This window comes from Aeromonas bestiarum (assembly GCF_028751155.1).
Classification (GTDB): Bacteria; Pseudomonadota; Gammaproteobacteria; order Enterobacterales; family Aeromonadaceae; genus Aeromonas; species Aeromonas bestiarum.
This window is the reverse complement of record NZ_CP064746.1, coordinates 729302-784994: the sequence shown is the minus strand read 5'-3', so window position 1 is coordinate 784994 and position 55693 is coordinate 729302. Positions and strand designations below refer to the sequence as shown.

Annotated in this window: 58 protein-coding genes and 1 pseudogene (2 of these 59 cut by a window edge); 37 read left to right on the top strand and 22 right to left on the bottom strand. The window is 59.9% G+C overall.

Translation table 11 applies throughout. The features are described from left to right. Positions 1–56: the 3' portion of a hypothetical protein gene (locus IU367_RS03865; RefSeq protein ID WP_274453494.1), read on the top strand. Its footprint begins 760 nt before the window's first position; 56 of the gene's 816 nt are visible here — the last part of the coding sequence; its start codon lies beyond the left edge, outside the window; its stop codon occupies positions 54–56. An 88-nt stretch (positions 57–144) separates the two neighbouring features. On the opposite strand, the gene IU367_RS03860 is transcribed toward IU367_RS03865, so the two are convergent. Then, the gene (locus IU367_RS03860; RefSeq protein ID WP_043141717.1) at positions 145–1047 is read right to left on the bottom strand and encodes a sulfite exporter TauE/SafE family protein; all 903 of its coding nucleotides are present in this window, start codon (positions 1045–1047) and stop codon (positions 145–147) included. Between the two features lie 257 nt (positions 1048–1304). Then, on the bottom strand, positions 1305–2018 hold the full coding sequence (locus tag IU367_RS03855; RefSeq protein WP_274453492.1) for a phosphatase PAP2 family protein: 714 nt from the start codon (positions 2016–2018) through the stop codon (positions 1305–1307). Positions 2019–2223: 205 nt separating this feature from the next. Here IU367_RS03855 and IU367_RS03850 point away from each other — a divergent pair, with 205 nt between their 5' ends. Then, positions 2224–2751 (top strand): DUF2937 family protein, encoded by a 528-nt coding sequence (locus IU367_RS03850; protein ID WP_274453491.1) that lies wholly within the window; start codon positions 2224–2226, stop codon positions 2749–2751. Positions 2752–2830: 79 nt separating this feature from the next. Here IU367_RS03850 and IU367_RS03845 read toward each other — a convergent pair whose 3' ends face one another. Further along, positions 2831–4411 (bottom strand): DUF3369 domain-containing protein, encoded by a 1581-nt coding sequence (locus IU367_RS03845; protein ID WP_241280821.1) that lies wholly within the window; start codon positions 4409–4411, stop codon positions 2831–2833. A 125-nt stretch (positions 4412–4536) separates the two neighbouring features. Further along, positions 4537–5418, bottom strand: a complete 882-nt coding sequence (locus IU367_RS03840; protein WP_043141706.1) for a LysR family transcriptional regulator — start codon at positions 5416–5418, stop codon at positions 4537–4539. 157 nt (positions 5419–5575) lie between these two features. Between IU367_RS03840 and IU367_RS03835 the strand changes: the two genes are divergently transcribed. Together IU367_RS03835 and IU367_RS03830 are read left to right on the top strand one after the other, a co-directional pair. After that, complete coding sequence (locus tag IU367_RS03835) at positions 5576–5989, top strand: SMR family transporter (protein WP_080741178.1); 414 nt, start codon at positions 5576–5578, stop codon at positions 5987–5989. Beyond that, a complete protein-coding gene (locus tag IU367_RS03830; RefSeq protein WP_042869414.1) occupies positions 5977–6297 on the top strand; it encodes an SMR family transporter in 321 nt (106 codons plus the stop codon). Before IU367_RS03835 ends, IU367_RS03830 begins: the two co-directional genes overlap by 13 nt. A gap of 82 nt (positions 6298–6379) precedes the next feature. Here the strand turns inward: IU367_RS03830 and gloA2 are convergent, their stop codons facing one another. The 3 genes from gloA2 to hrpB form a co-directional block, all read right to left on the bottom strand. Continuing rightward, positions 6380–6781, bottom strand: coding sequence for an SMU1112c/YaeR family gloxylase I-like metalloprotein (gloA2, locus tag IU367_RS03825; protein ID WP_274453488.1), 402 nt, complete (start codon positions 6779–6781; stop codon positions 6380–6382). Between the two features lie 45 nt (positions 6782–6826). Further along, positions 6827–9142, bottom strand: a complete 2316-nt coding sequence (gene mrcB, locus IU367_RS03820) for a penicillin-binding protein 1B (protein WP_274453487.1) — start codon at positions 9140–9142, stop codon at positions 6827–6829. 147 nt (positions 9143–9289) lie between these two features. Beyond that, positions 9290–11749, bottom strand: a complete 2460-nt coding sequence (gene hrpB / locus IU367_RS03815; RefSeq protein ID WP_274453486.1) for an ATP-dependent helicase HrpB — start codon at positions 11747–11749, stop codon at positions 9290–9292. A 279-nt stretch (positions 11750–12028) separates the two neighbouring features. Here hrpB and thpR point away from each other — a divergent pair, with 279 nt between their 5' ends. The 10 genes from thpR to IU367_RS03765 all read left to right on the top strand — a co-directional run bounded on the left by thpR (position 12029) and on the right by IU367_RS03765 (position 20777). Next, positions 12029–12556, top strand: coding sequence for an RNA 2',3'-cyclic phosphodiesterase (gene thpR, locus IU367_RS03810; protein ID WP_043557693.1), 528 nt, complete (start codon positions 12029–12031; stop codon positions 12554–12556). A 46-nt stretch (positions 12557–12602) separates the two neighbouring features. Next, entirely contained in the window at positions 12603–13346 is a 744-nt protein-coding gene (sfsA, locus tag IU367_RS03805) for a DNA/RNA nuclease SfsA (RefSeq protein ID WP_043141694.1), read from the top strand. Positions 13347–13465: 119 nt separating this feature from the next. Then, positions 13466–13915, top strand: coding sequence for an RNA polymerase-binding protein DksA (dksA, locus tag IU367_RS03800; RefSeq protein ID WP_033137830.1), 450 nt, complete (start codon positions 13466–13468; stop codon positions 13913–13915). Positions 13916–14028: 113 nt separating this feature from the next. Next, positions 14029–14964, top strand: coding sequence for a tRNA glutamyl-Q(34) synthetase GluQRS (gene gluQRS, locus IU367_RS03795; RefSeq protein ID WP_274453485.1), 936 nt, complete (start codon positions 14029–14031; stop codon positions 14962–14964). Between the two features lie 134 nt (positions 14965–15098). Beyond that, complete coding sequence (pcnB, locus tag IU367_RS03790; protein ID WP_052159080.1) at positions 15099–16553, top strand: polynucleotide adenylyltransferase PcnB; 1455 nt, start codon at positions 15099–15101, stop codon at positions 16551–16553. After that, complete coding sequence (gene folK / locus IU367_RS03785; protein WP_274453484.1) at positions 16553–17059, top strand: 2-amino-4-hydroxy-6-hydroxymethyldihydropteridine diphosphokinase; 507 nt, start codon at positions 16553–16555, stop codon at positions 17057–17059. The genes pcnB and folK overlap by 1 nt, the downstream gene beginning before the upstream one ends. A gap of 63 nt (positions 17060–17122) precedes the next feature. Continuing rightward, a complete protein-coding gene (panB, locus tag IU367_RS03780) occupies positions 17123–17917 on the top strand; it encodes a 3-methyl-2-oxobutanoate hydroxymethyltransferase (RefSeq protein WP_043138776.1) in 795 nt (264 codons plus the stop codon). A 106-nt stretch (positions 17918–18023) separates the two neighbouring features. Next, a complete protein-coding gene (gene panC / locus IU367_RS03775; RefSeq protein ID WP_241280812.1) occupies positions 18024–18881 on the top strand; it encodes a pantoate--beta-alanine ligase in 858 nt (285 codons plus the stop codon). A 24-nt stretch (positions 18882–18905) separates the two neighbouring features. Continuing rightward, positions 18906–19256 (top strand): putative quinol monooxygenase, encoded by a 351-nt coding sequence (locus tag IU367_RS03770; protein WP_098982468.1) that lies wholly within the window; start codon positions 18906–18908, stop codon positions 19254–19256. 144 nt (positions 19257–19400) lie between these two features. Continuing rightward, positions 19401–20777, top strand: coding sequence for a cation:dicarboxylate symporter family transporter (locus IU367_RS03765; protein WP_274453482.1), 1377 nt, complete (start codon positions 19401–19403; stop codon positions 20775–20777). Positions 20778–20861: 84 nt separating this feature from the next. On the opposite strand, the gene IU367_RS03760 is transcribed toward IU367_RS03765, so the two are convergent. From IU367_RS03760 to hpt, 5 genes are all read right to left on the bottom strand, one after another. Continuing rightward, the gene (locus IU367_RS03760) at positions 20862–21389 is read right to left on the bottom strand and encodes a rhodanese-like domain-containing protein (protein WP_103472479.1); all 528 of its coding nucleotides are present in this window, start codon (positions 21387–21389) and stop codon (positions 20862–20864) included. 4 nt (positions 21390–21393) lie between these two features. Next, positions 21394–21813, bottom strand: coding sequence for a MauE/DoxX family redox-associated membrane protein (locus tag IU367_RS03755; protein ID WP_274453481.1), 420 nt, complete (start codon positions 21811–21813; stop codon positions 21394–21396). Between the two features lie 152 nt (positions 21814–21965). Next, on the bottom strand, positions 21966–22739 hold the full coding sequence (locus tag IU367_RS03750) for an ABC transporter permease (RefSeq protein WP_042869444.1): 774 nt from the start codon (positions 22737–22739) through the stop codon (positions 21966–21968). Then, the gene (locus IU367_RS03745; protein WP_103472483.1) at positions 22736–23653 is read right to left on the bottom strand and encodes an ABC transporter ATP-binding protein; all 918 of its coding nucleotides are present in this window, start codon (positions 23651–23653) and stop codon (positions 22736–22738) included. The genes IU367_RS03750 and IU367_RS03745 overlap by 4 nt, the downstream gene beginning before the upstream one ends. A 112-nt stretch (positions 23654–23765) precedes the next feature. Continuing rightward, positions 23766–24296 (bottom strand): hypoxanthine phosphoribosyltransferase, encoded by a 531-nt coding sequence (gene hpt / locus IU367_RS03740; protein ID WP_043138763.1) that lies wholly within the window; start codon positions 24294–24296, stop codon positions 23766–23768. A 200-nt stretch (positions 24297–24496) separates the two neighbouring features. On the opposite strand from hpt, the gene IU367_RS03735 reads away from it, so the two are divergent. Further along, a complete protein-coding gene (locus IU367_RS03735) occupies positions 24497–25111 on the top strand; it encodes a TetR/AcrR family transcriptional regulator (protein WP_043138760.1) in 615 nt (204 codons plus the stop codon). A gap of 120 nt (positions 25112–25231) precedes the next feature. On the opposite strand, the gene IU367_RS03730 is transcribed toward IU367_RS03735, so the two are convergent. Further along, a complete protein-coding gene (locus IU367_RS03730) occupies positions 25232–25843 on the bottom strand; it encodes a flavin prenyltransferase UbiX (protein WP_098982458.1) in 612 nt (203 codons plus the stop codon). Between the two features lie 46 nt (positions 25844–25889). Continuing rightward, positions 25890–27260, bottom strand: coding sequence for a UDP-N-acetylmuramate:L-alanyl-gamma-D-glutamyl-meso-diaminopimelate ligase (gene mpl, locus IU367_RS03725; protein WP_274453478.1), 1371 nt, complete (start codon positions 27258–27260; stop codon positions 25890–25892). Between the two features lie 234 nt (positions 27261–27494). Here mpl and ppa point away from each other — a divergent pair, with 234 nt between their 5' ends. After that, positions 27495–28025, top strand: a complete 531-nt coding sequence (gene ppa / locus IU367_RS03720; protein WP_042869457.1) for an inorganic diphosphatase — start codon at positions 27495–27497, stop codon at positions 28023–28025. A 24-nt stretch (positions 28026–28049) separates the two neighbouring features. Here ppa and IU367_RS03715 read toward each other — a convergent pair whose 3' ends face one another. Next, complete coding sequence (locus IU367_RS03715) at positions 28050–28412, bottom strand: hypothetical protein (RefSeq protein WP_370464966.1); 363 nt, start codon at positions 28410–28412, stop codon at positions 28050–28052. Between the two features lie 124 nt (positions 28413–28536). Between IU367_RS03715 and IU367_RS03710 the strand changes: the two genes are divergently transcribed. The 11 genes from IU367_RS03710 to IU367_RS03660 all read left to right on the top strand — a co-directional run bounded on the left by IU367_RS03710 (position 28537) and on the right by IU367_RS03660 (position 39416). Then, positions 28537–29415 carry a hypothetical protein gene (locus tag IU367_RS03710; RefSeq protein WP_043138746.1) on the top strand — a complete coding sequence of 293 codons (879 nt, stop codon included), beginning with the start codon at positions 28537–28539 and terminating at the stop codon, positions 29413–29415. 264 nt (positions 29416–29679) lie between these two features. Next, a complete protein-coding gene (locus IU367_RS03705; RefSeq protein WP_043138743.1) occupies positions 29680–30222 on the top strand; it encodes a YtfJ family protein in 543 nt (180 codons plus the stop codon). Positions 30223–30266: 44 nt separating this feature from the next. Beyond that, positions 30267–30557, top strand: coding sequence for a hypothetical protein (locus IU367_RS03700; protein WP_274453476.1), 291 nt, complete (start codon positions 30267–30269; stop codon positions 30555–30557). A gap of 36 nt (positions 30558–30593) precedes the next feature. After that, entirely contained in the window at positions 30594–31172 is a 579-nt protein-coding gene (locus IU367_RS03695) for a DUF2796 domain-containing protein (protein WP_274453475.1), read from the top strand. Between the two features lie 4 nt (positions 31173–31176). Then, positions 31177–31866, top strand: coding sequence for an ABC transporter ATP-binding protein (locus IU367_RS03690; protein ID WP_241280790.1), 690 nt, complete (start codon positions 31177–31179; stop codon positions 31864–31866). A gap of 76 nt (positions 31867–31942) precedes the next feature. Continuing rightward, positions 31943–33190 carry an ABC transporter permease gene (locus IU367_RS03685; protein WP_274453474.1) on the top strand — a complete coding sequence of 416 codons (1248 nt, stop codon included), beginning with the start codon at positions 31943–31945 and terminating at the stop codon, positions 33188–33190. A 25-nt stretch (positions 33191–33215) separates the two neighbouring features. Further along, on the top strand, positions 33216–33695 hold the full coding sequence (locus IU367_RS03680) for a DUF3299 domain-containing protein (RefSeq protein ID WP_274453473.1): 480 nt from the start codon (positions 33216–33218) through the stop codon (positions 33693–33695). Between the two features lie 244 nt (positions 33696–33939). Next, positions 33940–34806, top strand: a complete 867-nt coding sequence (locus tag IU367_RS03675; protein ID WP_274453472.1) for a TIGR03899 family protein — start codon at positions 33940–33942, stop codon at positions 34804–34806. Between the two features lie 273 nt (positions 34807–35079). Next, complete coding sequence (locus tag IU367_RS03670) at positions 35080–36708, top strand: methyl-accepting chemotaxis protein (RefSeq protein WP_274453471.1); 1629 nt, start codon at positions 35080–35082, stop codon at positions 36706–36708. 727 nt (positions 36709–37435) lie between these two features. Further along, positions 37436–38833, top strand: coding sequence for a KAP family P-loop NTPase fold protein (locus IU367_RS03665; protein WP_274453470.1), 1398 nt, complete (start codon positions 37436–37438; stop codon positions 38831–38833). 151 nt (positions 38834–38984) lie between these two features. Beyond that, positions 38985–39416 carry a hypothetical protein gene (locus IU367_RS03660; RefSeq protein ID WP_274453469.1) on the top strand — a complete coding sequence of 144 codons (432 nt, stop codon included), beginning with the start codon at positions 38985–38987 and terminating at the stop codon, positions 39414–39416. Between the two features lie 156 nt (positions 39417–39572). Here IU367_RS03660 and cysC read toward each other — a convergent pair whose 3' ends face one another. The 4 genes from cysC to cysG all read right to left on the bottom strand — a co-directional run bounded on the left by cysC (position 39573) and on the right by cysG (position 44237). Beyond that, positions 39573–40166, bottom strand: a complete 594-nt coding sequence (cysC, locus tag IU367_RS03655) for an adenylyl-sulfate kinase (RefSeq protein WP_274453468.1) — start codon at positions 40164–40166, stop codon at positions 39573–39575. 182 nt (positions 40167–40348) lie between these two features. Beyond that, positions 40349–41776 carry a sulfate adenylyltransferase subunit CysN gene (gene cysN, locus IU367_RS03650; RefSeq protein WP_274453467.1) on the bottom strand — a complete coding sequence of 476 codons (1428 nt, stop codon included), beginning with the start codon at positions 41774–41776 and terminating at the stop codon, positions 40349–40351. An 11-nt stretch (positions 41777–41787) separates the two neighbouring features. Beyond that, complete coding sequence (gene cysD, locus IU367_RS03645; protein ID WP_274454341.1) at positions 41788–42732, bottom strand: sulfate adenylyltransferase subunit CysD; 945 nt, start codon at positions 42730–42732, stop codon at positions 41788–41790. 68 nt (positions 42733–42800) lie between these two features. Further along, entirely contained in the window at positions 42801–44237 is a 1437-nt protein-coding gene (cysG, locus tag IU367_RS03640) for a siroheme synthase CysG (protein WP_274453466.1), read from the bottom strand. Between the two features lie 197 nt (positions 44238–44434). On the opposite strand from cysG, the gene IU367_RS03635 reads away from it, so the two are divergent. Beyond that, positions 44435–45358 (top strand): SPFH domain-containing protein, encoded by a 924-nt coding sequence (locus tag IU367_RS03635; protein WP_043138703.1) that lies wholly within the window; start codon positions 44435–44437, stop codon positions 45356–45358. Then, positions 45355–45810, top strand: a complete 456-nt coding sequence (locus IU367_RS03630) for an NfeD family protein (protein WP_042869488.1) — start codon at positions 45355–45357, stop codon at positions 45808–45810. Before IU367_RS03635 ends, IU367_RS03630 begins: the two co-directional genes overlap by 4 nt. 85 nt (positions 45811–45895) lie before the next feature. Here the strand turns inward: IU367_RS03630 and IU367_RS03625 are convergent, their stop codons facing one another. Further along, positions 45896–46306 carry a CBS domain-containing protein gene (locus tag IU367_RS03625; RefSeq protein WP_043138697.1) on the bottom strand — a complete coding sequence of 137 codons (411 nt, stop codon included), beginning with the start codon at positions 46304–46306 and terminating at the stop codon, positions 45896–45898. A 153-nt stretch (positions 46307–46459) separates the two neighbouring features. Between IU367_RS03625 and IU367_RS03620 the strand changes: the two genes are divergently transcribed. The 3 genes from IU367_RS03620 to IU367_RS03610 are packed head-to-tail and all read left to right on the top strand — an operon-like array spanning position 46460 to position 49687. After that, the gene (locus IU367_RS03620; RefSeq protein ID WP_274453465.1) at positions 46460–48370 is read left to right on the top strand and encodes an ABC transporter ATP-binding protein; all 1911 of its coding nucleotides are present in this window, start codon (positions 46460–46462) and stop codon (positions 48368–48370) included. Beyond that, positions 48363–48824, top strand: a complete 462-nt coding sequence (locus IU367_RS03615; protein ID WP_172955280.1) for a DUF2390 domain-containing protein — start codon at positions 48363–48365, stop codon at positions 48822–48824. The genes IU367_RS03620 and IU367_RS03615 overlap by 8 nt, the downstream gene beginning before the upstream one ends. Next, positions 48818–49687, top strand: a complete 870-nt coding sequence (locus IU367_RS03610) for a 23S rRNA (adenine(2030)-N(6))-methyltransferase RlmJ (protein WP_274453464.1) — start codon at positions 48818–48820, stop codon at positions 49685–49687. Before IU367_RS03615 ends, IU367_RS03610 begins: the two co-directional genes overlap by 7 nt. A gap of 104 nt (positions 49688–49791) precedes the next feature. Here IU367_RS03610 and IU367_RS03605 read toward each other — a convergent pair whose 3' ends face one another. Then, a complete protein-coding gene (locus IU367_RS03605) occupies positions 49792–49998 on the bottom strand; it encodes a hypothetical protein (RefSeq protein ID WP_241280767.1) in 207 nt (68 codons plus the stop codon). A 183-nt stretch (positions 49999–50181) separates the two neighbouring features. On the opposite strand from IU367_RS03605, the gene IU367_RS03600 reads away from it, so the two are divergent. From IU367_RS03600 to IU367_RS03580, 5 genes and pseudogenes are all read left to right on the top strand, one after another. Then, a complete protein-coding gene (locus IU367_RS03600; RefSeq protein ID WP_274453463.1) occupies positions 50182–50544 on the top strand; it encodes a DUF2061 domain-containing protein in 363 nt (120 codons plus the stop codon). Between the two features lie 124 nt (positions 50545–50668). Beyond that, positions 50669–51268: an MliC family protein gene (locus IU367_RS03595; RefSeq protein ID WP_274453462.1), complete on the top strand. Its 600-nt coding sequence runs from the start codon at positions 50669–50671 to the stop codon at positions 51266–51268. A gap of 427 nt (positions 51269–51695) precedes the next feature. Next, positions 51696–52124 carry a VOC family protein gene (locus IU367_RS03590; protein ID WP_274453461.1) on the top strand — a complete coding sequence of 143 codons (429 nt, stop codon included), beginning with the start codon at positions 51696–51698 and terminating at the stop codon, positions 52122–52124. A gap of 307 nt (positions 52125–52431) precedes the next feature. Continuing rightward, positions 52432–54708: a KAP family P-loop NTPase fold protein gene (locus IU367_RS03585; RefSeq protein WP_274453460.1), complete on the top strand. Its 2277-nt coding sequence runs from the start codon at positions 52432–52434 to the stop codon at positions 54706–54708. Between the two features lie 24 nt (positions 54709–54732). Continuing rightward, a pseudogene (locus tag IU367_RS03580) lies at positions 54733–55230 on the top strand (NAD(P)H-dependent oxidoreductase); the annotation flags it as partial. Positions 55231–55275: 45 nt separating this feature from the next. Here IU367_RS03580 and putP read toward each other — a convergent pair. After that, a protein-coding gene (gene putP / locus IU367_RS03575) for a sodium/proline symporter PutP (protein ID WP_274453459.1) crosses the window boundary here: on the bottom strand, positions 55276–55693 show its 3' portion. The gene runs 1100 nt beyond the window's last position; only the last 418 of its 1518 coding nucleotides appear in the window; the start codon falls outside the window, past its right edge; the stop codon is at positions 55276–55278.

The window sequence follows — 55693 nt, the reverse complement described above, 5'->3', positions numbered from 1 at the left end:
AGGCTGACGCCGCAACGCCCGCCAGGAGACGCATCTGGTCCAGGCGGTATAGATGACGATGAAGGCCAGCGGCCACGTCAGCATCACCACCGCCTGAACCAGCAAGGTGCGGCAAGCACAGCGCCGAAAACGGCGCCGTGCAGGCTAGCCAGCGACGCCCGCCAGCCGGGGTTGGGACTGGCGCCGCGCAGCCCGCCAGGAGGCGTACATGGTCCAGGAGGTATAGATGACGATGAAGGCCACCAGCCACTTCAGCATCTCCATGTCCATGGATTTGACCAGCATGGCGGCCAGCACCACGCCAATGGGACCGAAGATGGCCACCGCCAGCACCGCCTTGGCATCGAAGGCTCCCTTGCGGATGAAGGTGCCCGCCGAGAAGACGCTGAGCACGGCGGTGGAGCCCATCATGATGGGGAAGGCCGCCAGCGGATTCATGCCGAGCAGATAGACCAGCGTCATGCAGGGGGCAAACAGGCCTATGCCGACGTTCATCAAGACCCCGAAGATGAAGTTGCCGAGCAGGGCAATGCCCAGCTTGTAGCCGGTCAGCCCCATGGCATCGCCACCGAGGGGGAACAGCCCCAGCAGACCCGCGAAGATGAGCCCGGCCACCACCAACAGGGAGACAGCCATCACCAGCCGTATGGTCTGTCGATCAAACGACGCCACATGGCGTGCCCCCCAGGCCGCCCCCACAGCCGCCGCCACCATCATGCTGATGAGGGTGAGCGGATCCACCTTGACCACACCGATGAAGATGAGGGACTGGGTCACGGTCGGCAACACGCACTGACCGTTGAGGGTGCCGGGCAACAGGCGATCATCGATCAGCTTGAACTGCTTGTAACAGGCCGTCTTCACCGCGAAGCTGCCGACGCCCAGGGTATCGAGAAAATTGGCAACAAACCCGATGGCAGCCACGGGCCAGAACGGGGTGGGTTCCAGCGATCCCTGTCGCCGTTTTTGCCACCAGGCCTGAACCAGCATGAAGATGAAAGCCAGGGCACAGATGATGAATATCAGGCGCAAAAGATTAATTAACATACAGAGTTCTCCAGCAACGGGCGGCGATTCTAAGGCAGTCAAAATAAAAAATCTTGGTCGGGATCAACCATTCACCCCATGCAAACGATTATCTGGAGAAAGTCCTGGCAGGCGCGCTCGAACGGCTCTGCTAATACTTGTCTATGAGGGCCAGCAGGCCTGGGGCCATCGGTGGTAGTCATGGTCATTTCGCGACGACCACAGTCACCGATGGGAAGTAGCCAAAAAGAAGGCCGGCATGCACCGACCTTCTTTTTTTATTGCTGACCGGCCCGTTGTCCGCAATCCGTCTCGTGCAGCCAAGGCAAACGGGGCGCGAGCCAGCGGATCAGCGCATCCGACAATCCCGTCAGCAGCAAGAGTGGCAGGCAGAGCAGGGTCAGTGACAAGGCCCCCACATAGACGTCCGTCAGCCAGTGGGCGCCAGAGAGAATGCGGGGCGCCGAAAACAGCGGCACCATCAAGAGGGCCGTCACTTTGGCCCGGCGCGGCAGATAACGCAGGGTGAAGCCGGCGAAGATCATCAGGAACAGGGCGTGGTCGCCGGGAAAGCTGTCGCTGGAGGAGTCCTTGGTCGGGATCGCGCTGAGCTGGGTGACACGCAGCGCATCTGGCACCGTCAGAGTCGGGCTGGGCCGGCTGACCGGCAGCAGATGGCCGAACTGGTTGATAGCCAAGGCTCCCAGCAACATGACGATCCCCATGGCCACCAGGCGGCGGCGACCGAACTCACGGGAGCGGAAGAAGCCAGTCGCGAGGATCAGCCCCATACAGGCCAGCACCGCCAGATCGAACAGGCGATTGTTGGTCACGGCCACCGCATCGGCCCACAGCCGAGACTGGCCCAGCCAGCCGTTGACCAGATGGAAGACGGCGAGATCCCACTGATCCCAGGGACCATGGGCAGGCAGGACACTCCAGCTGACGGCGATCAGGCCCCCCACCAGATAACACGGCACAAACTTGTTCATGCAGACGCTCCTCTCCCCAAAAAAGCGCAATATTTTAGAACATAAAAATCGTGACGTGAATCACATAAATGTAAGCAGGGGTAAACAAGACAAGCCGCCGGGATGACCTCAGCTCGGTCCTGTCACGACCAGCCAGAGGGGGGGTGGTGTGCCATCTTGGCCTGAACCCGGCTTGCGGCTAGTATGAGGGCTCTTATTTAGCGAGATGATGAGGAATATGCGCAGCTACCTTCGCATTATGCTGTTTGCCCTGGGTTTACTGGCGGGCGTTCAGATACCGGGTCTTATCGACCTCTACTACCAGCGGCTGGATGCGCGTCTGCAACAGGCCAACCTCAGCCTGGTGCCGTTTCAGGGCACGGCGGATCAACACTTCAACGGCGATCTGACCGCGCTGGTCAACCACTATCGCACCAATCCCGACCCCGTGTTTGCACAGGATGCCACCAGCCTGCAGCATCTGGTGAGCCAGCAGCAGACGCTGTTGCAGGAGAGTGCCTTCAAGGATCGCCCTTGGTATCAGCAGCTGACGCACCTGCTGCTGCGCGCCGATGCCCAGCTCTGGCAAGACACACTGCAAAACTACAGCTACCTGGTGCCGCTCAAGCAATCGGCCATCATCTGTGGCATGTCGATAGGCTTCATCGCCGCCTTGCTGGGGGATCTGCTGCTGAGCCTGCTTCTGCTGCCATTTCGAAAGCGACAACCGAGAACACGCCATGCCCTGCGCTAGCTGTAACGCATAAACATCGCGACAGAGACAAAAGTAAAAGGGGCCTGATGGCCCCTTCTTTACGCTCAGACTGACGCGTTCATACCTCATAAGGCAGCCGTGACTGTGCCACCAGCCGATCGAGCGCCTGTACCACCTGGGGATCGAACTGGCTGCCCGAGCGGGACTGTATGTATTCCATGGTCTGCGCCAGCGACCAGGGCTCCTTGTAGGGACGCCTGCTGAGCAGGGCATCGAACACATCGACCACAGCCACTATGCGGGCCGACAGCGGGATCGCCTCCCCCGCCAGCTGCTCCGGGTAGCCCTTGCCATCGAAATGCTCGTGATGCCCACGGGCGATCTCGGCCCCCAGCGACAGATAGCTGGTGCCTTCGACCATCTCGCCCGCCTTGTAGAGGATGTTGGCGCCTATGCCCGCATGCTGCTCCATGATGAGCCTCTCATCTGGCTCGAACCGCCCCGGCTTGTGCAGTATGTGGTCAGGGGTACCGACCTTGCCGACGTCGTGCAGTATGCTGGCCATGCCGATCATGTCGACAAAACCGGGGGTCAACTCATCCGGGTAGGCCCCCGCCTGCTGCATCTCGGCCACTATGGCATCGGACAGCTTTTGCACCCGCAGCACGTGCTCGCCGGTATCCGAGTCGCGAAACTCCGCCAGTGCGGCCAACGCCACCACGGTCGCCTCCTGGGCGCGCAACAGCTGGTTGTAGAGATAAAGGTTGTCGTATGCAGCCGAAATCCGCTGACAGAACACATCCAGCAGATCGCATTCGAGGGGATCGAGCGGCTGGGTCGGCGTAAAATTAAGCACAAATTCACGGCCGTTCTGGGCGGCGATATAGAGCGCATCCTGTGGGTGTTCGAAGCGGTTGCGGCGGTTGGCGAGCGCACTCATCACAGAGTCGTGCAGCGCAGGAAAGGCGCTCAATGGCACCTCGTCGAGCAGGGATTCATAGTCACCAGTGGCGGCCAGGATCTCCAGCTCCTGGGTGCCCGGCCGACGTTCGACGCAGATGGCCCCCTCCGTGCCCACATCCAGGATGGCGCTGATCTGTTTGAGCACGCCGGAGGCAAATTCCCGAAGCGAATGAAGGTGATAGAGATCCCCCGCCCCCTCAAGTATCTTGCCTAGCCCCTGCCGGCTCTTGTCGATGGCGCAGAGGGTCTCGTAGGAGCGCAACGAGGCGATCACTGTGGTGTAGAGCTTCTGCACCGTCAGTTCCGTCTTGGTCTTGTAGTCGTTGATGTCGTAATCGAGGATCACCCGCTGCTCCGGAGCCTGACCGGGCTGGCCGGTGCGCAGCACGATCCGCACCAGGCTGTTGTGCATCTCGTTGCGGATCTGGTGTACCAGCCGCAGCCCTGCATCTTCCGTCTCCATCACCACATCCAGCAGGATCAGGGCGATGCGCGGGTTGGCCAGCAGCATACGGGCCGCTTCGGCACCACTGTAGGCATTGAGGAGTTCGAGGGGACGGGATTTGTATTGAATGTTGGAAAGTGCCAGCCGGGTTGCATGATGAATATCCGGTTCATCGTCCACGATCAGTACCTGCCAGGGGTTGATCGCCTTGGTCACCACGACCTCATCATCGTCCAGCTCGATGATGTCGTCATCCAGCCAGATCTCATCCTTGTCTTGGGCACTGCTCATATCGTTCACGCCTCCAGGCGCTGCATGAGTGTATTGACAGTATGTACCATCAGGCAGCGATGGATCACAAGAAGCCGCTGCGTTCAGCCCCTCGTCAACGGCCCTGGGACGCCCGGTTTGCCTGCTTATTCGAAAGGCTCCAGATAGGCCTGGATCGCCTTCTTCAACCACGCCAGCACCTTGCCATGATAGGCGTTTTCCGACAGATAGACGCCATAATCGCGCCATTGCAGGCTGAATTTGTGTTTCAGGGTCAGCAGTTCCCCCTGCCGCAGCTGACTCTGGATCAAGGGGGAAGGGAGCACGGCCCAGCCCAGCCCGTCCAGCACAGCATCCCGCATCAACTCGAAGCTGGAGAGGCCTATGTGCTGGCCGCCGATGGGGAGCAGGCTCTTGACCGAAAATTCATCCACGTAGGAGAGGGTGACCTGGGTATGGCCGGTCAAATCCTGCTGCAACACTCGCTTCAGGCTGGCCAGCGGGTGGCTCGGCGCCACCACCATCAGGGTGCGGATCGGATTGAGCACATCTATGTTGAGACCGCTGCGCTCCTGCTCCTCTGTGATGAGGCCGAAGGCGGCATCGACAAACCCCTCCTCCACCAGGGCGGGCAGCTCGGGGGGCGAGGCCAGCACCAGCGAGATACTGGTGCCTGGAAACTGGCGGCGCAGCGCGCCCAGCAGGTCGCGCCAGACCAGCTCGGGGATGGCATCATCCCGCGCCACCCGCAGCGCCACCTCGGCACCGGAGGCATAGTGCTCGCACTTGAGCTTGAGGCTGTTGGCTGCCTGCAGCAGCCGCTTGCAGTCATCCAGCACCAGCTCGCCGATCTCGGTCAATCGACTCTGGTTGGCCCCTCGTTCAAAAAGTTCGACGCCAAGCTCAACTTCCAGTGCCGCGATCGCCGTGCTGACCGCACTGCGGCTCTTGCCAAGACGGCGCGCCGTATTGGCGATGGAGCCGCTGCTGGCGGACTCGACAAAGAGTTGTATCTGATAAAGCTTCATGACCGGGGCCGATGACGGAGGATCCTATATTCACATTACCTCGCCCCTCCTCGGCAAGGCAAACCTTCAGCGTCTGAATAGTCGACGCTCAGCGATTGCTGCACCCAGTCTCACTGCGGCTATCATCTCCCTCGTCGCAGCCACAGAAGGAAATTTTATGTTATTCAGTCGCATGCTCTTAGCTCGCATGTTTTTGACGGGCGCCATCCTGACCGAGGTGGCAGGCACCTCCAGCATGGCCCTGATCCCGGAGAACGAGGCCGGATGGCTCAACTATCTGCCGATGTGGATCCTCATCTCTTTCTCATATCTGCTGCTGGCCAAAGCCGCCAAAACAATCTCCATTGGTATTGCGTTTGCACTGTGGGAAGGCTTGGGGATCGGCCTGATCACCCTGGTCTCCATCCTGTTTCTGGGTTACGACATAGGTACCCAGGAGCTGATAGGTCTGGTGCTGGCAATAGTGGGTATTGTTATGGTGACAATGGGTGAAACCCACGATGAGCCGGTTGCCCGCCCACGTGGCACGGCCAGCCTGAGCAAGATAAAGGAGGCCACATGCACCCGTTGATTATCGTGCTCGGCGCGGCCCTGCTGGATATAGGCGCCAACATGGCGATCAACCGCTCGGTGGGTTTCCGCTACAAGGGCTGGGGCTTCCTCGGCATCCTGCTGGTGCTGTGCGCCTTTACCCTGCTCTCGGAAGCCGTGAGCACCGGCAAGATCGATCTGGCGGTCGCCTATGCCACCTGGGGTGCCATCGGCATTCTCGGTACCGCGCTCGGGGGTCTGCTGCTGTTTGGCGAGCGCCTCAAGCCCATCGGCTGGGTCGGCATGGTGGTGATGGCCGTCGCGGTGGCGCTGCTGACCACGGCTTAACTCCCTTTTGCTCACACAATAAAAAAGCCGCCCGGTTCGCCGGGCGGCTTTTTTGCTGATGGCCACAGACAAGCCAAACGGGTTAACGGGCCGTTTCGTACAGCTCCAGCGGCAGACCATCGGGGTCGGCGAAGAAGGTGAAGCGCTTGCCGGTCAGTTCATCCACCCGCACAGGCTCCACCTCGATCTGATGGATCTGCAGATGCCGGATGACGCGGTCGAGCTCGCTGACCCGGAAGGCCAGGTGGCGCAGACCACAGGCCTCCGGCCTCGAGGGGCGCGCGGGAGGCGCCGGGAAGCTGAACAGCTCCAGCTGGCTGCCATCGGGCAGGCCCAGATCCAGCTTCCAGGATTGGCGCTCGGCCCGCAGGGTCTCGGCCAGGATGGGCAACCCCAGCACCTGGTGGTAGAAGTGGCGCGAGCGGTCATAGTCGCTGGCGATGATGGCCACATGATGGATGGCGTCAAACAACGGGAAAGTCATATGCACTCCAGTCAAACGGGCAGCCAGGGCTGCCCGTTTCGTCTATCAGTTGAAGAAGCCGCCGAACCAGTCATCCAGCGCGCTGCGCGGTGAGGGGCTGCCACAGCTCATGGGCTCGGCCAGTCCGGCCAGTTTGGCCGGCACCTGCAGGCTGCCCGGGCAGTCGCTGACCACGCGGGATCCGCTGGCGCGGGAGAAGTTGGTCCAGCTCACCCCTTGCGGCATCTTCAGCGCCAGGCTGTTGACGCCACGCTGGCTCATGTAGCCGCTAAACAGCTGCAAGGCGCCGCTGGCCCCGGTCAGCCCGGCGGACGTGTTGTCGTCACGGCCCACCCAGATGCTGACCAGCTCGTTGTTGTCCAGCCCGGCAAACCAGGAGTCGCGCAGCTCGTTGGTGGTGCCCGTCTTGGCCGCCATGGTGGCGCCGGGGAACTTGGCATTCAGCGCACGGGCCGTGCCCTGGCTCACCGTCTTGGTCATGGCGAACAGGGTCAGCCAGCTGGCCTGCTCGTCGGTGACCCGCTTGGCGGTCTGATCATGCTGATAGAGAGTGCTGCCATCGCTGTTGACCACGGCGCGGATCGCCGACAGCGGCTGGGTCAGCCCCTGATTGGCGATGGGCAGGTACATCTGGTTCACCTCCATGGGCGACAGGGCCACGGCCCCCAGCACCAGCGACGGATAGGGCTGGATCTCCTGCTCGACCCCCAGCTTGTGCAGGGTATCCACCACCTTGTCCAGCCCCACCTGCAGACCCAGATTGACGGTCGGCACGTTGAGGGAGCTGGCCAGCGCATCCATCAGCGGCACGCTCTGGCGGAACTTGCGATCGTAGTTCTGCGGCGTCCAGATCTGGCCATCCTTGCCACGGATGCGGATCGGCTGATCTTTCAGCGGGGTTGCCAGGGTCAGGCCGTTGGAGAGGCCGGTCAGGTAGACTGCCGGCTTGACCAGGGAGCCTATCTGGCGACGGGCATCCAGCGCCCGGTTGAAGCCGGCGTAGCGGGGATCCCGTCCCCCCACCAGCGCAACCACTTCGCCCTTGTGCCAGTCGGAGACCACCATGGCCGCCTCCAGCTTCTTCTTGCCGCGCTGCTTCTCGATGAGCGTCAGACCCGATGCCACCGCCTGTTCGGCGGCGTGCTGGGCGATGGGATCCAGGCTGGTGAAGATCTTGAGGCCGGACTGCTTGAGCAGATCGGCGCCGAAACGGCTCTGGATCTCGCGCTTGAGCAGGCCCATGAAGGCCGGGGTGCGACCATAGCTCATCTGGCCACGGGTGATGATGCCGAGCGGCTGCTTGCTGGCGAGTTCGTACTCGGCCGGTTGCAGGCTGCCGTGATCCATCAGCAGCTTGAGCACCAGGTCGCGCCGGGTCTTGGCCCGCTCCGGGAAGCGCCAGGGATCGTAATAGGAAGGTCCCTTCACCAGCCCCACCAGCAACGCCACCTGATCTATGTCCAGCTCGTTGACCGGAATGCCGAAATAGAAATAGGAGGCGAGCCCGAAACCGTACACCCCTTGCGAGAAGTTCTGCCCCAGATAGACCTCGTTGAGGTAGGCCTCCAGGATCTCGTCCTTGCTGTAGCGATAGTCAATGAGCACCGCCATGTAGGCTTCCTGCGCCTTGCGCCACAGACTGCGCTCGCGGGTCAGGAAGAAGTTCTTGGCCAGCTGCTGAGTGAGGGTACTGCCCCCCTGCACGGTGCGACCGGCCAGCACGTTGGCCGCCATGGCGCGCAATATGGCCACCGGCGAGACGCCGCCGTGCTGATAGAAGTCGCGATCTTCGGTGGTGAGCAGGGTCACCAGCAGGCTGTCGGGCACCTCGGCGATGCGCACCAGCAGGCGATCCTCCCGATCCTCGGTGTTGAGGCGGTCGAGCAGCACAGGGTCCATCTGGGCGTAGCCGAGCTGGCGCTGGTTCTCCAGCGACTGGATCCCCTCCAGCCGCGCACCGTTGAAGGTGAGGCGCAGGCCGCGGGCACCGTCGGCGCCATCGTGGAAGGCGAACGGACGGCGGATAAGCTCGATCTTGTTGCCGTTGATCGCATACTCGCCCGGCGTGTGAGGCTGGCGCACCTGCTTGTAGCTCAGCATGTTGAGCTCACGCAGCATCTGGGTCTGGGAGAGGCGCTGGCTGGGGTAGAGCTCCAGCGGACGGCTGTAGACCATCACCGGCAGTTGCCACTTCTCGCCATCGAAGCGCTCGCGCACCTTGGTATCCAGGTAGATGCCAAACACCACCATGAAGGCGGCCACCACCAGGGAGAGCTTGAAGCCAAGCCAGAACAGCTTGCGCCAGATGGTGCGTTTGGGCGCCACCTTCTTGGGTGCGCGCTTGCGTCGTTGCGTTGCCATGAATCCTCTTTGCTATTCGTTATGTCGCCATCGCGGGCGTAGTCATTATCTCATTGGTCTTGGCGAGCGCCGCAGGCTGATTAACCGCGCAGCGCCCTAGTCGAACGGCCGTGATCCACAGGTTCGCTCAGGCTGCGCCAATCACAGCTAGATGCCCATCTTCTTCTTGGTCACCTTGGTCGGCATCGCCTCCAGCGGGTTATCCGGCCAGTAGTGACGGGGATAACGCCCCTTCATCTCTTTTTTTACCAGCTCGTAGGAACCGGCCCAGAAGGCGGCGAGATCGGCGGTGATCTGCAGCGGCCGCTGGGCCGGCGAGAGCAGCTCCACCACCAGCGCCACCCGGCCGTCGGCCACGCAGGGGGTGGTGCCTTGCCCGAACATCTCCTGAATGCGCACCGGGATCACCGGCGCCTGACCCGGCTGATAGCGAATGCGCACCCGGCTGCCGGTCGGCGCCGTGAAGTGGCTCGGCAGCGCCTCGTCCAGCCGTCTGGGCAGCGGCCAGGGCAGGGATTGACGCAAGATATCGTTGAGGTTGAGCCGCTTCAGCTGCTCCAGCCGGGTCATGCCGCTCAGGGCAGGCAACAACCACTCTTCCAGCCGGGCCAGCAGGCTTTCGTCGTCCATGGCGGGCCAGCCGTCATCCGGCAACCAGTCACGGGCGCAGCGCAGACGGGCCAGCAGCCCTTCGCTCTGCTCATCCCAGGGCAGCACATGCAACCCCTTGCGGCGGATCCCCTGCAGCAGACAGCGCCCCTTCTGCTCATCGGAGAGCTCGGTCAGCGGCCGCTGGCTCAGCACCAGCTCGCCGATCACCTGCTGGCGCTCGGCCCGCACCCGCTCCTCCCGTTCGTCCCAGTCGAACCACTGGTGCTCGCTCACCAGCTCCGGCAGCTGGCGCGCCAGCTCGTCCAGCTCCACCGGCTCGGCGATGAAGATGCGACTGCCACGATCGTTCTGCCCCATCTCGATGGCGATCAGGGCCCCTTGTCCCTGGCATGGGTGACCTTCTACCAGATCGCAGCTCACCCCACCACTGAGTTGATAGCGGCTGCCGCTGCGCAATTTGCCGATCCTGTCCGGCCAGGCGAGGGCGCACAGCAGTCCCAGCCACTGCCCCTGTGCCTGACGTTGTGACGCGCCAGACCTGACACCGAGGCGCTCGAACCAGCGGGCCGCCCCCTGCCGCAGGGCGCCAAGCCGGCGGTGAAACAGCACACAGAGGCGTTCAGATCCTCGCAGATCTTCTTCCAGCAGCGCCACCAGGAAAGCGGCATCGGCGACAATCCCTGTCAGACCCTCGGCCTCCAGCGCGCGGGCCCGCAGCAGCATGCGCGCCAGCCGGGGATGAGTACCGAAGGCCGCCATGGCACGGCCGGCGGGGGTAAGTTGTTGCTCACCTTCGGGCGTCATGGCGCCCAGGCTGACCAGCAGCCGCTGGGCGCTGGCCACGGCGGCGGCGGGGGGCATGTCCAGCAGTGGCAGGCTCTCCACCCTGGCGCCCCACTGGGCGGCGTCCAGCAGCAGGCCGGTCAGCTCCTGGGTCAGTATGTCCGGCGGGCTCTGCTCGGCGAGACGCTCCTGCACCTCGCCGCTCCAGAGCCGGTAGCAGACACCGGGGCCGAGCCGGCCGGCGCGGCCCGCCCGCTGGGTGGCGGAAGCCCTGGCGATCTGGCGGGTCTCCAGCCGGGTGACGCCGCTTTTCAGATCAAAGCTGGCGCGCCGCTCCAGCCCGCTGTCGATGACCATGTGTATGCCCTCTATGGTGAGGGAGGTCTCCGCCACATTGGTGGTGAGCACCAGCTTACGGCGGCCCGCAGGTGCCGGCTCGATGGCGGCCTGCTGCGCCGCCATGTCGAGGCGCCCATAGAGCGGAGCGAGGCGCACGTCATCCGGCAACCGTCCCTCCAGCCACTGGGCGAGCCGCTCTATCTCCCCCTGCCCCGGCAGGAATACCAGGGCGCTGCCGGCACCGCTGGCCAGCGCCTCCAGCACGACGGCGCCGACTTGCGGCTCCAGCCACTGCTGGCGATTGATGGGGCGATAGTGATAGTCGATGGGAAAACCGCGCCCCTCGGAACGGATCACCGGGGCGTCCGGCAACAGGGCCTCCAGCGCCATGCCATCCAGGGTGGCGGACATGATGAGCAGCTTGAGATCGTCCCGCAGCCCCTGCTGGCTCTCGATGGCAAAAGCCAGGGCGGTATCGGCGTGCAGGCTGCGCTCGTGAAACTCATCGAAGATGACGAGCGACACGCCCGCCAGCTCGGGATCCTGCTGCAGCATCCGGGTCAGCACCCCCTCGGTGACGATCTCGAGTCGGGTCCGGGCACTGGTGCGACTCTCGCCCCTTACCCGCAGGCCGATGCGCTCGCCCACTTGCTCCCCCAGCTGACGAGCCAGAAAGCCGGCTATGTTGCGCGCCGCCAGACGACGAGGCTCCAGCATGATGATGCGACCTGGCAGCCGGTTCTGGCGGACCAGTTCCAGCGGCAGCAGGGTCGACTTGCCCGCGCCGGGCGGCGCCTGCAGGATCACGCTGGCATGGCTGTCGATGGCGGCAAACAGCGCCGGCAACACGGACACTATGGGGAGTTGGGACAAAGCGACGAGCACCTTCTGTGATGACCTTAAAAACGGCGCCCATTCTGCCATAGCATCCGCCACCACCGTGAGCAGATGTCGCCAGCGAGACATGACCACCACGGCTGCCCTGGCATTCACGGCCATGTCGCCGGGATACGCTACGGCGAGACATGACCACCACGACTGCCATAGCATTCACGGCCATGTCGCCGAGATACGCTGCGGCGAGACATGGCCACCACGGCTGCCATAGAATGGGGGCCATGTCATGAGCGTAAAAAGGCACACTCCCCAGAAATGGCCAAACTCTTCTTTGCCCTGCCCCTGCACCGGCTCGCCCCCGAGCTGATCGACTGGCGTGACCAGCGCCCCTGGCCGGGCCAGCCGGTCCCCGAAGCCAACCTCCACCTGACGCTGGCCTTTCTCGGTGAAGCCGATCAGGTCACCACTGCCCGCCTGATGGCCGCCGCCGAGCGGCAGCACTGTCCGCCGCTGACCATCAGGCTGGATGAGACCGGCTGGTTCAGCCGTGCCAAGGCGGCCTGGGTGGGACCGGGTGACTGGCCGAACGAGCTGAACGTGCTGGCCAGGGCGCTGCGCCGCCACGGCGAGAAGCTGGGGCTTGGCAACGGCGAGCAGGGCTATCGTCCCCACGTCACCCTGTCGCGCAAGGCGAGCGAGGCGCCCGACACCTTGCCGGCGCCGGATTTTTTGCTGCACGCGGATCACTTCTGCCTCTATCAATCCATTGCCACCCCGGACGGGGTTCGCTATGAGCCGCTCGCCTGCTGGCCCCTGCGCGCCAGAGAGAAGATGGCGTCGTGACAGTCGCTCGGCCTCGCTTCCTGCCTATAAAAGAGAGAACAGCATCATGATTTTCGATCCCCCCCTGCAATCCGGGCAGCTCATCTCCCGCTACAAGCGCTTCCTGACCGACGTGCTGCTCGACAATGGCGAGCAGATCACCATCCACTGCGCCAATACCGGCGCCATGACCGGCTGCGCCGAGCCGGGCACCCGGGTCTGGTACTCCACCTCCGACAACCCCAAGCGCAAGCTGCCCCACAGCTGGGAAATCGCCGAGAGCCCGGCGGGGCACTTCATCTGCGTCAACACGGCGCGCGCCAACCAGATAGCCCGCGAGCTGATCGAACAGGGGGCGCTGGCCCCGCTCGCCGGCTACGCCAGGCTGCGCACAGAAGTGAAATACGGCGAAGAGAACAGTCGCATCGACCTGCTGCTGGAGGATGACCACAGGCCCTCATGCTACATAGAGGTGAAATCCGTGACTCTGCTCGATGAGCGGGAGCAAGCCGGCATGGGCTACTTCCCCGATGCGGTCACCACCCGTGGCGCCAAGCATTTGCGTGAATTGATGGCCATGAAGGCGGCAGGGCACAGAGCCGTGCTGCTATTTATGGTTTTGCACTCCGGAATAGTGAGAATGCGCCCTGCAGCACACATAGATCCGCACTATAGTCTGCTTATTGAGCAAGCAATTGCGGCAGGGGTTGAAATTTTATGCTATCGACCCCATGTTGGGGTGCAGAGCATGGTGGCCCAAGATTTTATCCCGTTTGAATCTTGTCACCTGCTACCCGAGGGCAGCGAATAAATGTTGGGATGGGTAACATAATTGGTACGGCTTGTTTGCCTACGCGTTACCCTTCTGCTATAGATGTCGCCCTCAATTTATGGATGGCACGGGTAGCGTGCTGAATTAGGAGACAGGGCATGCCAACAGGCGAAAACAGGAAATCTCTGGGCCCCCTGGCCATTGCGGGTGTGGCGCCTTACCAGGAAAAACCGGGTGAGGAGTACATGAATGACCAACAAAAGGCACATTTTCGCAAGATCCTGGGAGCCTGGCGCAACCAACTGATGCAGGAAGTTGACCGCACCGTTGACCACATGAAGGATGAGGCAGCCAACTTTCCGGATCCCGTGGATCGCGCCGCGCAAGAAGAAGAGTTCGCTCTCGAATTGCGTACCCGCGACCGTGAACGCAAGCTGATCAAGAAGATCGAGAAGACCTTGGTGCTGCTTGAAGACGATGACTTCGGTTACTGCGAGCATTGCGGTATCGAGATCGGTATCCGTCGTCTGGAAGCCCGTCCGACAGCCGACCTCTGTGTCGACTGCAAGACACTCGCTGAAATCAAGGAAAAACAGATGGCCGGTTGATACCGACCACTGGCATAACTGAAAAAAGGGAGCTTGCGAGCTCCCTTTTTTATTGAGCTTTTGGTCTGGGCGTCCCAGAATGCAGCCTCAATGAATCGCTTGCCCTGATTGCCATGCCCGTGAATACAGTCCCGTCACCCCAGACTCGCCCCTATACAGGTCGCTTTGCCCCCTCCCCGTCAGGCCCGCTCCATTTTGGCTCCCTGATTGCGGCGCTCGGCAGTTTCTTGCAGGCCAGGGCGCAACAGGGACGCTGGCTGGTACGGATCGAAGACATAGATCCGCCGCGGGAGATGGCCGGTGCCGCCCCGCTCATACTGCAGACATTGGCGGCCCATGGCCTGGAGTGGGATGGGGAAGTGATGTACCAGAGCCGGCGTCATGGTCGTTATGACGAGATCATCGGGCAGCTCTATCAGGCTGGCGATCTCTACTGGTGCCGCTGTACCCGGCGCGAGATCATGGCGGGCGGCGGCTTGTACCTCGGCCACTGTCGCGATCTTGGTCTCGGGGCCGAGGGATGCGCCGCCCGGCTGCGCCAGCACCATCCGGTCTACCATTTCGAGGATGGGTTGCAGGGCCGCATTGCGGTTCCTGCGGCGCTGGCCGAAGAGGACTTCATCATACGCCGCCGGGATGGCCTCTACGCCTATAACCTGGCGGTGGTGGTGGACGACATGGACAGCGGCATCACAGAGATAGTGCGCGGTGCCGATCTGCTGGAGCCCACGGTGCGCCAGGTTGCCCTCTACCAGACGCTGGGGGCCAGCGTACCCGCCTGGGTGCACCTGCCACTGGCGGTGCTGGCGGATGGCCACAAGCTGTCCAAGCAGAACCATGCGCCGGCACTGGCGCTGGACGAGGTCAGGCCGGCCCTGTGGCAGGCGCTGCACTTTCTCGGCCAGTGCCCGCCCCCCGAGCTGATGGCGAGCCGCATTGACGAGATCATCGGCTGGGGCATTGCCCACTGGCGGCTCGACCGGGTTCCAGCCAGAGAGAAGATCAGCCTGGGACAGGGAACGCCGGGCTTTGCATTGGGTCAGGCCTGAGCGCGCTGACATGGACAACACAGTTTTTTGGTTAGCCAAGCCTGAACTTTTTGAATGAACCACATCGTTTTTCATTTGGTCAGGCCTGAGCTATGATAGGCCGCTATTTTTTGGCCTCCCGTCAATTTGAAGTCATGAAGAGGTGTACCATTTTTTCCCAGATCGCAAACTTTTGCCGCAAGGTGCTCGGCAAGGAAGACGGCGAGCAGTCGGTGGAGTCTCCCATCCCGGCCCACGTAACCGGGCAACGCCGTACCTTAAGCCGTGACCAGCACCCCATCTCGCGCAAAGAGATCAGCGAGAATGCGCTCAAGGTGCTCTATCGCCTGAACAAGGGTGGCTATGATGCCTACCTGGTCGGCGGGGGTGTCCGGGATCTGCTGCTCGGGAAGACGCCAAAGGATTTCGACATCGCCACCAACGCGACGCCGGAGCAGATCAAGGCGCTGTTCAGCAACTGCCGCCTGATCGGCCGCCGCTTCCGCCTGGCCCACATCGTCTTTGGTCGTGACGTGATCGAAGTGGCCACCTTCCGGGGTCACCACCATCAGGTCAATACCAGCAAGCATGTGTCGGCCCAGTCTGATGAAGGCATGCTGCTGCGCGACAACGTCTACGGCACCATAGAAGAGGATGCCGAGCGTCGCGATTTCACCGTCAACGCCCTCTATTACAGTGCCAGGGATTTCACCCTGCACGATTTCGAGGGCGGCATCGAGGATCTCGCCCAGCGCAAGCTGGAGCTGATCGGCGACCCCGAGACCCGCTATCGCGAGGATCCGGTGCGCATGCTGCGCGCCGTGCGTTTCGCCGCCAAGCTGGACATGACCATAAGCCCGCGCAGCGCCGCCCCCATCAAGGAGCTGGCATCCCTGCTTCAGGACATCCCCGCCGCCCGCCTGTTTGAGGAGACCCTCAAGCTGTTCCTGGCTGGCGATGGCCTGGCGACCTACAAGCTGATGCGCGAATACGGGCTGTTCCAGCCGCTGTTCCCGCAGGTGGCCGCCCTGTTCACCCCCCACGGTACCTCGCCGTTCGAGCAGTTCATCGAACTGGCGCTGCTCGATACCGACACCCGGGTGCGGGCAGACAAGCGAGTCACCCCGGCCTTCCTCTACGCCACCCTGCTGTGGGGCTGTGTCGAAGCCCGCGCCCGCGTGCTGGAAAACGAGAGCGGCCTGCCTTGGCACGACGCCTTCATGCTGGCCATCAACGAGGTGCTGGACAACCAGGTGCGGATCATCGCCGTACCGCGCCGGTTCACCACGGATGTGCGCGACATCTGGGCCCTGCAACAGCGACTGACCCGCCGTCAGGGTCGTCACCCAGAGCGGGCCATGGAGCACCCGAAATTCCGCGCCGCCTACGACTTCCTGTTGCTGCGCAACCGGGTCGAGCGCGGCCTCGGCGAGCTCGCCAGCTGGTGGGAACGCTATGTGGAATCCAATCCGGACGTGCGCCCGCAACTGCAACGGGAAGCGACCCGGGGCGGTGAGCGCGCACCTGCGACCGACGAAAAGCGCAGCGGCAACAGCAACAGCCGCAACCGTCGTCGCCCCCGTCGTCGCAAGCCGAAAGCGGCCGAGTAATGACCGAGGTCTTCGTTGCCATCGGCTCCAATCTGGCTGATCCGCTCGGCCAGGCCCGCCGCGCCGTGGTCGCACTGGCGGCGCTGCCGGAGTCCGAGTTGCAACAGGCCTCCTCGTTTTACAGCAGTCGCCCCATGGGCCCTGCGGATCAGCCGGACTACGTCAATGCCGTGGTGCGGCTGAACACCCGGCTCGGCCCCCTGGCCTTGCTGGATCAACTGCAAAAAATCGAGCTGGAACAGGGACGTGTGCGCAAGGATGAACGTTGGGGCCCCAGAGCCCTGGATCTCGATCTGCTGCTCTATGGCGATCGGATCATCAGGCATGAGCGCCTCGTCGTTCCCCATTACGGCATGAAGGAGCGGGAGTTCGTGCTGCTACCCCTTGCCGAGATTGCGCCCGCTCTGGTGCTGCCCTGCGGCACCCCGCTCGCACAACTGGTTGCCCGCTGCCCGCACAATGATCTTGCCATCATTGCCCCCGTGGCAGCACTTGGGGAACCCTGATGAGCAGAGCCATCGACGCCCTTGTGATCCTCACGGACACACGCGGCGAGTAGGAGCAACGTTATGAGCAAGATCACCACCGCCAGCCTGCTGAAGATGAAGCAGGAAGGGCAACGCATCACCGCCATCACCGCCTATGATGCCAGCTTCGCCAAGCTGTTCGACGACGAGGGCGCCCACGTGCTGCTCATCGGCGATTCGCTGGGCATGGTGTTGCAAGGGGGCCAGGACACGCTGGCGGTCAGCATGGATGAGATGGTCTATCACACCCGTTGTGTGGTGCGCGGCACCACCAATGCGCTGGTGGTGACCGACATGCCGTTCATGAGCTATGCCACCCCGGATCAGACCTACCAGAACGCCGCTCGCCTGATGGCCGCCGGTGCCCGCATGGTGAAGATGGAAGGGGGCGACTGGCTGTGTGACAGCATTCGCCACCTGACTCGCAATGGCGTGCCTGTCTGTGGCCACCTCGGCCTCACCCCGCAATCCGTCCATGTGTTTGGCGGCTTCAAGGTGCAGGGGCGCGACGAGTTCCAGGCCCAGGAGATCTACCGCCAGGCGCTCTGCCTGCAGGAAGCCGGCATCCAGATGCTGGTGCTCGAGTGCGTGCCGGTCGCCCTGGCCGAGCGCATCACCAAGGCGCTGCGCATCCCGGTGATCGGCATAGGTGCCGGTCCCGCCACCGATGGCCAGATCCTGGTGATGCACGATGCCTTTGGCATCACCTCGGGTTACGTGCCCAAGTTCACCAAGAACTTCCTGGCCGAAACCGGTGACATGCATGCCGCCATCCGGCTCTATGTGCAGCAGGTGAGCGAGGGTACCTTCCCCGGCCCCGAACACTGCTTCAACTGATCCGGCGGTATGGATGAGAGCGGGGGCACAGGCCCCCGTTTCGCCATCCCTTTCCCGCCGATGCAACCCGTTTCCTCTGTTTGATATTTCCGAAGGTGAACTGCCGATGTTGGTCGTTAACAATCCTGCCGCTCTGCGTGAACAGATCGGCCAATGGCGCCGTGAAGGGCGTGCCATCGCATTCGTGCCCACCATGGGCAACCTGCATCAGGGACACCTGACGCTGGTGAAAGAGGCGCACAGCCACGCCGAGAAGGTGGTGGTCAGCATCTTCGTCAACCCCATGCAGTTCGACAAGGCGGAGGATCTCGTCAACTATCCGCGCACCCTGGAGCAGGATTGCGCCGCGCTGGAGAGCGCCGGCGTGGATCTGGTGTTCACCCCGACCCCGGAGATCATGTATCCGCAGGGGCTGGCCAGCCAGACCTTCGTCGAGGTGCCGGGTCTCTCCGGTCTGCTGGAAGGGGCGCTGCGTCCTGGGCACTTCCGTGGCGTCAGTACCGTCGTCACCAAGCTGTTCAACCTGGTGCAGCCTGACGTGGCCTGCTTCGGCCAGAAGGATTACCAGCAGCTGGCGCTCATTCGCAAGATGGTGGCCGACATGGCCATGCCCATCGAGATCGTTGGCGTGCCCACGGTGCGGGCCGAGGACGGGCTGGCGCTCTCCTCGCGCAACGGCTATCTGACCGCGGCCGAGCGGGCGCTGGCCCCCGAGCTGGCACGCACCATGAACTGGATCGCCGGAGAGATTGAAGCGGGGGATCACCACCTGCCCTCCCTGGTGGCGCAGGCCAGCCAGCGCCTCGACAACGCCGGTTTTCGCACCGATGCCATCGACATTGTCGATGCCGTGACCCTGGAATCCGCCACCGAGCAGAGCCAGCAACTGGTGATCCTGATGGCGGCCTATCTCGGCAAGGCCCGCCTCATCGACAACCGAGTGGTCACGCTTCAGCAAGCCTGAATCAGCCACAACCAGGAGAGTCTCATGTCCAAGAAGGTTTATTGCATCGCCCAGTTCCTGCCCAAGCCCGGTCAGGAACAGGCCCTGTTTCAGGTGCTGCAGGCCCTCGAGCCCAATACCCTGCGCGAAGATGGCTGTCTGCAGTATCGGGTGACCCGCCACATCGCCAGTCCGTTTGCCGAAGGGGAGAGCTTCCCCATCGTCTTCAACGAGATCTGGCAAGATATGGCCAGCTTCGAGGCCCACTGCCAGCGCGCGGAAATCAAAGCCTTCTTCGAACGTTACTGCCTGGCCGATGAGGGGCTGGCCGCCAAGTGGAACGTCTGTGTCTATAGCGACGAACCCGAGCAGTACGACGCCCCCGTAAAGAAGTAATTCCCCTGATTGCCAGCGGACGCCCCTTCGGGCGTCCGCTGCTTTTTCACGCCCGCGATCCGGCGTTTTCCCTTGCGACCCTGCTCGCACCCTCTGCTCTCTCTGTCCACAATCGGCCCTGACGGCCGCTACAGGTGTTTATTTATGTTTACCTTGTTTGCTTCGTTGCTCTTCTGTCTGCTCTGTTTCGCCCTGACCCGGCTGCCCGCCGGGGTGCCGCTGTCGCGCAAGGTGCTCGCCGGTCTGGTGCTGGGAGGGCTGTTTGGCCTCGGTCTGCAACTGGGCTGGGGGGCCGATGATGCCGGTGTCCAGCAGACCCTGGAGTGGGTCAATATCGTCGGTGGCGGCTATGTCAGCCTGCTCAAGGTGGTGATGATGCCGCTGGTGTTCACCTCCATTCTCTCCGCCATCAACAAGCTGGAGCAGGCCCAGTCTCTCGGCAAGATCAGCGCCCTGCTGATTGGCGCCATGCTGACCCTGGTGATGATTGCCGGTGTGGTGGGGATGACCATCACCCACCTGAGCGGCCTCACCGCCGAGGGGTTGCTGAGCCACGGCAGCGACAGCGCCGCCCTGCAACAGAGCATGAGCACCATCGACAGCGCCCAGACCCTGCCCGCCCTGCTGCTCTCGCTGGTCCCCACCAACTTTGCCGCCGACATGGCGGGTAGCCGCGCCCTCTCGGTGATCGGGGTAGTGATCTTCACCGTGCTGGCCGGGGTTGCCCTGCTGCAGATGAAGGCGGAGCACCCGCAGGCCGGTGCCCGCGCCGCCGTGGCCATAGATACCCTGCAGTTGTGGGTGATGAAGATGGTGCGGGTTGTGATTGCGCTCACCCCTTATGGCGTGATGGCGCTCATCGCCCGGGTGGTGGCCCACTATCCCCTGAGCGAGATCCTCAATCTGCTCGGCTTTATTCTGGTCTGCTATGTCGCCATTCTGGCGATGTTTGCGGTACACATGGTGATCCTGCTGCTGATCGGCCAGAACCCGCTGCACTATCTGCGGGAAGTGTGGGGCGTACTCACCTTCGCCTTTATCTCCCGCAGCAGCGCCGCCTCCATCCCCCTCAGCATCGAGACCCAGCAGCGCCTTGGCGTGCCCAGCAGCATAGCCAACTTTGCCGCATCGTTCGGTGCCAATCTGGGTCAGAATGGCTGCGCCGGCATCTACCCGGCCATGATGGTGGCTATGATTGCCCCCATGCTCGGCATCAATCCGTTTGATCCCCTGTTCCTGCTGACTCTGCTACCGGTGATTGCGCTCGGCTCCATCGGGGTGGCTGGCGTCGGCGGTGGCGGCACCTTCGCCGCGCTGATCGTGCTCTCCACCCTCAGCTTCCCCATCGCGCTGGTGGGGGTGATGATCGCCATAGAGCCGCTGGTGGACATGGGCCGTACCGCCCTCAACGTCAATGGCTCCATCATGGCGGCTATGATTACCAAGCGCTTGCTGGGCAAACAACAGCTGGCCAAAGTGGAGACGGTGCAGACGCGGGAACAGCCGCAGGCCGCCAGCTAACCCTGTAGACCACGCCATATGAGAGAAGCCCGCAATGGCGGGCTTCTTCTTTTCAGCGGTGTTGCCCCTGTTGGCAGGGCGCGTTTACTCGGCGGTGACGGGGTAACCTGCGCCTTTCCAGGCGAAGATGCCGCCCGGCACCCGATAGACCTGTTGATAGCCCTGGGTCACGGCCCAGGCGGCGGCGTTGTGGCTGCGGCCACACTTGACGAAACCGCAGTAGATCACCACGGGGCGGGTCTTGTCGTCCCCCAGCAGCGCCTGGAACTGTTCAGGTGTACCGCTCCCCTCCACGATCTGGCTCCAGTTGTCGCCTGACTTGGCCTCTTTCACGAAGACGAAGTTCTTGGCCCCCGGGATGTGCTCCTTCTTGAAGGCGTCCTCATAGGGCATGGTGTCGATGATCACCAGCTCCTCCCCCTTGTCCATCCGGGTCTTCAGCTCGGCCACGGTCAACAGCTGATAGCCCCCCTGCTGGACCTCCTGGGCAAGCTGCACCGCCGCCTGCTCCAGCTTGGTCTCCTGCTCGAACTGATTGTCACCGCAGCCACTCAGGGCAAAGCTGGCGGCGATCAGCGAGGCAACCAGGGTGCGGGATCGCAATCTCATCATGTCACTACTCCTTGCTAACGATTGAAACGGGGCGGGAGCATCGCAGCAGGGCGCCCGCGAGCGTCAGTAGCAGCAGATCCCGCACTATGGCCTGTGGTAGCGAGCCGAGATCGGCACGGCCCAGACAGCCACAAGCGATGTCGAGCCCGATGGCGACGCCATAGCCCAACACCGGAATAAACAGGGCCAGCAGCGCCATCACCAGCCAGAGCCCCCAGCGCCGGTTGGCGATCACCGCCACTCCCGCGCAGAGCTCAAGCGCGATCAGCCCCCAGGCAGCCACCGGGATCAGCGACGACCAGACCAGGCCGAAGGCACCGATCTGCTCGATAAACAACGCCGGGGATGCCAGCTTGAAAGCCGCCGAGGCCACGAAGAATCCCCCCAGGGCCAGGTTGGCCAGCATGCGCAAATACGCGGACATGGGCTACCTCTTTATAGAGAGAGATAGATTCTAACCCTTCCCGACTGAGTCGCAATGAGTTCGACGGCGGCTCACGCCACTGTTTTCATTTTTTGCAAGGCAACGCAGAAATAAACGGGGCGCCCGCATGGACGCCCCGTTTTGAGTAGGACTCAGTGCCGCAGCCCGGTGCCGCGGGAGATGAGCCACCAGGCCAGACCGTAGAGGGCCACGATGAAGCCGATGATGATGAGGTAGGCGGTGCCGAGCGGCACGTCCGAGATGCCGAGGAAGCCGTAACGGAACGCGTTCACCATGTAGATGATGGGGTTCACCTGAGAGACCCCCTGCCAGAAGGGGGGCAGCAGGCTAATGGAGTAGAAGACCCCGCCCAGGTAGGTGAGTGGCGTCAGCACGAAGGTGGGAATGATACTGATGTCGTCGAAGGTCTTGGCAAACACGGCGTTGATCAGGCCCCCCAGCGAGAAGAGGATGGCGGTCAGCAGCACGGTGAAGCAGACGCTGAACAGGTGGTGGATCTGCAGCGGCACGAAGAACAGCGACACCAGGGTGACGATGAGGCCGACGCAGAGGCCGCGCGCCACGCCGCCCCCCACGTAACCGGCGATGATGACGTAGTTGGGTACAGGCGCCACCAGCAGCTCCTCCACGTTGCGCTGGAACTTGGCGCTGAAGAAGGAGGAGGCGACGTTGGAGTAGGAGTTGGTGATCACCGACATCATGATGAGGCCGGGCACGATGAACTCCATGTAGCTGAAGCCCCCCATGTCACCGATGCGCGAACCTATGAGGTTGCCGAAGATGACAAAATAGAGGCTCATGGTGATGGCGGGCGGCACCAGGGTCTGGATCCAGATCCGGGTGAAGCGGCTCACTTCCTTGGCCAGAATGCTCTTGAAGGCGATGTAATAAGTGGTCAGATTCATGCTTTTCTCCCCTCCTCGACCAAGCTGACGAACAGCTCTTCCAGCCGATTGGCCTTGTTGCGCATGCTCAGTACCTGCACCTGCTGGCCCGACAGCTGCTCGAACAGGCTGTTGAGGGACTGGCTCTTGTCCAGATCCACCTCCAGGGTGCGCTCGTCCTGCATGCGGCCGTTGAACTCGGGCACGTTCGGCACGGCGGAGCCCGGTGCCAGATCCAGCATGAAGGTCTCGCGGCTCAGCTTGCCGAGCAGCTTCTTCATGCTGGTGTTTTCAATCAGCCGACCCTTGTCGATGATGCCTATGTTGCGGCACAGCATCTCGGCCTCTTCCAGATAGTGAGTGGTGAGTATGATGGTGACCCCCTGCTCGTTGAGCTCCTTGAGGAAGGTCCACATGGAGCGGCGGATCTCGATGTCCACCCCGGCGGTCGGTTCGTCCAGGATCAGCAGTCTGGGCTCGTGCATCAGGGCGCGGGCTATCATCAGCCGGCGCTTCATGCCGCCGGAGAGGGTGCGGGCCGGCATGTCGCGCTTGTCCCACAGATCGAGCTGGCGCAGGTACTTCTCGGCGCGGATCTTGGCTTCGGCCCTGGGCACGCCGTAGAAACCGGCCTGATGGATGACGATCTGGCTCACCTTCTCGAACTGGCTGAAGTTGAACTCCTGCGGCACCAGGCCGAGCTGGGCCTTGGCCTCTTCCAGGTGAGTGTCGATGTCGTAGCCGAACACCTTCACCTTGCCGGCGCTCTTGTTCACCAGCGAGCTGATGATGCCTATGGTGGTGGACTTGCCTGCCCCGTTGGGGCCGAGCAGGGCGAAGAAATCCCCCTGCTTGACGGTCAGATCTATGCCTTTAAGGGCTTCGACGCCCCCCTGATAGGTCTTTTTCAGGCCGCTGATTTCCAGTGCGTTCATTGCAACCCCTGTGATGGCGGATCCCATCTCGATACAGAAAAGGCGGCCGGGGCCGCCTTGCAGACAAAAAATGGCGCTCGGCCACCTCGCCCGTGATATTCCTGGACCTTGCTTACTCTTGCGGTACTACCTTGCCGATGAACGGCAGGTTGCGGTACTTCTGGGCGTAGTCGATACCACAACCCACCACGAATTCGTCCGGAATGGAGAAACCGATCCAGTCCACCGGCACCTGCACCTCGCGGCGGGACGGTTTGTCCAGCAGGGTGCAGATGGCGAGGGATTTAGGCTCGCGCAGTGACAGGATTTCACGCACCTTGTTGAGGGTGTAGCCGGTGTCGATGATGTCCTCGACGATCAGCACGTCCTTGCCCTTGATGTCGTCATCCAGATCTTTGAGGATGCGAACGTCACGGGTACTGCGCATGCCGGAGCCATAGCTGGAGGCGGTCATAAAATCCAGGGTAACGGGCAGCGGGGTCTGGCGGCACAGGTCGGCCAGGAAGACGCAGGAGCCACGCAGCAGGCCAATCATGACCACTTCGTCAGAACCCTGATAACGGGCGGTGATCTCTTCACCCAATTTGGCGATCCGGGCGGCCACGTCGGCCTCGGAGATCATCACCTCGACGGTGTGTTTCATCACTTACTCCCTCATGGCCAAAGGGGATTTGGCCGTTCATTAACGTCAAAACCGAGGATTCTACCATCCAAGCCGAGAGGCGTCAGGCATACGTGATGCTTTTATCGGCTTATTTTAATTGATAGAGTTAGCAGGCCCTCGGGCATTATCGGTGACAATACTATAAACACCATAATCAATAACTATTAGATGAAAAAACTATGGAACCACGCGCAGAAATAAGACGTCGAACCCGGCTTTCTCCGGAAGCTCGTCGCAATCAATTGATGGAATGTGCCATCGAGGTGTTCTCCCGTCGCGGCATAGGCCGTGCGGGTCACGCCGAGATAGCAGAACAGGCCAAAGTCTCGGTAGCTACCGTGTTCAACTATTTCAACACCCGCGAAGAGCTGGTGGATGAAGTGTTGGCCGAGATCGAACGTTTCGTTCACCAGATGCTGGAACAGGCCTATACCGGCCAGGGTCCGATCAACGACAGCATTCGCCGTCACGTGAAGCTGTTTGTCGATGCCGCCTACGATCAACCCGACCACGCCAGCATCTGGCTGGAGTGGAGTTCGTCGGTGCGGGAAGAGGTCTGGCCCCGTTATGCCAAGCTGCTGGACAAGGCATTGGAGCGCATCGCGCCCCATTTGCAACGCGCCATGGATGCCGGTGAGATCCGGAGTGTGCTGTCCGCCCAGGACCTGGCCCGCTCCCTGACCGGTTTTGGTTACGTCATGATGCAGATGATCAATCAGCCACAACGCCCGTCCCGGGAAGATGTGACCGATTTTCTGTTCAAGTACGTGACGGCCCCCATCCAGGCCGCATAACTCGCCTCGTGAATGACAAGCGGCTCCGGACTGTTCAGGTCGGCGCCGCTTTTGTTTATCCGTTTGCGGCCGGCTCAGGCTCTGTCGCGAGAGACAGCCAGCAGGGTGATGCACCACAGGTCAGGAATTGGCGTAACCCCAGCGGCTGGTCAGCGCGTGCTCGACCCCGAGGTGATCCAGGATCCGCGCCACCATGAAGTCCACCAGATCCGCGATGCTTTTCGGCTCATGATAGAAACCGGGCGCGGCCGGCATTATGGTCACCCCGAGTCGCGCCAGTTTCAGCATGTTCTCCAGATGGATGGCGGAGAAGGGGCTCTCGCGGGGCACCAGGATCAGCTGGCCGCGCTCCTTGATCACCACATCCGCCGCCCGCTCCAGCAGGTTGTCGGAGGCGCCGTTGGCGATGGCCGACACGGTTCCCATGGAGCAGGGGCAGACCACCATCTGTTTCGGCGCCGCCGACCCCGAGGCCACCGGCGAGAACCACTCCTCCTTGCCGCAGGCCACTATCTGACCCTCTTTGGCGCCGTACTGGCGACAGAGATAGGCGGATAGCTCCCTGGGTGAGCCCGGCCACTCCTGCTGCTGCTCTGTCTTGAGCACCACGCGGGCGGCGGAGGAGGCCAGCAGATAGACCCGATAGTCCGCCTGCACCAGACACTCAAGCAGGCGCAGGGCGTAAGGGGCGCCGGAGGCGCCGGTCAGCGCCAGGGTGACGTGTTTATTCATGCGGGCCTCTGTGAACCTGAAAACCAAAGCGGACTCATCAAGGACGTCATAGTTGACCGTGATAATCCTTGAGGCGAGCGATCAGCTTGTCATGAATGCCGCCGAAGCCGCCGTTGCTCATGATCAGAATATGATCGCCATCGCGACACTCGGCCACCAGCCGGTTGATCAGGGTATCCAGATCGTTGAACACCTTGGCCGGTCGGCTCATGTGAGCCGTCACCTCGCCGAGATCCCAGCCGATATTGGGCGGCTGGAAGAAGAACACCTCGTCGGCACCGTCGAAGCAGCCGGCCAGCTCTTCCTTGTGAATCCCCAGCTTCATGGTATTGGAGCGAGGCTCCAGCACCGCCAGGATGCGGGCCTTGCCCACCTTGGCGCGCAGCCCGCCGAGGGTGGTCTCGATGGCGGTGGGGTGGTGAGCAAAGTCGTCATAGATGCTGATGCCTGCCACTTCACCCTTGAGCTCCATCCGCCGCTTGGGGGACTTGAACTGGCAGAGGGCGGCTATGCCGTGCTCCACCATGACACCGGCGTGACGGGCGGCGGCGATGGCCATCAGGCCGTTGTTGACGTTGTGCTCGCCGATGCACTCCCAGTGCACCTCGCCCTGCTTCTGCCCATCCAGCCACACCTCGAAGGCGGAGCCGTCGTCGGCCAGCTTGACCGCCTTCCACTTGGCGTCGTCCTGACCCACCAGCTCCACCTCGCTCCAGCAGCCCATCTTGCGCACCGCGGTGAGGTTGTCATCTGCCTGCGGGAACAGCACCCGGCCGTTGCTCGGCACTGTGCGCATCAGGTGATGGAACTGGCGCTGGATGGCGGCCAGATCCGGGAATATGTCCGCGTGATCGAACTCCAGGTTGTTCATCACCAGGGTACGCGGATGGTAGTGGACGAACTTGGAGCGCTTGTCGAAGAAGGCGCAGTCATACTCGTCCGCTTCGATGACGAAGAAGGGGGCGGAACCGAGACGGGCGGAAACCGGGAAGTTGCCCGGCACACCGCCGATGAGGAAGCCCGGCTCCAGCTTGGCGTATTCGAGCACCCAGGCCAGCATGCTGGCGGTGGTGGTCTTGCCATGGGTGCCTGCCACGGCCAGCACCCAGCGATCCTGCAGCACATGCTCCAGCAGCCACTGGGGGCCTGAGATATAGGGCAGATTGCGGTCCAGCACATACTCCACGCAGGGATTGCCACGACTCATGGCGTTGCCGACCACCACCAGATCCGGCGCAGGATCGAGCTGGGACGGGTCATAGCCCTCGGTCAGCTCTATGCCCTGTTGCTCGAGCTGGGTACTCATGGGGGGATAAACGTTGGCATCCGAGCCTGTGACTCGATAACCAAGCTGTTTTGCCAACACCGCCAGACCACCCATGAAGGTGCCGCAGATCCCGAGGATGTGAATGTGCATACCGCTGCCTTTTCCAGTAAAGGGAGTGCGCATTCTAGGGTCTGTTGAGGTTGGGTCGCAAGCCGCGGGCGCGACGAGACGTCAATCGACCCAGACAAGCGGGCCGCCATTTGGCCGACCCGGGCAGCACGGCATCAGCCAAGGTGGTCACAGTGCCCTTGAAATATGGTCATTTGACGCGACATCGCTATAATATCGGCCTGCAAACTTGACTCCAACACTGAAGGAAACGTCATGAGCCTGAACCTGGTACCGGCTGGCAAGAGCCTGCCCGACGACATCTACGTCATCATCGAAATCCCGCAGAATGCCGACCCGATCAAATACGAAGTCGACAAGGACAGCGGTGCCATCTTCGTTGATCGCTTCATGTCGACCCCTATGTTCTACCCGTGCAACTACGGTTACGTGAACGCCACCCTGTCTCTGGATGGTGATCCGGTCGACGTTCTGGTTCCGACTCCCTACCCGCTGCTGGCCGGCTCCGTCATTCGCTGCCGCCCGGTCGGCGTGCTGAAAATGACCGACGAATCTGGCGAAGATGCCAAGATCGTGGCCGTGCCGCACTCCAAGCTGACCAAGCAGTACGACCACATCAAGGATGTGAACGATCTGCCCGAGCTGTTGCGCGCCCAGATCCAGCACTTCTTCGAGCGCTACAAAGAGCTGGAAGCGGGCAAATGGGTCAAGGTGGAAGGTTGGGGCGACAAGGCTGCTGCCGAAGCCGAGATCGTTACCTCTGCCGAGCGTTACGCTGCCAAGTAAGCGTACCCTCGCAAAAAAGGCGCCTCAGGGCGCCTTTTCTATTGGCTGTTGCGGGCGCTGACCCGGCGTCACACCACTGGGATCCCCCTGAATATAGATGTCACGGCCATCCTGCCGATAGGGCCGGTAATAGTCGCCACCGCAGCGATAACCCCCGCCCTGCTCACTCATCAGCTCGCAGTTGACCGGCAACACCTCCAGCCACTTGATTGCCTGCTGGAAACGCAGCCACTCCTGCCATTCATGTTCCCGCGCCAGCTTGTCCCGCAGGGCAAAGGTATCCGCGCTGGACATCCCCTTGTTGACGATCACCTGGCCCGCCGCTGCAGGCAAGGCGGCCAACAGCAACAACAGCAGTGGAATTCGCTTCATGACGGTTTCCTGTATGACTTATTTCCAGAATTAAATTTAAAGTCTTATCAGACTGTTACCCAGATCATCAAAACTAAGCTCATCCAAATCCGGCCGGCTCACCTAGTTGTTTATTATCACCCCGAGCAGGATGCACATCATGAAACTGGCACAAGGTCTGTTGTTGAGTCTAGTGTTCGCATCCACGGTCGGCGCCAACGAAGTCAACCTGAGCTGGCAGTGGCAGTCTGCCGACGGCCAGCAGAAGCACCTGCAGCTCAATGCGGACGAGCGCATCATGTCCGCCAGTCGCCACCAGATGACCCAGCTCGACGCCTCTCTCAACTATCCGCTGGAAACACTCTACTCCTACATAAGCCCGCGCCTTTACAACAGCATCAACCTGATCAACCAGACCAGTCCCGAAACCGCCACCAAGTTTCGCAATCTGGAGCAGGCCTTCACCCTGCACGACGACAGCATGGAGTCGACCCTGTTCTGGCAGGCCTACCAGCAATATCAGGAAGATGCCTTCTACCAGATGCGGGTGGTGCCCTGCGTGCATCCGGCCAATCGCAAGCTGCCCTGCGTGCGCCCCAACTACTCCCAGCTGTTCTACCAGTTCAAGGGCGACCTCAGGCCCCTGGCGAAGCAGTTTTCCGCCAAGGATCTGGCCACCAGCGTCGGTCTGCTGCAGGAGTGGCTGAGCGCCATCCCCACGCCTCCCGAGCAGATGGATCACTTCGCCCCGCCCCTGCAGGCCTTGCAGGACAACAAGGCCGACAGCGACGAGAAGGCTCTGCTGATGGCAAGCCTCTTGGCCGAGCTGGCGCCGCAATACATGCTCAGCATCATATACCCCAACATCAGCATCGGCAGCGTCTCGCCAGCCTGGCTGGCCATCACGGCCGACAGCGGCCTGAAGGGCGATACCCTGATGATCGGCAATCAGCGCCACGTCTTGCTGACCGGCTCGCCCCTGTTGGCCCAGCAGATGACCATGGCCAAGATCCCGCTGATCAGCGAACCCTTGTATTGAGCCACGCCCGCCATGCCGGTTGAACCCCAACCGGCTCAACCGAAGCACACTCCTCAAACCAGTTGATAACTAATTGATTTTTATCGACTGCGTGCCATCCTAGCCGCCTTTGCCAGCCGCAGTCTGCGCTGGCGGGCGGCCCGCTCGGCTCATTCGCGAGCTTATTTAACACTTTTTAAACAGATCCGATCAGTTTAGGATGAGTTCTGCCCCATTCCCTCAAGTGAAAAATCGTTATAACATAACAAAAGGAGTGTCATCAGGATGAAACATCTCGTACTTACTCTGGCGCTGCTGCCAACTCTGGTCATGGCTCACAACATCAAGGAGTCTGCCCAGGTACCGCTGGTCAACATCAGCGACAAGGGTGAGCTGGTACTGCAAGAGAAAGCGGTCAGCTACCAACCCTGGCAAAGCAAGGTACTGACTGGCAAAGTCTTTTTGATCCAGCACATCGCGGGTCGCTCCAGTGCCAAGGAGCTGAACGCCCCCATGATCGAGGCGATAAAGGCGGCCAAGCTGCCCCACGACAAGTACCAGACGGTCACCATCATCAACAGCAATGACGCCATCTGGGGCACCTCCGGCTTTGTGAAGAGCAGTGCCGAAGACAGCAAGAAAGAGTTCCCCTGGTCCGCCATGGTACTGGATGCCAAGGGCATGGCCCGCAATGCCTGGGATCTCGCGCCGGAAAGCTCGGCCATCATACTGCTGGATAAAGAGGGCAAGGTGCTGTTTGCCAAAGATGGCCAGCTCGATGCCAACAACATTGCTACCGTGATGGGGCTCATCCAGTCCCATCTCTGAATCAGAGAGAAGGGGCGCTGATGGCGCCCCTTTCATAAGGGTCTATGGGTCGTTTCAAGCTGAAAATCTGGTTGTTGCTGCTGGGCTGGTTGTGGTTGCAACCGGCGCTGGCACAACACCCGCTGGAAGCCGACCTGCCCGGTCATAGCCACACTTGCGTCCTCTGCGCCCTCCATCTCGATGGCAAGCTGGCACTGACGCCCAACGTGCCCATCCCAGTCCCGCATGTGGTCATCGGCAAGCTAGCTGATATCGCCTTGCCCACCACCGATTCCACCTTTTCAGGCCAGTGCCGCATTCGTGCCCCGCCTCACTTTCATTGCTTCTCCCACTGAACATTTCTCTTATCAATTGTTTCAAAAGGATTAACGATGAAAGCAGTCACACTGTTACTGGCGGCAGCCGCCTTTGGCGTGCAAGCAAATCACGACGAGCATGAGAGTCACGGCCACGGTGCCCACGAGCACGGCCACGGCCACCTCAACCTGGTGCTCGATGGCAACCAGTTGATGCTCGAGCTGCAGGCTCCCGCCGCCGATCTGGTGGGCTTCGAGCACGCCGCCAAGAGCGACGAGGAGAAGGCGCAATACGCCAAGGCCATGGCTCAGCTCAAGCAAGCCGATACCCTGTTTCGCTTCGACCCGGCGGCCGGCTGCAAGCTGACCCAGCAGGAACTCAATGCGGCCAAGGAAGATCATGACCATGACCATGACCATGACCATGAAAAGGCTGGCAGCAGTCATGATGACCACCACCATGATGATGCGGGTCACGCCGATGTGGGTGCCATGTACACCTACACCTGTGAGGCTCCGACCAAGCTGACCGGACTGGAAGCCACCCTGTTCAGCGTCTATCCGAGCCTGGAAAAGCTGAGCGTGCAGGGCATACTGCCCACCGGCCAGACTGCGGCCGAGCTGACCCCATCCGCCAACAAGCTGAGCTGGTAACACCATGAAAAAAGCCGTGGTTGAGATCCGCGATCTGGCCTTCGCCTGGCCGGATCACCAGCCTGTACTCGATCTGCCAGCCCTCGCCATCGGCGAGGGGGAGCGGGTGTTCATCAAGGGGCCATCGGGCTCCGGCAAGTCGACCCTGCTTGGCTTGCTTGCCGGGATCCAGACCGCCAACCACGGCACCCTGGACGTGCTGGGCCAGCCATTGGCCCGGCTCTCGGGCCGTGCCCGTGACCACTTCCGGGCGGCCAATCTGGGTTATATCTTCCAGCAGTTCAATCTGCTGCCATTTTTATCCGTGCTGGACAACGTCACCGCCGCCCTCACCTTCTCGCCCGAGAAGCGGGCCCGTCTTCAGGGGAGTCCCGAGCAGGAGGCGCGCCGCCTGCTGGCGGAGCTGCAGCTGCCGGCCGAGGCGCTGCACAGACCCGTCCACGCCCTCAGCATAGGCCAGCAGCAGCGGGTGGCCGCCGCGCGGGCGCTGATCGGCTCGCCACCGCTGGTGATCGCCGACGAACCCACCTCGGCCCTGGATACCGACAACCGGGCCGCCTTCATCAAGCTGTTGTTCGAGGAGTGTGACAAGCAAGGGTCGACCCTCATCTTCGTCAGTCACGATCCCTATCTCGAACCGCTCTTCCCGCGAGTGGAGAATCTGCAACTGCTCAACCGGAGGGCCATATGCTGAATCCCAATAGCTGTGCCATCTACCCGACCAGACCCGCACCAAAGGGTGTATCCCAGCCACAACACCGGAGGCCGGTATGCTGAAGCTCGCCCTGCAAAGTCTCTGGGCCCGTCGCCTCACCGCCGGGCTGACCCTGTTGGCGGTGGCCATCAGCGTCACCCTGCTGCTCGGGGTGGAGCGGGTGCGCACCCAGGCCCGCGAGAGTTTCTCCAACACCGTCTCGGGTACCGATCTTATCGTCGGCGCCCGCTCCGGCCAGGTGAACCTGCTGCTCTACTCGGTATTTCGCATCGGCAACCCCACCAACAACGTGGGCTGGGAGGCCTATCAGGCCATCAAGACCAAACCCGGCGTCGCCTGGACCATACCTATCTCCCTCGGTGATTCTCACAAGGGCTTTCGGGTGCTCGGCACCAATGGCGACTACTTCACCCATCTGAAGTACGGCCAGCAGCAGGCGCTGCAACTGCGGGAGGGGCGGCCGTTCGACACGCCGTTCGAGGCGGTACTCGGCGCCCAGGTGGCCGAGAGGCTCGGCTACAAGCTGGATCAGTCCATCGTCATCGCCCACGGCGCAGGCAACACCTCCTTCAGCCAGCACGACAACCTGCCGTTCAAGGTGGTGGGGATACTGGCACCGACCGGCACCCCCATCGATCGCACCATCCACGTGCCGCTGGCCGGGATAGAGGCGATCCACCTGGGCTGGGACACGGGCAGGCACAGCAAGAACGTGACCGCCGAACAGGCGCTGGCGCAGGATCTGACACCCAAAACCATCACCGCCTTTATGGTGGGTCTCAGCAATCGAATACTGGCGTTCCAGCTGCAGCGCAGCGTCAACACCTATCGGGGCGAGCCGCTGATGGCGATCCTGCCGGGGGCCGCCCTGCAGGAGCTGTGGAGCCTGATGAGCGTGGCGGAAACCGCGCTCTCGGTGATCGCCGGCTTCGTGGTGGTGGCGGGCCTCATCGGCATGCTGACCACCTTGCTGGCGGGGCTCAACGAGCGGCGCCGCGAGCTGGCCATCCTGCGCTCCCTGGGGGCAGGCCCCGCCCACCTGTTCCTGTTGCTGGCGCTGGAGGCGATGGCCCTCACTACCGCAGGCATAGCCCTCGGGGTGGCTGTGCTCTATCTGGGACAGGGGCTTGCCACCCCCTGGCTGCTCAGCCACTATGGCCTGCAATTGAGCCTGGGGCTGCCGAGCGCCTACGAATGGCAGTTGCTGGGGCTGGTATGGCTGGCGGGCATGGTGATAGGCCTGCTGCCCGCGGCCAGAGCCTACCGCTACAGCCTGAGCGATGGCATGAGCATTCGTGTCTAGCCCGCATAAAAAGAGAGAAGGACAGATGATGAAGTGGAAAATTGTGGCGCTGCTGGCCAGCCTGCTGACGCTGCCGGCCCTGGCCGCCGATTACAAGACCATCGACTGGGACGTGCTGATCCCGCAAGGGGAACGGCTGTTGCCACCGCCCCAGGTGAGCCACGATGGCGATTTCTCCTCGGTGCCGCAGCCGGTGGGCGGGGTCAACCAGAAGCTGGACAACCAAGACGTGCGGATCCCGGGGTTCGTGGTGCCGCTGGAGGGGGATGCCAAGAAGATCACCGCCTTCCTGCTGGTGCCCTACTTCGGCGCCTGCATCCATGTGCCGCCGCCCCCCACCAACCAGGTGGTCTATGTAAGCTACCCCAAGGGCGCCCCCGTGGATGATCTCTGGGATGCCATCTGGGTGAAGGGCAAGATGCGTACCATCAGTTCCAGCCACGAGATGGCCACCGCCTCCTACTCCATGGAAGCGGTCGAGGTCAGCGTCTACGAAGAGGAATAAGTCAGACATCATGATGCGCGTCTGATGAGCTCCAGCCATGAGATGGCTACCGCCTCCTACTCCATGGAGGCGGGCGAGGTCAGCGTCTACGAAGAGCAGTGAGCCTGCACACACGGCCTCCCGCGGGAGGCCATTTTTTTATCCCCTTGCCCGCCGAAACCGGGACCAGCCCCTGCTTGAGGGATTGCCCGCCATCCCGGTTGGAGTAACATTCAAGGCTAGACCTTGCGATCACGGAGCCAGCATGGCTGACCTGCCCCCGCCCAAGAAAGAGAGTTCCATCCTGAGCAGCCAGGAGCAAACCCTGCGCCTGGCCCGCAGCCGCGGCATAGACGGCATGCTCACCCGCAACAACGACAGCACCTTCGAACAGCGCGCCACCTTTCGCCATCTGGCGGATCAGGCCGCTCGCCAGCGCAATCTGGAAGCCATCATGGTGATGGCCTCCCGCCACTGCGAGGAGACGGCCGCCGGCGGCGAGATGGACAGCGACTGGCTGACCCGCTTCCTGCAACTGGCGGAAGACATCAGCATGGTCCCCATGCAGCAGCTGTGGGGCCGCATCTTCGCCATCGAGATCGCCACTCCCGGCCGTTTCTCCATTCGCGCCCTCACCACCCTCAAGGAGATGACCCAGCGCGAGGCCCAGCTGTTCCAGCGGATCTGCGCCCTCGCCTGCCACTATGCGGGCAGCGATGAGCAGCGTCTGCTGCTGGGGCTGCACAAGGGCGCCAGCCTGCTCAGCCGCGCCAAGGTGACCCGGCTTGGTCTGGGCAAATACCGATTGCCCTACAATGCCCTGTTGCAGCTGTTCGAGCTCGGCCTGCTGCACAAGGGAGAGCTGGAATCCGGTCCGCTGCCCGCCGACGGGGTCGAGCTGGCATTTGGCGACCAGCGCTGGCGCCTGCATCGTAAGCAGACCAACATCACCCTGCTCTACTACCGGCTGACCCCGGTGGGCAACGAGCTCGCCCAGCTGTTGCAGGAGCCACCGCTGGAGGAGTACCTGCAGGATCTGAAAACCGTGCTGGTGCAGGGGCTGCAGATAGAGACCATGATGCAGCCCCCCGAGTCCGAGCTGGAGAGAGTGCCGCCGACTGCCGCCGTCTGAACCCCGGGGCCCCTGTTGGCCCCCTTTCTCTTCTCCCTTGTGGCACGCCAGCCGCACCATATTGCGAAATGCCTCCCCGCTCATTGCCAAATCGATTCTCGAAATGCGAATCGATCTCCTTGCCCACCCCCTCCTGATCCGGATTTGCCGCAAAATCTGACCATTTTGGTCGGATAAACACACTACTAACAAAATCATCATCACCCATGGCGCCATGGTGCATAACTTGCACTGCCCATACATCTTTCCCATCACCGCGTGCAGGACCACACAATGAGAGTCAACCAACCCGTTACCCAGCGTGAGCGTCTCTACCCGGAGCACCAGAGTCTTATTTCCACCACGGACCTGGAAAGCCGCATCACCTATGCCAACGAGGAGTTCTGCAACATAGCGGGGTTCAGCCTGGACGAGCTGCAAGGTGAGCATCACAACCTGGTGCGCCATCCGGACATGCCCAAGCAGGCCTTCGCCGATCTCTGGCATCACATCAAGGACGGCAAGAGCTGGATGGGGCCGGTGAAGAACCGCTGCAAGAATGGCGATCACTACTGGGTCAGCGCCTTCGTCACCCCCATCAAGGATGCCAGCGGCAAGGTGGTGGAATACCAGTCCGTGCGCACGGCCCCCAGCGAGGAGATCAAGCAGCGGGCCGAGCGCATCTATGCCGACCTGCGCAATGACAAGACTCCCCTGGCCCTCAGGCTGCCAACCTTCTCCCACACGCAGGCAGTCACGCTCTGCCTGCTGCTGAGTCTGGCGGCCATGGTCGCGCTGGGGTACGAGCAGGCTGCGGGCTGGCCGTTGGCACTGGCGGCCGTACCGCTGCTGCTGGCAGCCATGATCACCCATGCCCTGGCCCGTCGCCTGGGCAAACTCGACAAGATGGCCCGCAGCCGCTTCGACAACCCGCTGATGCAGCTGCTCTACACCAACAAGGTCGACAACCTGGCCGCCATCGAGCTCGCCATGTTGATGAACCGGGCCGAGTTCAATGCCGTGCTGGCCCGCACCCAGCAGACCTGCGCCCAAATCTTGCGGGCCGCAGAAGGGGATCTGCACAACGCAGAGTCCATCACCAGCAACCTGCAACAGCAGCAGGCCGAGACCAACCTGGTCGCCACCGCCATCACCCAGATGTCAGAGTCGATCAGGGAGGTCTCTCACAGCTCCACCGCCGCCTCCGGCCTGCTGGACGAGACTTCCGAGTTGTTCAAGGAGGGCAACCGCAGCGTGCTGGATACCATAGGCGCGGTCGAGGGGATGCATGACGAGATCACCACCTCCAAGACGGTGATCCACACCCTGGCGGGGCAGTGCCGGGATATAGACGGCATTCTCGATGTGATCAACAGCATCGCCAACCAGACCAATCTGCTCGCCCTCAACGCGGCCATAGAGGCGGCCCGGGCCGGCGAGGCGGGCCGTGGCTTCTCCGTGGTGGCGGACGAGATCCGCTCGCTCGCCATCAAGACCCAGTCATCCACCGGCGAGATCCAGAAGATGATCAGCCTGTTGCAGGCCAGTGCGGGCAATGCGGAACAGGCGATGGAGAAAGGGGGGCAACTCTCGGCCAGCTGTCAGCAGAAGGCCTCAGCCACCGGCACCATATTGCAGCAGATCAACAGCATGCTGCAGCAGGTCGCCTCCGGCAGTGGCCAGATAGCCCAGGCGGTACAAGAGCAGTCCCAGGTCACGGCCGACATCAATCGCAACGTGCTCAGCATCAAGACCCTGGCCGATGACTCAAGCCAGGGCAGCCAGCATGCCGTGCACGGCATCATTCAGCTGGTGCGGCAGCTGAGCGAGCTGGATCGGCTGGTGCGCCAGTTCCAGCAGCAGCCCGCCCCCCGTCAACTCAGCGAGCAACTCGCCAACGGACGGGTTGTACTCGCCCGCTGATCCCAAGACCGTGCGCTAACAATAAAGACGGGCCCCTGTCGTCACCGACAGCGGGCCCATTCATATCTTGTGGGGAGAACGGATCTGACCCAATTAGATCGCGCCCCGCTCACACAGGGCGGTGAGCTGCCCGTGTCCACCCACGCATCACCGACTTGCCCTTGCGGCTATCTCTACATGACCGCTGTGCAGCACAGCACTCAACATGGTGGTTATCCGATTTCACTACCCTGCCCTGATGCGTTGTCGATGTTGAGACACCCCATAACTACCCTATGTTTATTAATTTATTGATCTTGCTCAGAAAGCTAGCATCTCCTGCTTCCTTCCCCAGCCCCGTTCGGTAACATTGCCGTTTGGCAACCTTCTCGTCGGAGTCAGCCATGAGCCAGGCCAGAGCAACACCACAGGTAACAAGCAGCAGACTGGAGGCTGGAATTCAGGGGCGGTAGCGTGGTATTTGCAGGTTGGAGCAGAGCGTCGCGAAGCCCAACAGACAAGCATTATCCCGCCAACCTGAGCGGGATACATATGGATGGGGTCGATCGGTATAAAATTTATCGATACATTTCGCGGTAAACATTGGGCTTCACTACGTTCAACACCTGTCTACGATTTTTACCCCAACATACGAGATGGGCATTCTCAATACCCGTTCATTTTTATAGTGAAACTGATGCGTGCCCCATATGTGTCCCAAATTTAGTTATAAATATTAGGTGGTATGATGATACTTAAAGCACAAGATGTTGAAATTATCGCAGGCAATCCTTTTGCCAACGACAAACTCGACCGTAAAGAAAGCGCAGAAATTCTGACTGAATTTGTACTGTCGTCAAAAGAGCCAATGGTTATTTGCATTGATGCTCCATGGGGACAAGGCAAGACAACATTTTTACGAATGTGGGAGCAGCACCTAAAAGATAACAATATACCAACTCTTTATTTTAATGCTTGGGAAAATGATTTTACAGATGATGCTTTTGTGTCTCTGATTGGTGAAATAGGTTCGCTCATGGCAAATCTTGATGCCTCCGAAAATGAAGGGAAAGCAAGAGAATATTATGAGAAAGCAAAACAAGTAGGATTAGGTCTTGTTAAGCGATCTATCCCTATTGCGGCTAAATTGGCCACAGCTGGAGTCCTTGATTTAGATAAAATGACAGAACAAGCGCTTAGCTCTTTCGCTGAATCAGTTGCAAAGGATCAAATTGAAAAATATGAACGTGCTAAGAAGACACTTGGCGTATTTAGACAACACCTTTCAGAATTTGCAGAGAGTATATCAACTGAAGAAAACAAACCACTAGTATTTATTATTGATGAACTCGATAGATGTCGCCCCACATATTCCATTGAAACACTTGAAAAAGCCAAGCATTTTTTCAATGTATCCAATATTATCTTTGTTTTAGGTGCAGACAAGGAGCAGTTAGGCAATTCAATCAAAGCCGTTTATGGGAGAGACATCAATGTAAATGGATATTTAAGACGCTTTATTGACTTTGATTATCTTTTGCCATCCCCAGAAAAAGGCAAGTTTGTTAATGCATTATTTGCCCAGTATGCATTCAGAGATTACTTCTCAACAAAAAAAGCAGAAAGTACACGATATGAAGGAGAGCAGGCTCTAGAGATATTTACTGAGCTATTTGATATATACCAATTAACTCTGCGTGAGCAAACTCATTGCTGCTCATTATTAAGTCTGTCGATACGAACAACCCCATCAAATTATAAGCTATTCCCATTGTTTTTAGGTCTACTTATCGTTTTAAAAGTGAAACAGCCTGAAGTATATAAACGATTTGTATCTGGTTCTCTTTCTCCTATTCAGCTCGTCGAACATGTCAAGGTTGCAGACAAAAAAGGAACCTTATTTGAAAGTAACTATGGCATGGCTTTAGAGGCATACATTATCGCTAGTAATTCAAATCACTTCGTCAGTGAAGAAATAAAGGTGCCTTACATCAAGATACGCGACACTGAAAGTTCATTAGAAACCGAAAAGCGTCGAGCTGCCCACATCCTCAATATATTAGATATTTTTGATAGGGATGGTGGCATTGGTTCTTTAGGCTATCTTGTTAAGAAAATAGAGATTGCTTCACGTTTTAGTACGTAAAAATTACCCATGAAAAAATATTAATATCAATGCACAATTGCGTGGTATTTTCACTATGCATTGCACTTAGTATTTAAGTGCCATTTGTAATGATATTGATATGCCACTACCTATTGGTTGACCATCAAAAAAACATTGAAGGAATAGTGCGATGAGGTTCTTGTTTTTTATATCATCAGCGTTTTTTATTATTTCTTGTGCATCCGTGCCTAAAAGTGCCTATGAGAGCGGTTGGAATAATGATATTAGCAACAACATATACAAAGAATGTGCACCTGTATGGTTAGAAAAAGACGTTTTCGTACCACAAAACTTAAACCGACTAGTACAACTAAAGCTACTAAGTGCTAATGATGCTAGCAGAGTCAAAGTCGCAGATTTAAGGACTGGTGACTCGGAATGCCTAATCTACGCAACATACGGCCTAAATCGCAGCAAAGTGAACTTTGTAATAAACAAAGATAAACAACTAATTAGTAAAACCGTTACCTATTCATGCAAAAACAGTCAAGTTAAATGCCCTGGTGCAGAAATAAAAATCATCGATGGGAAGATCAGCACTATCAAAAAGTTACCTAATTAATGACATGATTTTTGTCAGATTAAAAACATCCATTCGTCAATAGACACTTCCCCCCTTTATGCATGGAGGTGATGACGACAGTGATATAATTGAAAAGCAATAAACAAGGGGGCAAACGCCCCCTTGTTTATCAATAATCCGACCAGCCAATAGACCTTACTCGATCCCCCCCAGCCGCCTTAGAGCAGTAATCAACTCATCCACCAGCACTTCCACCGGTTTACCGGCGTTATGCAGATGAATTTCCGGACTTTCCGGCGCCTCGTAAGCAGAACCGATACCAGTAAAGTTGCGGATTTCCCCGGCCCGCGCCTTTTTGTAGAGCCCCTTGGGATCCCGCTCCTCGCAGACGGAGAGCGGCGCATCGACAAAGACCTCGACAAACTCCCCCTCGCCCAACAGATTGCGCACCAGCTCCCGCTCGGCACGGAACGGCGAGATAAAGGCGGTGAGCACGATAAGTCCCGCATCCACCATGAGTTTTGCCACCTCGCCGACCCGGCGGATATTCTCCTGGCGGGCCGCGTCATCGAAGCCGAGATCGCCGCAGAGGCCGTGGCGCACATTGTCCCCATCCAGCAGATAGGTGTGCTTGCCCTCGGCGGCCAGCGCCTGCTCCAGCGCCCCCGCCAGGGTAGACTTGCCCGCCCCCGACAGCCCGGTGAACCAGATCACCAGAGGTTTCTGCCCTTTCAATTCGGCCCGGCTCTGTTTGTCGACGGCATGCTGGTGCCACACGATATTACTCATCCTAACTCCTCGATCACTCAGGCCCATCAACATGGGGAAGGAACCAGCGAGCCCCCCACCCTCTCCCTGAGGGAGAGGGAATATTAACCTTCTTCTCCCTCTCTTTTTTAGTCGGCGGGAGCAGGGTTGGGGATGAGGGGACGCGCTTCATCGCGCCCTCTCCCAAGGGAGGGCGCTTGGCTCTACTGCTTGCCGCTGTCGTTGCCGATGGCCAGCGCCTGCCAGTGCGGGAAGTGCTTGCGCACCAGGGCGTTGAGCTCTATCTCAAACTCGCTGTATTGCCCTGCCACCGCCTTGGCCGCCAGGCCTTCCACTATCATGCCGGCCCCGACGGTGACGTTGCTCAACCGGTCGATCAGGATGAAGCTGCCGGTGTCGCGGATCTCCCGGTATGGATCGAACGCCACCGGGTCGGTCAGGCTCAGCTCGCACAGGCCTATCTCGTTGAGCTTGAGCTCGGAGGCCGCCAGCTCGTCCAACTTGTTGATCTCGATGCGGTGGCGGATGGCCTCCACCTGACCACGGGTCTTCTTGGTGGCCAGCTTGATGTCATAGACCCGGCCCGGTTGCAGGGACTCCTCCCCCATCCAGACGATATGGGCCAGCACGTTCTGGGTCACCTGGGGTTGCCTTGCGGCATCCACCAGCAGATCGCCGCGGCTGATGTCGATTTCATCGGCAAAGGTGACAGTGATGGCCTGACCCGGCAGGGCGTACTCCAGATCCCCGTCGAAGGTGACGATGCGGGTCACTGTGCTCTGCTTGCCGGACGGCAGCACAGCCAGCTTGTCGCCGACCCGCAGGATGCCGGCCGCGAGCGTGCCCGCGAAGCCGCGAAAGTCCAGGTTGGGGCGGTTCACATACTGCACCGGCAGGCGTACCGGATGACGCTCCAGTTCGCGCTCCACCTCGGCATTTTCCAGTAGGGAGAGCAGGGTTTCGCCCTGATACCAGGCCAGCTTGTCGCTTGGGTTGACCACGTTGTCACCGTCCAGCGCCGAGACAGGCACTATCTGTATGGTGTCGACGCTGAGCTTCTTGGCGAACTCGCGATAATCGGCACTGATGCGCTCGAATACCTCCTGGCTGAACTCCACCAGATCCATCTTGTTGACCGCCACCACGAACTGCTTGATGCCGAGCAGGCTGGCAATAAAGCTGTGGCGACGGGTCTGATCCAGCACCCCCTTGCGGGCATCGATCAGAATGATGGCCAGATCGCAGGTAGAGGCGCCGGTGGCCATGTTGCGGGTGTACTGCTCGTGGCCCGGAGTATCCGAGATGATAAATTTGCGCTTGGCGGTGGAAAAATAGCGGTAGGCCACGTCTATGGTGATGCCCTGCTCACGCTCCGCCTGCAGGCCGTCCACCAAGAGCGCCAGATCGAGTTTTTCGCCCGTGGTGCCGAGCTTCTGGCTGTCGGACTCCAGCGCCTTGAGCTGATCTTCATAGATCTGCTGGGAATCGTGCAGCAGGCGCCCTATGAGGGTGCTCTTGCCGTCATCCACGCTGCCGCAGGTGAGAAAGCGCAGCAGGCTCTTGTGTTGCTGAGCGTGCAGGTAGGCTTCAATGCCCTGTTCGCTGATGGCGGTCTGAATATGGTTGTTCATGTGTCGATTCCTTAGAAATATCCCTGACGCTTCTTCTGCTCCATGGAGCCGGCCTGATCGTGGTCAATCAGCCGCCCTTGCCGCTCGCTCGAGGTGGTGAGCAGCATCTCCTCGATGATCTCCGGCAAGGTGGTGGCATCGGATTCGATGGCCCCGGTCAGCGGGTAGCAACCCAGGGTGCGGAAGCGCACCAGCTCCTGCTTCACTTCATCTTCAGGGCCTATGGGCATGCGCTCGTCATCCACCATGATCTTGATGCCATTGCGCTCAACAACCGGACGCACCGCGGCGAAGTAGAGCGGCACTATGTAGATGTTCTCGAGATAGATGTATTGCCAGATGTCGAGCTCGGTCCAGTTGGAGAGCGGGAACACCCGTATGCTCTCCCCCTTGTTGACCTGGCTGTTGTAGACACGCCACAGCTCGGGGCGCTGGTTTTTTGGGTCCCAGCGGTGGGACTTGTCGCGGAAGGAGTAGACCCGCTCCTTGGCGCGGGATTTCTCCTCGTCGCGGCGGGCACCACCGAAGGCGGCATCGAAGCCGTGCTGATTGAGCGCCTGCTTGAGCCCTTCGGTCTTCATTATGTCGGTGTGCTTGCCGCTGCCGTGCACGAAGGGGTTGATCCCCATGGCGAGGCCATCCGGGTTCTTGTGGACGATGAGATCCAGCCCGTACTTTTTGGCGGTCTCGTCGCGGAATTTGATCATCTCCTTGAACTTCCAGTCGGTATCGACGTGCAGCAAAGGGAAGGGGATCTTGCCCGGATAGAAGGCCTTGCGAGCCAGGTGCAACATGACGGAGGAGTCCTTGCCGATGGAGTACATCATCACCGGGTTTTCAAATTCGGCAGCCACCTCGCGGATGATGTGGATGCTCTCGGCCTCCAGCTGCTGCAGATGTGTCAGTCTTTCACGGTCCATGTCGGGTCCTCTGGTCTGGCTAACGCGCCTGGTCAGGGCGCGGTGTTGGTTCAGGTCGGTGCCGCTGTCGCAGCACCGTCAAATCGGTTCTTTGCTCTGCAGGCTCACGCCAGGTGCACCAGCTTGAGATCACTGCCATTCAGGTCGCCGGAGCTACCCGCCTCATCGCCACGCGTTTCCCCAAACCAGGCCAGCCGGTCGCGCAGGGCAACCACCTCGCCGATGACGATGAGCGACGGGCTCACTGCCTGCTCGGCCAGCACGGCCAGGTCAGCCAGCGTGCCGGTCAGCACGCGCTGACGGGCCGTGGTGCCCCGCTCTATGATGGCGATGGGGGTTTGGCTGCTGCGGCCATGGCTCACCAGCTGCTGCTGAATGTGCTCGGAGCGCATCAGCCCCATGTAGACGACCAGGGTCTGGTTGGTGGTGGCGAGCTGCTGCCAGTCGGGCTCCTTGCCCTCCTGCTGGCAGTGGCCAGTAATAAATACGGCGCTCTGGGCATGGTCGCGGTGGGTGAGCGGGATGCCGGCGTAGGCGGTGGCACCGGCGGCGGCCGTGATGCCGGGCACCACGGAGAAGGGGATCCCCTCTGCCGCCAGCACCTCCAGCTCCTCACCGCCACGGCCGAACATGAAGGGATCGCCCCCCTTGAGGCGCACCACACGGTTGCCTGCGCGGGCATACTCCACCAGCAGACGATTGGTTTCCTCCTGGGGCACGCTGTGGGCACCGGCCTTCTTGCCGACCGAGACCAGAGTCGCATCGCGGCGCACCAGCTCCAGGATCTCCGGGGAGACCAGCTGGTCATAGAGCACCACTTCCGCCTGCTGAATCTGTTGCAGCGCCTTGAGGGTCAAGAGGCCAGGATCGCCGGGCCCCGCCCCCACCAGCACCACCTCGCCGACCTCGGTCTGGGCCTTGTCGAGCCCTTCGTTCAGCCAAGTCTCGGCGCTCTGCCAATCCTGCTTTTCGATGAGGCCGGCCAGGGTATTGGAGGCAAAGGCACGCTCCCAGAAGCGGCGGCGGTCTGAAATCGAGGAAAGCACCCGCTTGGCCTTGTCACGCACCCGGCCGGAGAGTTCGGCCAGACCGCCGAGATGGCGGGGCAGCAGACTCTCGAGCCGCTCGCGCAACAGGCGCACCAGCACGGGGGCCTTGCCACCGCTGGAGACGGCGACCATCAGGGGGGAGCGATCAATGATGGAGGGAAAGATGAAGCTGGAGCGCTTGGGGTCATCCACCACATTGACGAACAGACCCAGCTGGTTGGCGCTCTGATAGACGAGGGCGTTGACCTCGAGATCGTCGGTGGCGGCCACCACCAGGATCTGGCCGGTCAGATGAGCAGGGCTGAAACGCTCGACCAGATGGGTAAAACGGCCGGCAAATTCGGCGAATGCGGGTTCAATCTCGGGAGAAACCAGGGTCAACCGGGCACCCGCTGCCAACAGCAGGCGCGCCTTGCGCAGGGCCACCTCGCCCCCGCCGACCAGCAACACGGGGCGGCCTTCCAACCTGGCAAACATAGGTAAATAATCCATTTCGGCCCATCCCTTGGAACACGACTAATATGGGGCGACTATAGGCAGGGCTGCTTATCCCTCAAAATAATAAAAAATGCTTTTTAATGCGTTTTAGTAATTAGCAAAGCCGTATGATGACAAAGGCGAGAGAACATCCTTGTGGTGCTCGGCGCCAGGCCATAGGCTAGTGAAAGTGTTTCATAAGGAGCTTAATAATGAATGAGTCATTGATTGTGCTGGGGATCTTCGTGTTCCTGGTGATCATCACCCTGAGTGCCGGGATCAAGATAGTGCCGCAGGGCTACAACTGGACAGTGGAGCGCTTCGGCCGCTACACCCGCACCCTCTCCCCCGGTCTCAACCTGCTGATCCCCTATGTGGACAGGGTCGGCCACAAGATCATCATGATGGAGCAGGTGCTGGATATCCCGGCGCAGGAGGTGATCTCCCGCGACAACGCCAACGTCACCATAGACGCCATCAGCTTCGTGCAGGTGGTCGATGCCCGCAAGGGGGCCTATGAGGTCAACGATCTCCCCAGCGCCATCCGCAATCTCACCATGACCAATATGCGGACAGTGCTCGGCGCCATGGAGCTGGACGAGATGCTCTCCCAGCGTGACACCATCAACGAGAAGCTGCTGCGCACCATGGATGCGGCCACCGCCCCCTGGGGCATCAAGGTGACCCGGATCGAGATCAAGGATGTACGCCCGCCGCTGGCGCTGGTGGAAGCCATGAACGCCCAGATGAAGGCCGAGCGCCAGAAACGGGCCGAGGTGCTGGAAGCCGAAGGGGTGCGCCAGTCCAAGATACTGAAAGCCGAAGGCGAGAAGCAGTCCCAGATCCTCAAGGCCGAGGGTGAGCGTCAGGCCGCCTTCCTCGCCGCCGAAGCGCGGGAGCGGGCCGCCGAGGCGGAAGCCAAGGCGACCCATATGGTCTCAAAAGCTATAGCGGAAGGGGATATGCAGGCCATCAACTACTTCGTGGCCCAGAAATACACGGAAGCGCTGGCCCGCATAGGTGAAGGCCCCAACAGCAAGATCATCATGATGCCGCTGGAAGCGGGCAGCCTGATTGGCTCGGTCGCCGGCATGGCCGAGCTGTTCAACAAGGACGGCAAGAGTAGCAAGTCATGACAGCCCTGTTCGAGGGGCTGACCCACTGGCACTGGCTGGGACTCGGCTTCGTGCTGCTGGCCATCGAGGTGATGAGTTCGGTGGGTTTCCTGCTCTGGACCGGCATAGCCGCGCTGGAAGTCGGCCTGATCCTGCTGCTCTGGCCCTTCGGCTGGCAAGCGCAGCTGCTGCTGTTTGCGGTGCAATCCCTGCTCACCACCTGGGCCTGGTGGCGCTGGCAGCACCGGCAGGACAGCTCGGGTCAGGATGCGGCGGCCCCCATCAATGAGCGAATGCAGAGCTATCTGGGCCGTGAGTTGACCCTGCTGGATGATGTGGTGCAGGGAACAAGCCGGGTGCATCTGGATGACACCGTCTGGACGGTGCGCAGCCCAGTGCCGCTCACCGCGGGTAGCCGGGTCAAGGTGGTAGGGGCGGATTCCCATATCCTGCTGGTGGAACCCTTGCCCTGAGGCGAGCGAGTGTCACCACGCACATCCGATAAAAAGGGCTCCACGGAGCCCTTTTTCGTTGCCTTGCCGACCTGCGCCGGCATGCCTAGAAGGCGTCGCTGTCGAGGGCGGTGCGCAGCAGATCCTTCCAGCTGATGATGCCGACCAGGGCACCATTTTCCAGCACCGGCAGGCAGGAGACGTTCTTCTCCAGCATCATCTTGACCCCGTCGCGCACCGGCAGCTGGGGGGCTATGGTGACGGGGTGGCGACTCATGATCTGGTGGGCGCGCCGATTGAGGGTCTCTGTATCTCGGCTCATCTCGGCCTCGGAGTCGAGGTAAGGGCTGATGGCGCGGAACAGATCCCGGTCCGAGATGACCCCCACCAGCTCCTCTTCCTCCAGCACCAGCAGGTGACGAAAGTGAGCCTGCTCGAAGATATCCTTGATGACAGTGAGTCTGTCATCCATGGAAACTGTGGCGACCCGGGTCGTCATTATGTCCCTGATAAGCATGCTAACCTCCCCAACCCTGGCTGATTTCTCTGTTATGGCATGTTTTTGCCCCCCCAGCCAGTGGGAGCCCCCCACCTCAAGTGCAAATCTGCGCCATTTCACGTAAGATCCGCGCCAGTTTTTCTCCTCCATTTGAGCAAGCAGACCCCATCCATGATAGTTGCCAGTCAAATCGAACTGATCCGCGGCGGCCGCAAGCTGCTGGACAACGCCTCCGCCACCATACACCCGGGCCACAAGGTGGGCCTGGTGGGTAAAAACGGCTGTGGCAAGTCCACCTTTTTTGCACTGGTACGGGGCGAGCTGGCCATCGACAGCGGCAGCTTCAGCCTGCCCGCCGGCTGGCAGATCGCCGGCGTCGCCCAGGAGACGCCGGCCCTTGACTGCTCCGCGCTGGAGTACGTGATCGACGGCGACAAGGAGTTTCGCTCGCTGGAGGCCCAGCTGGCCCAGGCCGAGCTGGATGACAACGGCATCCTGGTGGCCGAGCTGCACGGCAAGCTCGACACCATAGGCGCCTACAGCATTCGGGCCCGCGCCGCCGAGCTGCTGCACGGTCTGGGCTTCAGCGACGATCAGCTAGCGTCACCCGTCAGGAGTTTCTCCGGTGGCTGGCGCATGCGCCTAAACCTGGCCCAGGCACTGCTGTGCCGCTCCGATCTGCTGCTGCTCGATGAACCGACCAACCACCTGGATCTCGATGCCGTCATCTGGCTGGAGAAGTGGCTCAAGGGCTATCAAGGCACGCTGGTCCTTATCTCTCACGACCGCGACTTCCTCGATTCGGTCATCAGCCGCATCATCCACATAGAGAACGGCAAGCTGAACGAATACACAGGCGGCTACTCCGACTTCGAACTGCAGCGCGCCGAACAGCTGGCCCAGCAGCAGTCCATGTACGAGAAGCAGCAGCGGGAGGTGTCCCACATGCAGGCCTATGTGGACCGCTTCCGCTACAAGGCCTCCAAGGCCCGCCAGGCCCAGAGCCGGCTGAAAGCCATGGAGCGGATGGAGAAGCTCCTGCCCGCCCACGCCGACTCCGAGTTCAGCTTCGAGTTTCGCGAGCCGTCGGCCCTGCCGACCCCGCTCATCGCCATGGAGAACCTCAGCGCCGGTTACGGCGACAAGGTGATCCTGGAGAAGATCAAGATGAACCTGGTGCCGGGTTCGCGCATCGGCCTGCTCGGTCGCAACGGCGCCGGCAAGTCCACCTTCATCAAGATGCTGTCGGGCTCCAATCCCCCCCTGTCGGGCAAGCTGGAGGTGAGCGCCGGGGTCAGCATAGGCTACTTCGCCCAGCATCAGCTGGAGACACTGCGCCTCGACGATACCCCGCTCGATCACCTGGCCCGTCTCGCGCCGGACAAGTCCGAGCAGGAGCTGCGCAACTATCTGGGCAGCTTTGGCTTTCACGGTGACAAGGCGCTCGACAAGGTGGCCCCCTTCTCCGGCGGCGAGAAGGCGCGGCTGGTGCTGGCCCTCGTCACCTGGCAAAAACCGAACCTGCTGCTGCTGGATGAACCGACCAACCACCTGGATCTGGAGATGCGCCACGCCCTGACCATGGCGCTGCAAGGCTTCGAGGGCGCCATGGTGGTGGTCTCTCACGACCGGCACCTGCTGCGCACCACCACGGATGACTTCTATCTGGTGCACGGTGGCCGGGTCGAAGCCTTCGACGGCGATCTGGACGACTACCACAAGTGGCTCGGCGAGCAGGAAAAAGAGGCCAACGCCAAGCCAAGCGACGGCATCATCTCCGCCAACTCGGCGCTGGCGCGCAAGGATCAGAAGCGGCGCGAGGCGGAGTTCCGCCAGCAAACCCGCCCCCTGCGCCAGAAGCTGGAGAAACTCGAAGCCAGCATGGAGAAACTGCAGACCCGGCTGGCCGCGGTGGAAGAACAGCTGGCCGATCCCGCCATCTACGAAGAGAGCGCCAAGAACAAGCTCTCCGAACTGCTCAAGTCCCAGGGCCCCATCAAGGAGGAGCTGGAAGGGGTGGAGCTGGAGTGGATGAGCCTCTCAGAGGAGCTGGAAACCATGGAGCAGGCCTTCTTTGCGTGACGAACAGCTGATGGCGGCCGAGCGGGTCGCCGTACACGAACTGCCGACGCCGCTGGGCTTCTGGCACTGGAGCGGCAAGATCTATGGCGAGCGCAGCCAGGACTGGCTGACCGTGCAGGCGCAGGGCGGCAACGTCAATCTGGCGCTCTTGCTGCACCGGCTGGATCAGACCGATATCCAGGTCGACCTGACCGATCTGCAACCTGCGCTGGTGCAGACCGAGGCGGTACTGACCCCCTGGCGCACCCTGCGCCAGAGCGCCAAGTCGCGGCTGGATGAGGAAGAGTATCAGGCCATGCTGGCCCACGAGCTGGAGCTGGAACGGCTGCAGCAGGGCGTTCTGCTGCAGACGCTGCGCAGCCTCACCCTGTTTCGGGGCAAGAGCCACAATTTGTTGAACTATCTATCGTTACTGGGGGCTCAGCAGGGCCCCCTCAGAGATCTAATATGCTGAGTTATCGCCACGCCTTTCACGCCGGCAACCACGCCGACGTGCTGAAACACGCCGTTCAGGCCCTGATCATCGAGTCTCTCAAGAAGAAGGAGAAACCCTTCATAGTGCTGGACACCCATGCCGGTGGCGGTCTCTACGACTTGCGCGGCGACTGGTCCCAGAAGAAGGCCGAATACGCCGACGGCATAGGCCGGCTGTGGGATGAACGGGCCCAGTGGTCTGCCATGGCCCCCTATCTCGGCGTCATCGAAGAGATGAATCCCGGTCAAGAAGGAAACGGTGGCGAGCTGCACTACTACCCCGGCTCCCCCGAGCTGTCACGCCGCCTCGCCCGCGAGCAGGACAAGCTGGCGCTGATGGAGCTGCACAACAACGAGGTGGAAGACCTGCGCGCCAACATGGGCTACGACCCTCGTGTCGCCGTCCACCACCGTGACGGTTTCGAGGGGCTGGTAGCCCTGCTGCCACCGACCCCGCGCCGCGGACTTGTGCTGATAGACCCGCCCTATGAGCTCAAGGAAGACTACTTCGCCGTGGTCGATACCCTGAAAAAAGCGCAGAAGCGCTGGGCGACCGGCATCTATGCGCTCTGGTATCCCATCCTGGGTCAGGAGGCGGATAAATCCCGCGACATGCTGCGCGCCATCAAGCGGGAGAACTTCGGCAACGTCCTGGTGGCCGAGCTGGAAGTGGCCGGTCAGACCGCCGATTGGGGCATGAACGGCTCAGGCATGCTGATAGTGAGCCCCCCCTGGATGCTGGCCGAGCAGATTGAAGCCTTCCTCAAACCCTTGTGCGCCAAACTGGCCCAGGGCGCCGGTGCCCAGTACAAGGTCGAGTGGCTGAACAAGGCCGAGGATTAATCCCCGCGCCCACGCTGCAACCGAGCTTAAAAACAAAAAGCCCCATCATGGGGCTTTTTCTATTGGTGCGGCGGCCTGTGTTTGTGCGACAACCGGTGCAGCCCTTATGCGCGGGCGGGCAGATCCTGTTTCAGCGCCAATATCAGCAAGGCCAATATGGCAAAGGGCGGTGCCAGGCAAAGCAGCACGCACAGGAAGGTGATGAGCACGGGATGCCGACTCTTGCGACGGGCCAGTCGCCAGGCAAGGACGCCGACGATGATCATCAGCAGCAAGATGAACTGCCCAAACAGGGTAGAGTTGATCGTCATGAAATCTCCTTTTTCATGGCAAAGGCCCAGTCTAGCGGTGTGACCGCCTTGGGCAAGGCCCCATCATGGTGGCAGATCCATCCCCCTTGATAGGTTCTCCCTATCCAATCATTAGATGAGAATAATTTTCATTTGATGTCATTCTGGTGGATACTGCTGTCATCACCAGAGGGAGCCACCATCATGAAAAAGACCATCAGCTTTGCCGCCCTGCACTTCATCGTGGCCTTTACCCTGGCTTATCTGCTGACCGGTGAGCTGCTCACCGCCAGCCTGATCGCCCTGATAGAGCCCGCCGTCAACACGGTCGCCTTCTACTTCCATGATCTGGGCTGGCACAAGTTCAAGCCCCACCACAGCCTGCAGGCCAAGACCAGCAGCTTCGCCCTGGTGCACTTCTCCGTAGCCTTCGGGGTCGCCTACCTGCTGAGCGGCGAGCTGCTCACCGGCGGCGTGATGGCGACGATAGAGCCCGCCATCAATACAGTCGTCTTCTTCTTCCACGAGCGGCTGTGGCGCACCCGCCAGCCACTGGCGCTGGCCTAAGTCCGGGTCTGCACAGGATCCGCTCCGCCAATCGGGGCCTCCAAGTGTGAAAAAGCGCTCGGCGGCCCCGTCTCATTGTGCTCTAGTAGCCGGGTATCCCACTCTTTTTGCTGGAGTCTTTCCGATGAACAAGCTGCTGCTTGGCCCCCTTCTCTTTGCCCCTCTGCTGGCCTGTGCCGCTACCCCTTCCTTCGACTGTGCCAAGGCCCACGGCGCCGCCGAACAACTTATCTGCGAGAATGCCGGGCTGGCGGCGCTGGATAACGAACTCGCGGCGCTCTACCCCAAGGCGATCGCCAATTTCTCCGCCGAACAGGCGAAGACGGAGAAGGCGATGCAGCGCGGCTGGATCAAGGGTCGCAACGAATGCTGGAAGGCCAAGGATCTGCACCAATGCGTGGAGGAGAACTACCAGCAGCGGATCACCGAGTTGCAGATAAAAGGCGGCCAGCTGATGGTGCCGACGCCGGTCGATTACCAGTGCGGCAAAAACGTCACCCTCTCCACCTACTTCTACAACGATGCCAAGCTGCCCGCCGCCGTGATCAACCTGAGCGAAGGGGATAGCCAGCAACAGGTGCTCGCCTATGAAGCCCCCAGCGCCAGCGGCGCCCGTTATGAAGGCCAGAACCTCAGCCTCTTCACCAAGGGAGACGAGGCCAGCCTGGAGCGTTACGGCCAGCCGACGCTTAGCTGCACCGAGATCCCGACCAAGGGCAACTGACCGCAGTACGGGGACCGCCTGCAAGCGGCCCCCTTGCCGGCCGCATGGCGCCCCGCTATGCCAGAGAGTGGCCTCAGCCATCCAGAGTCACACACTCGCTAGCGCCGCCTTTCGAAAACCCCTTGCACAGCTCCCCGCCATCTATCGACAAAGCCACCTGATTTATTAATTTGTTGATCCTGCCCAGAGATCTTCCATCTCGTCCTTCCCCTCCGCACCACGCCCGCTAACATACCCGATTGGCAACAAGCGCCTCGTCGGAGTCACCCATGAGCCCTGCCACCCTTCACCTCTTGGTCAAAAGCAGCACACTGGAGGCTGAAATTCAGGGGCGGTAGCCATGCCATCGGCTTGCCAATCCCTGCTTATCACCGCAAGGGGCCGGCAAGCCGCTGACTCACCCACAACATGTAAAGCAAGGTGGTGTATGGAAACACAAACACTGCATCGCGGTCGGCTGATAGACCATATCCAGCTGGTGGTGAAAGACTTGGCCGCCAGCCAGCGCTTTTACACGGCCGCACTGGCCGCCCTCGATATTCCGCTAGGGGGTACGGGTGACGGCTACTTCTGGGCAGACGAGTTGTTTGTCACAGCTGTCGACAGCCCGGCTGCGCTCGGTGTACTGACCGGCCGCCATCATCTCGCCTTTCAGGCGCAGGACAAGGCCATGGTGGATCGCTTCTATCAGGCAGCGCTCGCCCATGGCGGCCAGGACAACGGCGCCCCCGGCGAGCGGGTCTATCACCCCGGCTATTACGCCGCCTTTGTGCTCGATCCAGACGGCAATAATATCGAAGCTGTGTATCACGGCGAGGCAAAGCGCAGTGCAAGATCTGTGGAGATTAAGTTTTAGAAAAAGGGCTGAACGCCTGTTATTTGGGATCCAATCATAGTGCCGAAGGGCATTAAGTCCTGCTCAACAGGGTGGGTAACCTGATTTTCTTATTTACTATGACTTTTCATAGCATTAATAGAAGAGCCAAACATAGGAAGTCCATAGAATACGGCCAGCTACCTAGGATAGGCTGGTAATGTTGTGAATAGATATGAACTTTTCCGTAACTGTTACGAGGTTGGTACGGTGTTATACTGAAAGCTCTATTATCGGATTAATACCTTCTTCCATCTAATCACGGTTAGATTTCCTTCAGAGATTTTATATGGAACCAAAAGATTTACACGAATTTTCTTCTGATAGGCCGATAACAAGAATGGACGAAGACTTGTTGGGTCGGTCAGGATTTTCCACTGACTTGGCAAATGCTATGGCGAGTTGGCATGGAAAAGATAGTCTGGTCGTTGCCTTGCATGGTGATTGGGGATCAGGGAAGTCTTCTATAAAAAATATGGCACTATCTCGATTGGAGGAAATTTCCGATGACAAGCCGGATGTCATAGAGTTTTCTCCATGGGAATGGGCCGCTCAAGATAAAATAACCGCTTCATTTTTCCAAGAAATATCAAAATATATTGGACGCTCAGACAGAAGCACGTCGGGCAAGAAGCTAGCGGCAACTCTAAAAAAGTATGGCCGATATCTAAATACAGGGGAAACCGTCGTAACGGGTCTATCCGCAGCATTGCCTACTCTCTTCGTATTAACCACACTTATTGGCGTTGGTGGTAATTTTTCCGATGATGTATGGGTTAAAAATGCTAGTGCTTCTATATTGCTTGTTTTAGCCGGATGGGCTGCAGTATTAAAATGGGGAAAAGTACTTCTTGACAAATTGACTGGAAATATTGAAGCAACCGAAAAAAACCAAGAGCAGAGTTTGAGCGATATACGGCAAGAACTATCAGGATTACTGCTAGAAAGAAACACACCTTTGATCGTTGTAATGGATGATCTAGATAGGTTAACTTCATCGCAGTTAAGGATGGTTTTTCAGCTTGTAAAAGCAAATCTAGAATTTCCGAACGTAGTATTCCTTCTTCTATTTCAGAGGAATTTGGTAGAAGACAAGTTAAATGATGGGGTACAACTAGGTCGAGATTACTTAGAAAAAATCATTCAAGTACCTTTTGACATTCCTAAGATTGAAACTACACGTCTTCACAGCCTGTTGTTTAATAAGCTTGATAAAATCATTGAGCAAGATGCATCAGCCACCAAGATGTTTGACTCTGGTCGTTGGGGTAACATATTTCATGGTTCATTGAGTACTTATTTTGACAATTTGCGAAGTGTCTACAGATTCACATCCACATTATCATTCCATTTCACTTTGCTTAAAGGAAAAAGTGCCTTTGAGGTCAACCCTGTAGATCTGATAGCTATTGAGTGCCTAAGAGTCTTTGAACCCGACGTTTATAAGGAGATCTCCCGTTCGAAAGAAATCTTTACCAAAAACGGATCAGATAAATATGGAAGAAAAGCTGATGCTACAACTGCCTTAATCAATGAAATCCTAGATAAGGCAACCTCTAATAATCGAGAGTCAGTAAAGGAAATGGTTGAACAACTATTCCCAACTATTAAGTGGGCTCTAGGGGGCACACACTATGCTGGAGACTTTGCCAGTACATGGCTGAGAGAAATGCGTGTCTGCCACCCTTCTAACTTCGACAAATATTTCCAATTCTCTATTCCGAGTGGTGAACTCTCAAACTCAGACCTTCAGGAAATGCTCAGTCTAACGGACGATTCAGCTAGACTCTCTTCTTTCATTCTCTCTCTTAAAGAACGTGGAATTTTAAAAAATGCTCTTTCACAATTTGAAGCATTCACAGATAAAATTCCACTCGAAAATGGAAACTCTTACATTAAAGGAATTTTGGATATTGGGGATCAAGTCGATCATAAGTCAAGCGGTTTCACGATGTTTAGCTCAAACACACATGCTGTGAGGCTTGTTATTTGGTTTCTTCGCCGCATTGATGACTTGGAAAAAAGAGGCAAGCTGCTTCTTGATAGTTTTATGGCATCAAATGGAATATCTATTGTCGAGCATATATTACAAGGTGAAGAAAATCGCAAAGAAAAATCGGATGCAGACCAAATACTGCGAGATGAAGAGTTTGAATTACTTAAAGTAGAATTTGTTAGGAAACTGGACGATATGTCTGAAAATAATTCTGACGAATTACTTACTCACGAGCATTTGGTTTCATTTTTGTATAGATGGAAACGTTGGGGTGATGAAAACAAGGTTAATAGCTGGTTAAACCTTCAGATCGAAACAGTCGAAGGCTGCATATCTTTATTGAAAGGCTTTGTAGGAAAGTCATCATCTCAGACCATGGGTGATTACGTGGTTAAGATTACTACTTACATCAAGCTAGAAAATATCGAAAACTTTGTGGTAATTACACAAATCCAAGAAAAGTTAAAAGGAGTTGATGAGACCACACTTGATTCTGAAGCAAAAGAAGCCTTGGTTGCCTTCCGAGAAGCAATAGAGAATAGGGAGAAGGGAATCTCCGATGATTGGTAAAGAATCTAAGAGGCTGGCGCAGAGGTCACACTGCTGCACGTGGGCGAGCTCGTCTTCGAGCCGGACTTGCGCCATGGCTATGATCTTATGCCGCCGCTGGAGCCGGATCTGCTGGCGTTGCAGCAGAGCCTGACTGCCGCCCATCATCTGGTGATAGTCTCCCCCCGCTGGTGGGGTGGCATGCCGGCCCGTCTCAAGGGCCTGCTGGATCGCACCCTGCTCTCCGGCTTCGCCTTTCAATATGTCAAGGGCAAGGCCCGGCCCCTGCGCCTGCTCGCAGGCAAGACGGCGCGCCTGCTGCTCACCATGGACAACCCAGTCTGGTATTACCGCTGGTGGCTGGGGGATCCCGCCTCGCGCATCCTCGACAAACAGGTACTGGGGTTGTGCGGCATCCGGCTCACCCACCGCCAGCACCTGGGGCCCATGCACACAGCCAACAATCAGGACAGGGCCCGCTGGCTGACGCGCACCAGTGCGGCGGCCCGCGCCGATGTGCGCCGGCTAAATCGCCGCCCATGAAAAAGCCCCGCATCGCGGGGCTTTTTGTTATGCAGGGTGGCCGGCTCAGTTGACGGCGACCGGCTCGCCCAGCGCATCCGGCGGGGTCTGGAACTCGCGCTCGGCTTCGTCGAAGCGATCCAGCATGGCCTTGGAGGGGGCCTTGTCCAGCAGGCTGAACACCAGGATCGCCAGGCCGGAGAAGAGGAAGCCAGGGATGATTTCATACAACCCCAGCCAGCCGAACTGCTTCCAGACGATGACGGTCAGGGCGCCGACCAGCATGCCCGCCAGGGCGCCATTGCGGGTCATGCGCGACCAGAGCACGGAGAGCAGCACCACGGGACCGAAGGCGGCACCAAAGCCGGCCCAGGCGTAGCTCACCAGCCCCAGCACCCGGTTCTCCGGGTTCATGGCAACGGCAATGGCGATGAGCGCAATCACCAGCACCATCATGCGACCGACCCACACCAGCTCTTTCTGG

What these genes read in the sequence shown, in the direction of transcription:
- IU367_RS03860 (WP_043141717.1), bottom strand. Translation starts at nt 1,047, where the DNA reads ATGTTAATTAATCTTTTGCGCCTGATATTCATCATCTGTGCCCTGGCT.
- IU367_RS03855 (WP_274453492.1), bottom strand. Translation starts at nt 2,018, where the DNA reads ATGAACAAGTTTGTGCCGTGTTATCTGGTGGGGGGCCTGATCGCCGTC.
- IU367_RS03850 (WP_274453491.1), top strand. Translation starts at nt 2,224, where the DNA reads ATGATGAGGAATATGCGCAGCTACCTTCGCATTATGCTGTTTGCCCTG.
- IU367_RS03845 (WP_241280821.1), bottom strand. Translation starts at nt 4,411, where the DNA reads ATGAGCAGTGCCCAAGACAAGGATGAGATCTGGCTGGATGACGACATC.
- IU367_RS03840 (WP_043141706.1), bottom strand. Translation starts at nt 5,418, where the DNA reads ATGAAGCTTTATCAGATACAACTCTTTGTCGAGTCCGCCAGCAGCGGC.
- IU367_RS03835 (WP_080741178.1), top strand. Translation starts at nt 5,576, where the DNA reads ATGTTATTCAGTCGCATGCTCTTAGCTCGCATGTTTTTGACGGGCGCC.
- IU367_RS03830 (WP_042869414.1), top strand. Translation starts at nt 5,977, where the DNA reads ATGCACCCGTTGATTATCGTGCTCGGCGCGGCCCTGCTGGATATAGGC.
- gloA2 (WP_274453488.1), bottom strand. Translation starts at nt 6,781, where the DNA reads ATGACTTTCCCGTTGTTTGACGCCATCCATCATGTGGCCATCATCGCC.
- mrcB (WP_274453487.1), bottom strand. Translation starts at nt 9,142, where the DNA reads ATGGCAACGCAACGACGCAAGCGCGCACCCAAGAAGGTGGCGCCCAAA.
- thpR (WP_043557693.1), top strand. Translation starts at nt 12,029, where the DNA reads ATGGCCAAACTCTTCTTTGCCCTGCCCCTGCACCGGCTCGCCCCCGAG.
- sfsA (WP_043141694.1), top strand. Translation starts at nt 12,603, where the DNA reads ATGATTTTCGATCCCCCCCTGCAATCCGGGCAGCTCATCTCCCGCTAC.
- dksA (WP_033137830.1), top strand. Translation starts at nt 13,466, where the DNA reads ATGCCAACAGGCGAAAACAGGAAATCTCTGGGCCCCCTGGCCATTGCG.
- gluQRS (WP_274453485.1), top strand. Translation starts at nt 14,029, where the DNA reads ATGCCCGTGAATACAGTCCCGTCACCCCAGACTCGCCCCTATACAGGT.
- pcnB (WP_052159080.1), top strand. Translation starts at nt 15,099, where the DNA reads ATGAAGAGGTGTACCATTTTTTCCCAGATCGCAAACTTTTGCCGCAAG.
- folK (WP_274453484.1), top strand. Translation starts at nt 16,553, where the DNA reads ATGACCGAGGTCTTCGTTGCCATCGGCTCCAATCTGGCTGATCCGCTC.
- panB (WP_043138776.1), top strand. Translation starts at nt 17,123, where the DNA reads ATGAGCAAGATCACCACCGCCAGCCTGCTGAAGATGAAGCAGGAAGGG.
- panC (WP_241280812.1), top strand. Translation starts at nt 18,024, where the DNA reads ATGTTGGTCGTTAACAATCCTGCCGCTCTGCGTGAACAGATCGGCCAA.
- IU367_RS03770 (WP_098982468.1), top strand. Translation starts at nt 18,906, where the DNA reads ATGTCCAAGAAGGTTTATTGCATCGCCCAGTTCCTGCCCAAGCCCGGT.
- IU367_RS03765 (WP_274453482.1), top strand. Translation starts at nt 19,401, where the DNA reads ATGTTTACCTTGTTTGCTTCGTTGCTCTTCTGTCTGCTCTGTTTCGCC.
- IU367_RS03760 (WP_103472479.1), bottom strand. Translation starts at nt 21,389, where the DNA reads ATGATGAGATTGCGATCCCGCACCCTGGTTGCCTCGCTGATCGCCGCC.
- IU367_RS03755 (WP_274453481.1), bottom strand. Translation starts at nt 21,813, where the DNA reads ATGTCCGCGTATTTGCGCATGCTGGCCAACCTGGCCCTGGGGGGATTC.
- IU367_RS03750 (WP_042869444.1), bottom strand. Translation starts at nt 22,739, where the DNA reads ATGAATCTGACCACTTATTACATCGCCTTCAAGAGCATTCTGGCCAAG.
- IU367_RS03745 (WP_103472483.1), bottom strand. Translation starts at nt 23,653, where the DNA reads ATGAACGCACTGGAAATCAGCGGCCTGAAAAAGACCTATCAGGGGGGC.
- hpt (WP_043138763.1), bottom strand. Translation starts at nt 24,296, where the DNA reads ATGAAACACACCGTCGAGGTGATGATCTCCGAGGCCGACGTGGCCGCC.
- IU367_RS03735 (WP_043138760.1), top strand. Translation starts at nt 24,497, where the DNA reads ATGGAACCACGCGCAGAAATAAGACGTCGAACCCGGCTTTCTCCGGAA.
- IU367_RS03730 (WP_098982458.1), bottom strand. Translation starts at nt 25,843, where the DNA reads ATGAATAAACACGTCACCCTGGCGCTGACCGGCGCCTCCGGCGCCCCT.
- mpl (WP_274453478.1), bottom strand. Translation starts at nt 27,260, where the DNA reads ATGCACATTCACATCCTCGGGATCTGCGGCACCTTCATGGGTGGTCTG.
- ppa (WP_042869457.1), top strand. Translation starts at nt 27,495, where the DNA reads ATGAGCCTGAACCTGGTACCGGCTGGCAAGAGCCTGCCCGACGACATC.
- IU367_RS03710 (WP_043138746.1), top strand. Translation starts at nt 28,537, where the DNA reads ATGAAACTGGCACAAGGTCTGTTGTTGAGTCTAGTGTTCGCATCCACG.
- IU367_RS03705 (WP_043138743.1), top strand. Translation starts at nt 29,680, where the DNA reads ATGAAACATCTCGTACTTACTCTGGCGCTGCTGCCAACTCTGGTCATG.
- IU367_RS03700 (WP_274453476.1), top strand. Translation starts at nt 30,267, where the DNA reads ATGGGTCGTTTCAAGCTGAAAATCTGGTTGTTGCTGCTGGGCTGGTTG.
- IU367_RS03695 (WP_274453475.1), top strand. Translation starts at nt 30,594, where the DNA reads ATGAAAGCAGTCACACTGTTACTGGCGGCAGCCGCCTTTGGCGTGCAA.
- IU367_RS03690 (WP_241280790.1), top strand. Translation starts at nt 31,177, where the DNA reads ATGAAAAAAGCCGTGGTTGAGATCCGCGATCTGGCCTTCGCCTGGCCG.
- IU367_RS03685 (WP_274453474.1), top strand. Translation starts at nt 31,943, where the DNA reads ATGCTGAAGCTCGCCCTGCAAAGTCTCTGGGCCCGTCGCCTCACCGCC.
- IU367_RS03680 (WP_274453473.1), top strand. Translation starts at nt 33,216, where the DNA reads ATGATGAAGTGGAAAATTGTGGCGCTGCTGGCCAGCCTGCTGACGCTG.
- IU367_RS03675 (WP_274453472.1), top strand. Translation starts at nt 33,940, where the DNA reads ATGGCTGACCTGCCCCCGCCCAAGAAAGAGAGTTCCATCCTGAGCAGC.
- IU367_RS03670 (WP_274453471.1), top strand. Translation starts at nt 35,080, where the DNA reads ATGAGAGTCAACCAACCCGTTACCCAGCGTGAGCGTCTCTACCCGGAG.
- IU367_RS03665 (WP_274453470.1), top strand. Translation starts at nt 37,436, where the DNA reads ATGATACTTAAAGCACAAGATGTTGAAATTATCGCAGGCAATCCTTTT.
- IU367_RS03660 (WP_274453469.1), top strand. Translation starts at nt 38,985, where the DNA reads ATGAGGTTCTTGTTTTTTATATCATCAGCGTTTTTTATTATTTCTTGT.
- cysC (WP_274453468.1), bottom strand. Translation starts at nt 40,166, where the DNA reads ATGAGTAATATCGTGTGGCACCAGCATGCCGTCGACAAACAGAGCCGG.
- cysN (WP_274453467.1), bottom strand. Translation starts at nt 41,776, where the DNA reads ATGAACAACCATATTCAGACCGCCATCAGCGAACAGGGCATTGAAGCC.
- cysG (WP_274453466.1), bottom strand. Translation starts at nt 44,237, where the DNA reads ATGGATTATTTACCTATGTTTGCCAGGTTGGAAGGCCGCCCCGTGTTG.
- IU367_RS03635 (WP_043138703.1), top strand. Translation starts at nt 44,435, where the DNA reads ATGAATGAGTCATTGATTGTGCTGGGGATCTTCGTGTTCCTGGTGATC.
- IU367_RS03630 (WP_042869488.1), top strand. Translation starts at nt 45,355, where the DNA reads ATGACAGCCCTGTTCGAGGGGCTGACCCACTGGCACTGGCTGGGACTC.
- IU367_RS03625 (WP_043138697.1), bottom strand. Translation starts at nt 46,306, where the DNA reads ATGCTTATCAGGGACATAATGACGACCCGGGTCGCCACAGTTTCCATG.
- IU367_RS03620 (WP_274453465.1), top strand. Translation starts at nt 46,460, where the DNA reads ATGATAGTTGCCAGTCAAATCGAACTGATCCGCGGCGGCCGCAAGCTG.
- IU367_RS03610 (WP_274453464.1), top strand. Translation starts at nt 48,818, where the DNA reads ATGCTGAGTTATCGCCACGCCTTTCACGCCGGCAACCACGCCGACGTG.
- IU367_RS03605 (WP_241280767.1), bottom strand. Translation starts at nt 49,998, where the DNA reads ATGACGATCAACTCTACCCTGTTTGGGCAGTTCATCTTGCTGCTGATG.
- IU367_RS03600 (WP_274453463.1), top strand. Translation starts at nt 50,182, where the DNA reads ATGAAAAAGACCATCAGCTTTGCCGCCCTGCACTTCATCGTGGCCTTT.
- IU367_RS03595 (WP_274453462.1), top strand. Translation starts at nt 50,669, where the DNA reads ATGAACAAGCTGCTGCTTGGCCCCCTTCTCTTTGCCCCTCTGCTGGCC.
- IU367_RS03590 (WP_274453461.1), top strand. Translation starts at nt 51,696, where the DNA reads ATGGAAACACAAACACTGCATCGCGGTCGGCTGATAGACCATATCCAG.
- IU367_RS03585 (WP_274453460.1), top strand. Translation starts at nt 52,432, where the DNA reads ATGGAACCAAAAGATTTACACGAATTTTCTTCTGATAGGCCGATAACA.